At 57.4% G+C, this 57,671-nt stretch carries 55 protein-coding genes (2 of these 55 only partly in view); 27 read left to right on the top strand and 28 right to left on the bottom strand.

All coding sequences use genetic code 11. The features are described from left to right. The 23 genes from traD to ACUTSC_RS01425 form a co-directional block, all read right to left on the bottom strand. On the bottom strand, nt 1–367 hold the start of the coding sequence (gene traD, locus ACUTSC_RS01535; RefSeq protein ID WP_443003747.1) for a type IV conjugative transfer system coupling protein TraD. 1,748 nt of this gene lie to the left of the window's left edge; only the first 367 of its 2,115 coding nucleotides appear in the window; the start codon lies at nt 365–367; its stop codon lies beyond the left edge, outside the window. Further along, nucleotides 360–986 (bottom strand): restriction endonuclease, encoded by a 627-nt coding sequence (locus ACUTSC_RS01530; RefSeq protein ID WP_443003748.1) that lies wholly within the window; start codon nt 984–986, stop codon nt 360–362. The genes traD and ACUTSC_RS01530 overlap by 8 nt, the downstream gene beginning before the upstream one ends. Then, nucleotides 983–1,507, bottom strand: a complete 525-nt coding sequence (locus tag ACUTSC_RS01525; RefSeq protein ID WP_443003749.1) for an integrating conjugative element protein — start codon at nt 1,505–1,507, stop codon at nt 983–985. The genes ACUTSC_RS01530 and ACUTSC_RS01525 overlap by 4 nt, the downstream gene beginning before the upstream one ends. A gap of 2 nt (nt 1,508–1,509) precedes the next feature. Next, nucleotides 1,510–2,202: a transglycosylase SLT domain-containing protein gene (locus ACUTSC_RS01520; protein ID WP_443003750.1), complete on the bottom strand. Its 693-nt coding sequence runs from the start codon at nt 2,200–2,202 to the stop codon at nt 1,510–1,512. Next, on the bottom strand, nt 2,181–2,891 hold the full coding sequence (locus ACUTSC_RS01515; RefSeq protein WP_443003756.1) for a TIGR03759 family integrating conjugative element protein: 711 nt from the start codon (nt 2,889–2,891) through the stop codon (nt 2,181–2,183). The genes ACUTSC_RS01520 and ACUTSC_RS01515 overlap by 22 nt, the downstream gene beginning before the upstream one ends. A 10-nt stretch (nt 2,892–2,901) precedes the next feature. After that, nucleotides 2,902–3,645 (bottom strand): hypothetical protein, encoded by a 744-nt coding sequence (locus ACUTSC_RS01510; protein WP_445653046.1) that lies wholly within the window; start codon nt 3,643–3,645, stop codon nt 2,902–2,904. Beyond that, the gene (pilL2, locus tag ACUTSC_RS01505) at nt 3,642–4,286 is read right to left on the bottom strand and encodes a PFGI-1 class ICE element type IV pilus protein PilL2 (protein WP_443003752.1); all 645 of its coding nucleotides are present in this window, start codon (nt 4,284–4,286) and stop codon (nt 3,642–3,644) included. Before pilL2 ends, ACUTSC_RS01510 begins: the two co-directional genes overlap by 4 nt. Nucleotides 4,287–4,432: 146 nt before the next feature. Continuing rightward, a complete protein-coding gene (locus ACUTSC_RS01500) occupies nt 4,433–4,873 on the bottom strand; it encodes a DUF29 domain-containing protein (RefSeq protein WP_099784035.1) in 441 nt (146 codons plus the stop codon). A gap of 78 nt (nt 4,874–4,951) precedes the next feature. Further along, nucleotides 4,952–5,437: a single-stranded DNA-binding protein gene (locus ACUTSC_RS01495; protein ID WP_443003753.1), complete on the bottom strand. Its 486-nt coding sequence runs from the start codon at nt 5,435–5,437 to the stop codon at nt 4,952–4,954. Between the two features lie 72 nt (nt 5,438–5,509). Continuing rightward, a complete protein-coding gene (locus ACUTSC_RS01490; protein WP_060558277.1) occupies nt 5,510–5,977 on the bottom strand; it encodes an STY4534 family ICE replication protein in 468 nt (155 codons plus the stop codon). A 675-nt stretch (nt 5,978–6,652) separates the two neighbouring features. Next, nucleotides 6,653–8,692, bottom strand: coding sequence for a DNA topoisomerase III (locus ACUTSC_RS01485; RefSeq protein WP_443003754.1), 2,040 nt, complete (start codon nt 8,690–8,692; stop codon nt 6,653–6,655). Nucleotides 8,693–8,705: 13 nt separating this feature from the next. Beyond that, nucleotides 8,706–9,278, bottom strand: coding sequence for a hypothetical protein (locus tag ACUTSC_RS01480; RefSeq protein ID WP_445653045.1), 573 nt, complete (start codon nt 9,276–9,278; stop codon nt 8,706–8,708). After that, nucleotides 9,275–10,018, bottom strand: a complete 744-nt coding sequence (locus ACUTSC_RS01475) for a PFL_4669 family integrating conjugative element protein (protein ID WP_421129477.1) — start codon at nt 10,016–10,018, stop codon at nt 9,275–9,277. The genes ACUTSC_RS01480 and ACUTSC_RS01475 overlap by 4 nt, the downstream gene beginning before the upstream one ends. A 19-nt stretch (nt 10,019–10,037) precedes the next feature. Then, nucleotides 10,038–10,397: a hypothetical protein gene (locus ACUTSC_RS01470; RefSeq protein ID WP_445653044.1), complete on the bottom strand. Its 360-nt coding sequence runs from the start codon at nt 10,395–10,397 to the stop codon at nt 10,038–10,040. Between the two features lie 16 nt (nt 10,398–10,413). Beyond that, nucleotides 10,414–11,694 carry an STY4528 family pathogenicity island replication protein gene (locus ACUTSC_RS01465; RefSeq protein WP_443003770.1) on the bottom strand — a complete coding sequence of 427 codons (1,281 nt, stop codon included), beginning with the start codon at nt 11,692–11,694 and terminating at the stop codon, nt 10,414–10,416. Between the two features lie 113 nt (nt 11,695–11,807). Then, nucleotides 11,808–12,071, bottom strand: a complete 264-nt coding sequence (locus tag ACUTSC_RS01460; RefSeq protein ID WP_043143926.1) for a ParE family toxin-like protein — start codon at nt 12,069–12,071, stop codon at nt 11,808–11,810. Continuing rightward, nucleotides 12,068–12,697 (bottom strand): DUF2857 domain-containing protein, encoded by a 630-nt coding sequence (locus ACUTSC_RS01455; protein WP_089181340.1) that lies wholly within the window; start codon nt 12,695–12,697, stop codon nt 12,068–12,070. Before ACUTSC_RS01455 ends, ACUTSC_RS01460 begins: the two co-directional genes overlap by 4 nt. Further along, nucleotides 12,690–12,911 (bottom strand): hypothetical protein, encoded by a 222-nt coding sequence (locus ACUTSC_RS01450; protein ID WP_043144034.1) that lies wholly within the window; start codon nt 12,909–12,911, stop codon nt 12,690–12,692. Before ACUTSC_RS01450 ends, ACUTSC_RS01455 begins: the two co-directional genes overlap by 8 nt. A gap of 34 nt (nt 12,912–12,945) precedes the next feature. Then, nucleotides 12,946–13,629, bottom strand: a complete 684-nt coding sequence (locus ACUTSC_RS01445) for a DUF2786 domain-containing protein (protein ID WP_445653043.1) — start codon at nt 13,627–13,629, stop codon at nt 12,946–12,948. Next, on the bottom strand, nt 13,629–15,365 hold the full coding sequence (locus ACUTSC_RS01440; protein WP_443003768.1) for a ParB family protein: 1,737 nt from the start codon (nt 15,363–15,365) through the stop codon (nt 13,629–13,631). Before ACUTSC_RS01440 ends, ACUTSC_RS01445 begins: the two co-directional genes overlap by 1 nt. 2 nt (nt 15,366–15,367) lie before the next feature. Next, nucleotides 15,368–16,717 (bottom strand): SPI-7-type island replicative DNA helicase, encoded by a 1,350-nt coding sequence (dnaB-PI, locus tag ACUTSC_RS01435; protein ID WP_443003767.1) that lies wholly within the window; start codon nt 16,715–16,717, stop codon nt 15,368–15,370. Beyond that, nucleotides 16,710–17,375, bottom strand: a complete 666-nt coding sequence (locus ACUTSC_RS01430; protein WP_443003766.1) for a hypothetical protein — start codon at nt 17,373–17,375, stop codon at nt 16,710–16,712. The genes dnaB-PI and ACUTSC_RS01430 overlap by 8 nt, the downstream gene beginning before the upstream one ends. Further along, complete coding sequence (locus ACUTSC_RS01425) at nt 17,372–18,289, bottom strand: ParA family protein (protein ID WP_443003765.1); 918 nt, start codon at nt 18,287–18,289, stop codon at nt 17,372–17,374. Before ACUTSC_RS01425 ends, ACUTSC_RS01430 begins: the two co-directional genes overlap by 4 nt. 1,068 nt (nt 18,290–19,357) lie before the next feature. Here ACUTSC_RS01425 and ACUTSC_RS01420 point away from each other — a divergent pair. From ACUTSC_RS01420 to ACUTSC_RS01350, 15 genes are all read left to right on the top strand, one after another. Beyond that, nucleotides 19,358–19,840 carry an Hcp family type VI secretion system effector gene (locus ACUTSC_RS01420; RefSeq protein WP_025304260.1) on the top strand — a complete coding sequence of 161 codons (483 nt, stop codon included), beginning with the start codon at nt 19,358–19,360 and terminating at the stop codon, nt 19,838–19,840. A gap of 47 nt (nt 19,841–19,887) precedes the next feature. Beyond that, nucleotides 19,888–20,370: a type VI secretion system tube protein TssD gene (locus ACUTSC_RS01415; RefSeq protein WP_197767465.1), complete on the top strand. Its 483-nt coding sequence runs from the start codon at nt 19,888–19,890 to the stop codon at nt 20,368–20,370. 36 nt (nt 20,371–20,406) lie between these two features. Beyond that, complete coding sequence (locus ACUTSC_RS01410) at nt 20,407–21,267, top strand: hypothetical protein (RefSeq protein WP_439926707.1); 861 nt, start codon at nt 20,407–20,409, stop codon at nt 21,265–21,267. 918 nt (nt 21,268–22,185) lie between these two features. Further along, nucleotides 22,186–23,481, top strand: a complete 1,296-nt coding sequence (locus ACUTSC_RS01405; protein ID WP_197767466.1) for a SidA/IucD/PvdA family monooxygenase — start codon at nt 22,186–22,188, stop codon at nt 23,479–23,481. Nucleotides 23,482–23,531: 50 nt separating this feature from the next. Then, nucleotides 23,532–24,416 carry an ATP-grasp fold amidoligase family protein gene (locus ACUTSC_RS01400; protein ID WP_197767467.1) on the top strand — a complete coding sequence of 295 codons (885 nt, stop codon included), beginning with the start codon at nt 23,532–23,534 and terminating at the stop codon, nt 24,414–24,416. A 629-nt stretch (nt 24,417–25,045) separates the two neighbouring features. After that, nucleotides 25,046–25,960 carry an alpha/beta hydrolase-fold protein gene (locus ACUTSC_RS01395; protein ID WP_197767468.1) on the top strand — a complete coding sequence of 305 codons (915 nt, stop codon included), beginning with the start codon at nt 25,046–25,048 and terminating at the stop codon, nt 25,958–25,960. Nucleotides 25,961–26,387: 427 nt separating this feature from the next. Continuing rightward, nucleotides 26,388–26,798, top strand: a complete 411-nt coding sequence (locus ACUTSC_RS01390; protein WP_063988696.1) for a GNAT family N-acetyltransferase — start codon at nt 26,388–26,390, stop codon at nt 26,796–26,798. A 27-nt stretch (nt 26,799–26,825) separates the two neighbouring features. After that, nucleotides 26,826–27,515, top strand: coding sequence for a helix-turn-helix transcriptional regulator (locus ACUTSC_RS01385; protein WP_033636032.1), 690 nt, complete (start codon nt 26,826–26,828; stop codon nt 27,513–27,515). Between the two features lie 20 nt (nt 27,516–27,535). Beyond that, the gene (locus ACUTSC_RS01380; protein ID WP_197767469.1) at nt 27,536–28,837 is read left to right on the top strand and encodes a cytosine permease; all 1,302 of its coding nucleotides are present in this window, start codon (nt 27,536–27,538) and stop codon (nt 28,835–28,837) included. 530 nt (nt 28,838–29,367) lie between these two features. Further along, on the top strand, nt 29,368–29,982 hold the full coding sequence (locus tag ACUTSC_RS01375; protein ID WP_197767470.1) for a helix-turn-helix domain-containing protein: 615 nt from the start codon (nt 29,368–29,370) through the stop codon (nt 29,980–29,982). Continuing rightward, on the top strand, nt 29,983–30,879 hold the full coding sequence (locus ACUTSC_RS01370) for a queuosine precursor transporter (protein ID WP_004937338.1): 897 nt from the start codon (nt 29,983–29,985) through the stop codon (nt 30,877–30,879). Then, nucleotides 30,857–31,696: an NADPH-dependent 7-cyano-7-deazaguanine reductase QueF gene (gene queF, locus ACUTSC_RS01365; protein WP_197767607.1), complete on the top strand. Its 840-nt coding sequence runs from the start codon at nt 30,857–30,859 to the stop codon at nt 31,694–31,696. The genes ACUTSC_RS01370 and queF overlap by 23 nt, the downstream gene beginning before the upstream one ends. A gap of 124 nt (nt 31,697–31,820) precedes the next feature. Next, the gene (locus tag ACUTSC_RS01360) at nt 31,821–33,968 is read left to right on the top strand and encodes a phosphocholine-specific phospholipase C (RefSeq protein ID WP_445653042.1); all 2,148 of its coding nucleotides are present in this window, start codon (nt 31,821–31,823) and stop codon (nt 33,966–33,968) included. A gap of 86 nt (nt 33,969–34,054) precedes the next feature. Continuing rightward, on the top strand, nt 34,055–35,191 hold the full coding sequence (locus ACUTSC_RS01355; protein ID WP_197767471.1) for an ABC transporter substrate-binding protein: 1,137 nt from the start codon (nt 34,055–34,057) through the stop codon (nt 35,189–35,191). 159 nt (nt 35,192–35,350) lie between these two features. Next, nucleotides 35,351–37,474 (top strand): TonB-dependent siderophore receptor, encoded by a 2,124-nt coding sequence (locus ACUTSC_RS01350; RefSeq protein WP_197767472.1) that lies wholly within the window; start codon nt 35,351–35,353, stop codon nt 37,472–37,474. 27 nt (nt 37,475–37,501) lie between these two features. Here the strand turns inward: ACUTSC_RS01350 and ACUTSC_RS01345 are convergent, their stop codons facing one another. After that, nucleotides 37,502–38,398, bottom strand: a complete 897-nt coding sequence (locus ACUTSC_RS01345) for a LysR family transcriptional regulator (protein WP_445653041.1) — start codon at nt 38,396–38,398, stop codon at nt 37,502–37,504. A 272-nt stretch (nt 38,399–38,670) separates the two neighbouring features. Here ACUTSC_RS01345 and ACUTSC_RS01340 point away from each other — a divergent pair, with 272 nt between their 5' ends. The 8 genes from ACUTSC_RS01340 (at nt 38,671) to ACUTSC_RS01305 (ending at nt 49,682) form a co-directional block, all read left to right on the top strand. After that, a complete protein-coding gene (locus tag ACUTSC_RS01340; protein WP_197773745.1) occupies nt 38,671–39,987 on the top strand; it encodes an amidohydrolase in 1,317 nt (438 codons plus the stop codon). Further along, complete coding sequence (locus ACUTSC_RS01335; protein WP_445653040.1) at nt 39,984–41,435, top strand: M20 family metallopeptidase; 1,452 nt, start codon at nt 39,984–39,986, stop codon at nt 41,433–41,435. Before ACUTSC_RS01340 ends, ACUTSC_RS01335 begins: the two co-directional genes overlap by 4 nt. A gap of 100 nt (nt 41,436–41,535) precedes the next feature. Beyond that, nucleotides 41,536–43,062, top strand: a complete 1,527-nt coding sequence (abgT, locus tag ACUTSC_RS01330; RefSeq protein ID WP_197773746.1) for a p-aminobenzoyl-glutamate transporter — start codon at nt 41,536–41,538, stop codon at nt 43,060–43,062. 179 nt (nt 43,063–43,241) lie between these two features. Then, nucleotides 43,242–44,168, top strand: a complete 927-nt coding sequence (locus ACUTSC_RS01325) for an aminoimidazole riboside kinase (RefSeq protein WP_445653039.1) — start codon at nt 43,242–43,244, stop codon at nt 44,166–44,168. 196 nt (nt 44,169–44,364) lie between these two features. Beyond that, nucleotides 44,365–45,774 carry a carbohydrate porin gene (locus ACUTSC_RS01320; protein ID WP_445653178.1) on the top strand — a complete coding sequence of 470 codons (1,410 nt, stop codon included), beginning with the start codon at nt 44,365–44,367 and terminating at the stop codon, nt 45,772–45,774. 63 nt (nt 45,775–45,837) lie between these two features. Then, a complete protein-coding gene (locus ACUTSC_RS01315; protein WP_197767478.1) occupies nt 45,838–47,208 on the top strand; it encodes a sucrose-specific PTS transporter subunit IIBC in 1,371 nt (456 codons plus the stop codon). Next, a complete protein-coding gene (locus ACUTSC_RS01310; protein ID WP_197767609.1) occupies nt 47,208–48,617 on the top strand; it encodes a sucrose-6-phosphate hydrolase in 1,410 nt (469 codons plus the stop codon). The genes ACUTSC_RS01315 and ACUTSC_RS01310 overlap by 1 nt, the downstream gene beginning before the upstream one ends. Before the next feature lie 21 nt (nt 48,618–48,638). After that, nucleotides 48,639–49,682 (top strand): substrate-binding domain-containing protein, encoded by a 1,044-nt coding sequence (locus ACUTSC_RS01305; RefSeq protein WP_197767479.1) that lies wholly within the window; start codon nt 48,639–48,641, stop codon nt 49,680–49,682. 55 nt (nt 49,683–49,737) lie between these two features. On the opposite strand, the gene exbD is transcribed toward ACUTSC_RS01305, so the two are convergent. After that, entirely contained in the window at nt 49,738–50,160 is a 423-nt protein-coding gene (gene exbD / locus ACUTSC_RS01300; protein ID WP_004937307.1) for a TonB system transport protein ExbD, read from the bottom strand. Between the two features lie 3 nt (nt 50,161–50,163). Beyond that, complete coding sequence (gene exbB / locus ACUTSC_RS01295; protein WP_074181144.1) at nt 50,164–51,144, bottom strand: tol-pal system-associated acyl-CoA thioesterase; 981 nt, start codon at nt 51,142–51,144, stop codon at nt 50,164–50,166. Between the two features lie 431 nt (nt 51,145–51,575). Between exbB and metC the strand changes: the two genes are divergently transcribed. Together metC and ACUTSC_RS01285 are read left to right on the top strand one after the other, a co-directional pair. Further along, on the top strand, nt 51,576–52,772 hold the full coding sequence (gene metC / locus ACUTSC_RS01290; protein ID WP_197767480.1) for a cystathionine beta-lyase: 1,197 nt from the start codon (nt 51,576–51,578) through the stop codon (nt 52,770–52,772). A gap of 145 nt (nt 52,773–52,917) precedes the next feature. Continuing rightward, complete coding sequence (locus tag ACUTSC_RS01285; RefSeq protein WP_004937300.1) at nt 52,918–53,580, top strand: DedA family protein; 663 nt, start codon at nt 52,918–52,920, stop codon at nt 53,578–53,580. A 10-nt stretch (nt 53,581–53,590) separates the two neighbouring features. Here ACUTSC_RS01285 and ACUTSC_RS01280 read toward each other — a convergent pair whose 3' ends face one another. Continuing rightward, complete coding sequence (locus ACUTSC_RS01280; protein ID WP_197767481.1) at nt 53,591–54,511, bottom strand: LysR substrate-binding domain-containing protein; 921 nt, start codon at nt 54,509–54,511, stop codon at nt 53,591–53,593. Nucleotides 54,512–54,618: 107 nt separating this feature from the next. Between ACUTSC_RS01280 and ACUTSC_RS01275 the strand changes: the two genes are divergently transcribed. After that, entirely contained in the window at nt 54,619–55,647 is a 1,029-nt protein-coding gene (locus ACUTSC_RS01275) for a zinc-dependent alcohol dehydrogenase family protein (protein WP_443002440.1), read from the top strand. Nucleotides 55,648–55,654: 7 nt separating this feature from the next. Here the strand turns inward: ACUTSC_RS01275 and ACUTSC_RS01270 are convergent, their stop codons facing one another. Next, nucleotides 55,655–56,542: an AraC family transcriptional regulator gene (locus ACUTSC_RS01270; protein WP_227255625.1), complete on the bottom strand. Its 888-nt coding sequence runs from the start codon at nt 56,540–56,542 to the stop codon at nt 55,655–55,657. A gap of 226 nt (nt 56,543–56,768) precedes the next feature. On the opposite strand from ACUTSC_RS01270, the gene yqhD reads away from it, so the two are divergent. Beyond that, nucleotides 56,769–57,671, top strand: partial view of an alcohol dehydrogenase gene (gene yqhD / locus ACUTSC_RS01265; protein WP_443002439.1) — the 5' portion only. Its footprint extends 261 nt past the window's final position; only the first 903 of its 1,164 coding nucleotides appear in the window; its start codon is at nt 56,769–56,771; its stop codon lies beyond the right edge, outside the window.

Genomic DNA, 57,671 nt, shown 5'->3' with positions numbered 1-57,671 from the left:
GCGGCTGGACGTATTTCTCCACTTCCGGACGGCGGGTATCCATCAGGCGCTGGGTGTGCTTTTGCTGCCAACGAAATCCCTTCCCCAGGAACAGCCGCTGCCGGCTCACCGGGATCTGTCGGCTTTCCATGACATAGCGCGGTAACCGACGCAGATTACGGCGATAACGGACCACCCGCAGGCCCTGCCGTGCTCGTACTGCGGACAGCACTGCAAAACCGCCGGCGGTGACATAACTCACTGACGGCACCAGGGCGACCGACCAGGGAGCAACAAAACAAATCGCAGCCGCAGCACCGGCAACGATCGCGGTATTCAATTCTACCGCCGGGCGCAGCAGCGCTTCCATGACATGACGATTACTCATGACGACCTTCCTTATCATTCAGGTTGGTGACCGAATTCACAGTTAAAAAATGCAGCCACTCTGTATTGCCGGCTAGCAACGCAAGCAGCTTTCGGCCACTGACCAGGTGGACGTGGGGATGGTTCTGCAACATCACCCGGCTCAGTTGACCGGTACGGCCGGTATGAATGAAAAAACCGTCACAATGGTGATGTCGCAGCAACGCACCAAAACTCGTGATATGAGACGGTGAGATCGTCCGTCCGTAACGTTTGGCCTGGATGAAATAGGTCTTGCCTTCGATTATGACCTGACCGTCCAGGCCGCCGTCGCCGCTGTAGGAGGTATTACGGATAACTGCATACCCCTGACGTTCAAACGCCAGGAGCAACAGCTCTTCAAATACATAGGGGTTGATTTTGCGCAGATAGGCCAGACGCTGGCCATCACCGCCCAGCAGCGGCAAGCGCGCCAGTACCCGCGTGGCCGTCGCCTGATATCGGCGGTGGCGCCGACGGCTGGCTGTCTCCCGGGCACGGTAGTTCAACCCCGTCATGACAGCAACAAACAGCACGATCAGAACAACCGTCAGCACAGGGTTCACCATCAATGCTGCGGTGATGTGTTGCGCCGATATCATGGTAAAACCTGTTGTGACAGACCGGTATCGGTGATCAATACCGGGTAATGTGCCAACTGCAGACGACGCGCCAGTTCGCTGCCGGATGCCGGCGCCATCGGCACCCCCGGCGCCAGCTCACGCAGTGCCTGCAGCGCAGGCAGGTTACTGACGTTAACGACGAGCCCCGCAGCATGCCGGGATTTGAGTTGTTCCGCATTCGCCTGCAGCCAGAGTCGGCTGGCATCGTCATCACCCACAATAAACAGCGAACCAATCCCGGGCAGTTGCAGCGGGCGCGCCGCTACCACACCCGGCGTCAGCTCCGGTGTCGTCACCGGCAATACGACCACTTCAACTTCATCAGCCGAGACAGGGGCTTGCGGCAAGGCCGGCGGTGCTACCGCGTCACCCTGCCGATTAATCCCCTCAAAGTAGGGTGATGCGTCATCGCCACCGATATCAGCGATGACATTCAGGTTGGCCAATGCTGTGGTGGTCACCAGACTCAGGCCGAACAGCAGAAAATTCATTTTTTTCATGATTATGGGTTCCGTGGTTCAATCCAGGTCAGCGCCGCTGTTTGTACCGGTAACACCATGGCCGTGGGGGTTGTACGGGCTCCCCGGACCGGGGCGGAACCCCTGCCGTTCAGGCGTGCCAGCTTTCCACTCACGATGGATTTATACCGGGCTGCCGGTGCGCCGCCGGCGGGGTGGTGATAACACCCGGCGGCAACCAGCCAACTTCCCGGATTGCGGTCATAGCATTCCCGCAGGATGGCCGCTGCCGCGTTGAGGTTGGTGTAAGGGTCAAACGCCTCCCAGGTCGACGTGAAGTGATGGCCGTTCCAGCACAGATTGACCTGGGCAATCCCGACATCGATGCGCTTACGAGGATGTGTTTTCAAAAAGCGCTGCAGCGCTTCCCAGGCCTGCAGGCGGCTGGCGTAACGATACCCTTTGCCGGCCACGTTGATGCTCCAGGGCCAGGGACGCTCAACATCCGGGGCCGGGCCGGCCCCGCGGGTCACCAAGATGATGCTTTTCGGCGCCATCGATGTCTCGGCCAGCGCCACCGAATACAGGGACTCCGGCGGCACCCCGTGACGCAGCGCCACATCCCGGTAACCGGAAGGCACCTGTTGGGTAGCAGCATGAACGACGCCACCGCTCACAACGGTGAGGAGGGCAAGCAGGGGCAACAGCCCCCGGGTCAGAATGCGGCGAGTGTCCATCCGTTCTCCCCTTGTTGCAGCACCACCGGCATCAGGCCGTTGCCGAATTTCATCCAGCGGCCACCGTCATGATTCAGCGTGATTTGACGTGCGCGCACCTTGTCGACGGGAATGTGATGCGCCTTCGCCCAGTTACGTAGCAGACTGTCATCCCCTTTACTGTCGACGAGGTAAATGTCGACCGGCCGGTTATCTGCCAGCACCGCCGCCAGGCGTGCATCGCACTGACCGCAGTCCTTCGCTTTCACGAACAGCGCCAGCCGCCCGCCGGAGTCATGCGCGATACCGGCCGCATTTCCCATGTTCACCGGCAGCACGCCAAGGCGTTGCCAGGCCGCATCCACCTCACGCTGGAACTTGAGTTCTTTCTCTGTGCGGGCGAACTCCTGCTTTACCCACAGCTGCGCGTACTTTTTACGCTCGGCATCGCTCTGGGCCTCGATGCCAAGGGCAGTTAACGGATCAAGCCCCGGAGACTGCGTCCCGCGAGGGCCATCCATCAACTGCTGATAACGCTGGTACTCTTCCCCACTGAGGCCCCACTGCCTGCCCTGCTGCGCCGTCTTGTTCGCCTGGCTCTGCTGAACCTCACTCAGGGTAGACTGGCTGTTCTCGATGGCCGTCTGCTGCGCCGCCTGTGATAATGGGCTCAGCAGCATCAGGGAAATTACGCTGTATTTCAGTTTCATCATCTTCTCCTTACTGAGCGCTGACGGTCTGCAGGCGGCCGTTCACACGAAATGTCGCCTGCCCGTAGCCGGCACTGACCAGGATCCAGCCGGCTAACGACTCCCCTTCCCCGATTAACCGCACATGCGACAAATCACTGAACCCCTGCGGCGCCACAGCCGCAAAGGCCGATGTCCCACGCTGCTCCACCCCGGTCAGCACGAATGGCGCTTTGCGCGCCATACGAGGTACCGCTTTAAGCGGGGAGGATTTAATTGGCGTTGGCTTGTGCTTTGGGATGATTTTGGCGGTCGCTGAAGGCGCAGCGGGGACGTGCGTTGAAGGTGCCACTGCCGGTACAGGCTTTTCAGTCGCTGACTTTTTCACAGACTCAATGCTGTCTTTCAGCGCATTTAACTCAACCTGTTGAGCCTGCAGCTGCTGCTCAAGTTTTTCCGGCAGCCCGGTGGTTAACGTCAGCGCCCCAACCTGCCGCATGAGCGAGTCCTGACGCTCAGCCAGGCTTTTAAGCTGTTTAGCCTGCGCCTGCAGCTCATCGGCCATTGAGTTCATGCCATCCTGCGGTGCCAGTGCTTTCTGTGCCTGCTCAAGCAGGGCAATACGCTGGTCCACATGCCTGATAGTCCCTGAGCCGACAAGGCCTGCAACCAGGACAACAACGACGCCGGCCGTTGCCCCCCAGAAGGTTTGGCTTCGCAGCAACCCTTTTTTTGCCGGTGTCATCGGCATCATTTCGTCATTATGCTCAGTCATTTTTTCTGCCACCCGCCGGTTGCCGTTACCGCATTAACGGGCTGAGGTGCAATGACCGTCGCAGCAGGATGCGCTGAAACCGGTGCTGAAACCGTCCTGGCCAGCGCCACAGTCACCGGCGGAAGCTGTGTCGCCGGCAACTGATACCCGTCACGTAGGCTGTGGCAGACAACACGTTGCACGTCGTCTACCTCAAGCTGCCACGCAGTGCCGGCCAACACTTGCAGAGCCGTACGCAAACGCATCGGCCCCAGTTGGTACTGCACCGCCGGCAGCGCCTGGCGGTACAGTACGCCGTTTGCCGGACCGGTCGCGCACAGGGAATAGCCCGACTGGCGCAGCGCATAACGCAACGCGTCAGCCACCGTCGGTTTTACTGATGCCGGAATACGGATATCGATGATTTGCGAGAGCGGATCACGCTGAACAGCCGCCGGGTCGGTGCTGACCAGTAAATAACGGTCATAGCGCACGACCTCCGGTACCTGCCCGTAAGCATCCGGGCTGACCGGCTGAACGTTGCGGGTGACGGTAACCGAAGGCGTGACAGGGGAAATATCGCGTTGCTGCAGTGGCTGCTGAGTAACGCACCCGGTCAGCATGAGTGCAGCCAGGGAAGAGAAGATAATTGTTTTTTTCATCCGGAAGGTTTCCTGTTCAGTGACAATTGGCAGGTGTCACTGTGCGGTTACCGTCCAGGAGGCTCAATTAACAACTCTTTATTGCTAATCAAAAAAAAACGCCAACCCGAAGGTCAGCGTTATCGAATCATGCTAACGAACCCAAATTAGGGTTCTGGGTAATAATCCTGGTTCAGGATCTGTTCTGTAGTCCAAATGCAAGAAGCGGGTAATTTATCCAGACCGATCCCCGTTTCTTTTGATGCTATAGCCAAAGCATCAAACCAAGTATCTTCCAACCACTCCCGATCGACCATAGCAACTTTCAGACTGGGGGTTTTCTTTAAACGGCGCTCAATCAAACCTCGTTGCCCCTTGATCGTCAGTTCCCAACTAGTACCACGGTGAGTAGGTTGAAATTGCCACTTCAGAAGGTGAGCCAGTAAAACCGCCATCCGGCTGGCCAGTTCGCGCTTTTCACTCTTGCCCACGTCCTCAATCTCCTCGGCAATATTTTCAATATCCAGTTGGCTAAGTTTACCGGCACGCAGTAACGCCGCCTGTTCATTCGCCCAGGCGACCACGTCGGTATCGTAACGAGTTCCCATGGGAGCCTCCGGTATAGTAGATAGAAAAACTGCACACAGCAGACGCTATGTGCAGTATGTCAATGAATGCCATCCAGGTCAAAATGGGATGTCATCATCAAAGTCCATCGGCTGTTCATTGCCGGCAGACGCCTGAGGGGGTGTACCACTGTGGATCGGTTGCTGAGGTTGCCCCCAACTACCAGACGCTGAGGGCCCCGGGTTATCGGTCTGACTACGACCACCCAGCATCTGCATCGTGCCGCCCACGTTAACGACTACCTCAGTAGTGTAGCGATCCTGGCCGCTCTGATCTGCCCATTTACGCGTGCGCAAAGCGCCTTCAATATAGACCTGCGAACCTTTACGCAAGTATTCGCCGGCAATTTCAGCGAGCTTGCCGAACAGCACGATACGGTGCCATTCGGTTTTTTCTTTCTGCTCACCGGTTGCCTTATCGCGCCAGCTCTCAGAGGTCGCCAGGGTAATGTTAGCCACCGCACCGCCATTTGGCATGTAACGGACTTCAGGATCCTGGCCGAGATGACCGACAAGTATGACTTTGTTTACGCCGCGAGACGCCATAATCAAATCCTCATAGGGAATAGAATTAGAAAGGGAAAAACGCCCCGAAAAATCGAGGCGTAGAGGGCGTTATCAGAAAGAGTTTTCCGCGTATTGTTGCTGAGCGGAACCTTGCTGAGGCGGCGTAGAGTCGGATTTCTCAGCCTGATATACCTTTTCCTGACCGATTTTGATCCAATCGACCTTGATAAGGCGGGCTTTGAGGCTGACGCGCTGTTCACCGGCATGTTCGCCGCTGTTGAGCGTGAAGATGTCCGTCTTGGGATTGCTGAGCACAAAACCAATCAGGACCTTTTTGTCTTCATCAACCGATTTTTGACAGCGGTTGATCAGGCTGCTGGCTTCTTTACCGGCGACCGTCACATCGAAACGCGTGTAACTGGCGTTATCGGTAGGACCGGAGAGTCCATTGACGACACAGCTGATAAAGGTGCCATTCGGGCCATTGACTTGACGAATGTTGCTGAGGTACCCCATGCCCTTGATAGTCAGGTTGAAGTATTCAGTTTTAGTAGATGCTTGCTGAGATTGGGTAGACATGATGTTTTCTCCAGGAGTAAAGATTCGGTGACGGAGAAATACACCTTCCCGACGGGAAAGTGTTTCCCGTCGGGGGTCTGCAAAGTCATACGTCAGTGCAGACAGTCTTGATTGTGAAATGGGCCTTCATCACCGCTAAGTGATCCCCGTTCTCAAAGGCTAAACGGTGTTACCGCCACGTGGGCTTCCTCTTTCAGGCTACGAGGCTATTGGCAGTCACCCGAGGGCGTTTCTCACAGACCGCTGAAACTTTGGCTGGCACTCACCCGAAGGCGCTTCTCACAGAGTGCTGAAGCATTGGCTGGTTGTCCGGAGACAACAAGTAAGCCTGTTCATTTTTAATGCAAGCATCGAGAGTGTCAACCGCAATATTCCGTTTTGAGAACCATAAAATAAAAACGGCGTTGATCCGAAAATCAACGCCGCACGGCCGGTACCTGAACCTTCAGTAAATTCTGTCAAACTCCGGGGAGGAACCTAGTCTCCCGACGCGTTTTTCACGGAGTTGCATGCGTCTTGACAGCCAACCTGAGTGTGGAGGCCGCTGACCGAACTGAAGCAGAAAAAAACCATGGGAGAATTTTCCCACCACCGCAGTTACGGGGTACCTATGCATTCTGCAAGAAAGCCAGATAACCTTAGCAAATCTTCCTAACATTAACATCAGGCAATCTCTTACTCCGCACCGGTTGTTTTATTTTTAGCCGGTGATTTTGCTTTATAGCGCTTTGCCTTACGACCACCTTTTGCATCAATGTTGATAATGCCCTGGCAAGTGGGGTAATTACTACAGCCCCAGAAGGCGCCACCGCCTTTCTTGCCTGCACGCCGGCGCATCGTCCCTCCGCATGTCGGGCACGGCGGTGAAGGAGGCGCAGTGAACTTCACCGCCTGCGTCTTCCCTTTCTCCACCAGATGGCCCGTCCACTGTGCCTGGCGGCTCATGAACGTCTCGAGTGTCATCTGCCCCTGGGCAATCTCGTCCAGCGCCTGCTCCCACAGCGCCGTCATCCCGGGGTTGGTCAGCGCGGTCGGTAACGCATCTATCAGTTCGCCGGCAATCGGCGTGGAGAGCAGGATTTTTCCCTTCTTCTCCAGATAGCCGCGTTTAAACAGCGTTTCCAGGATACCGGCACGTGTCGCTTCAGTACCCAGTCCCGCATTCTCTTTCAGCACCTTCTTCAGTTGCGGGTCACTGACGAACGCCGCAGCATTTTTCATGGCGGCGATCAGTGTCCCGTCAGTAAAATGCCCCGGGGGCTTCGTCTGCAGCGTTTTAAGCTCCGCGCCGGCAACCGCGACGGATTCACCTTTTACCAGCGCTGGCAGCCGGACATCATCCGTGTCGGCCGACTCCTCTTTCACCTCGCTCACGTCATGCTGGAACAGAGCTTTCCAACCTACCACCGCCTCGACCTTGCCACGGGTGCGGAACAGTTGCCCGCCGATATTAAAGGTAGCCTCAGTCACATCCACTTCATGTAACGGCAGGAACTGTGCCAGGTAATGCTGACGGATCAGCTGATAGACCTTCAGCTCATCGGCAGACAGCTTGCTCAAATCGAACGGCTGCTTGGTCGGGATAATCCCATGGTGCGCCGTGATTTTTTTGTCGTTCCAGATGCGGGAAACAAAGGCCCTGTCGAGCCTGGCCACACTTTCGCTCTGCGTTGGATCCGTGCGGGTAGCCGCACTCAGCACATCGGCAACCTCTTCCCGCATCGATGTCGGCAGATAGCCGCAATCTGTCCGGGGATATGTGGTCGCCTTGTGCGTTTCATACAGCGACTGCGCGATACTCAGCACTTGGTTTGCGCTCATCCCCCACTTGCGTGAGCAAGCCTGCTGCAGCGTCCCCAGGTCAAAGGCCAGCGGCGCGGACTCTTTCTTGCGCTCGGTCCCTACCTCAAGCACAACGGCATGACCTGTTTGCTGACACAGCTGCACCACGGCCTGCGCCACATTCTGTTGAATACAGCGCTTCTCTTCATCGCAGTAGTTGGCAGCCGGCACCCAGTTCGCAGGAAAAGTAATGCCATCCTTTTGCAGGTTCGCCCTGACTTGCCAGTACGGCTTGGAAATAAAGTTGGCGATTTCGCGGTCACGGTTCACGACCAGCGCCAGCGTGGGGGTCTGTACCCGCCCGATCGACAACACCTCGCCGTATCCCTGTTCCCGCGCCTTTAGAGTATAAAGTCGGGTCAGGTTCATCCCCGTCATCCAGTCAGCCCGGGCACGTGCCAGGCCGGCCTCATACAGGGGTGCAGTCTTCTCGCCAAGGAGTTTGTTTGCCAGAGCATGCCGGATACTGGCCTCGTCCAGCGCAGACAACCAGAGCCGTTGGACCGGGCCGGTAAAGTGGCAATGCTCCAGTAATTCGCGTGCGATCACTTCCCCCTCACGATCCGCATCGGTCGCAATCACTACAGAATTAACCTGTTTGAGCAACCCACGGATGACCGCAAACTGATCGGCAGTGTCTTTTTTTACCGCCATTTTCCACTGAGCAGGCACGATAGGCAGCACAGACTCTCGCCAGGGGTTACCGAACTGTTCACCGTAGGTCTCCGGCTGAGCCTGCTCCAGCAGGTGCCCGATTGCCCAGGTAACGATGACGCCGGCGCCCGCCAGATAGCCCTGCTTACGCTGGGTCGCCCCGAGAATGGCGCCGATATCTTTACCCTGGCTGGGTTTCTCACACAGGTAGAGCTGCATCAGATAACCTCCCTCAGCCCTGACCTTTGGCAACCTGCTGCAGCTGCGTCATCAATCTCCCAAGGTAAGCGTCGGTCAGGTGCGACGTATCCGGTGAGCTGTATGTCACTTTCAGACGGCTGCCGGCGCCGGACTTGACCACTTCGAGCTCAAGGCGATCATTGCCTTTCCATTCCTGCCCCATCTTGTAATAACTGCCCCGATTTGCTGACCAGACCGGGCGTGCTTCATCAATGGAGCTCGCACTCCAGTCACCGTGCTGATCACGCTGGCGCAGACTTTCAAGCTCCTCGGAGGAGATGAACTGATAATGACTTTTCAGCCGCGCCGCCGCGGTATCAACATCCACCGGGAGGCTATAAGTATGATGCACGTCCTGCCGGGGCCCCGAAATACCGGCCCGGGTCATCCAGGGCATGCTAACCTCACTGGAGCCGCCGCTGCCACCGGTTGCCAGCGAATGGGCAGCGTCACTGATTTTTTTGTTCCATTCACCCAATTCGGTGCCTGCGCACCCCGTTAACAATAACGCGGTGCAGAGTACACCTGGCATCAAAAAAGACGTTACCTGTCGATTCATAATCATGATTTAGCTCCTTTTTTTGAAGAAGTGGACGATGTTGGCACAGAAGTTTTATTGAGTGGGGGCGAAAAAGCGGAACGCGATGTGCCAGACATAATGTCTGCGTCAGGTTCCCCCAGACGCTTGACCGCCTCCATACCAACCGGAGTTTGAAGGCGAATATCATCACGCGTTACAGCTACAGATCGGTACTGCTGCACAACCCCATAAACCTGCCGTACCCAATGCCCCCCCTGGCTCAGCAAGTCATCCCGCTTTTGACGGGAGATCAACCCATAGTGCCATGCTTGAAATGCTTTCATAGCCAGTTGATCAAATCCAACGAGTAACCAGACACAACGATACCCGAGCGGAGTACGACTAAATACACCGATATTCAGCGGTGATACTGATGAGACTTCTGACATCGAGACCTGACCCGGCAAGCTGGATAAGACGTTATCAAGTTCTGCGACTGCACTCTGCAATCGCGCGGTGCCACGTTCAATAGCCTGCTCCAACGACAACATCGCGCCATCGGCATAAGGGTTGTCAGCGTTTGAATCAGCATTAATTTTCCCTGCTCGGGCGATGACCTGAGGCATGCTGACTATTTGTGGTTTATTTGACTCTTTCTCACGCTGCCGTCCCTCCCATAACAATATTGCATATTGTGTATGCAACTGGACGGTTAACGTCGATTTGAGCGCTCCTGCGCGAGTTGAAGAGGGTTTGTTTTCTTTATTGCTTGATGAATCAACCATTTTAAGCATCCTGTTTAACTTATGTGTGGCTTGAAATAGTTGCGCCAGCTTGCCCTGGCAACAATCCAAAACTCTTTTTGCATGACGAACAAAAACTCAAAAGGCTATCCCGTTCACTTCTATCTATTGCTGCCAGTGGCAACAGTGCATGCTTTTTAACCAGTGCTGCCAGTGGCAACAGCGCATACTTTTTAATCAGTGCTGCCAGTGGCAGCAGCGCGCACTTTTTAATCAGTGCTGCCAGTGGCAGCAGTGCGTACTTTTTAATCAGTGCTGCCAGTGGCAGCAGCGCGCACTTTTTAATCAGTGCTGCCAGTGGCAGCAGTGCATGCTTTTTAATCAGTGCTGCCAGTGGTAGCGCTGTGTGTTTTTTGAACACCTCTTATTGTTCAGATTTATGACTTATTTTTTGCGCGTGCCATTCCCAAACGTAACTTCGCAACTATGTCGCTGACATGCTCCCGCGAAGCAAGGTGTTGGCGGACCGTATCTGTTGGTTTTGCTGGCGCCGCAGAGCAAGGTATTTGGCGTCGCGGTACAGGCCTGGCAGGTTCTGGGGATTTGGCACTCGCATACAGCTCACCGTTTCGGGCGCGCTTGATCACCGCCAGCAGCCAGCCTGTGGGGTTATTCAGGGTGCCTTTGGCCATCGCCTGCTCAAGACTCTCCAGCACCTGACGGGAAACCTCTGCAGGCAATGCCTTAAGCTGGACACCAATCTGCCGCTGATCATCCGTCGCTATGATGTTCTGCAGTTCGGCCGGCAACTCAGGTACGTACGTTGTTTTATTCACACTCTGTGTGAAAGAACGTACGTTACAGTTCGGTTTCGTTGATGCACCGTAAGTAACTGATTTCACCATGAGTTCGGAAAGCGAACTCGGTGTTTTGCCTCCCTGTTTTACACTGAGTTCGGTATCCGAACTGGGTTTAATTTGACTTAGTTCGGTATCCGAATCCGGGGATTTTTTACTGAGTTCGGCGTCCGAACTGGGGGTATTTTCCTGTCGTTGAGACACTCTGACGGCCATCTGTTGCGGGGTTTGTGGCGACCCCAGCCGTTCAGCAATCGCCGCCATCTGGGAATGCTGATGACGCATTGTCGGATCATGCTGAATATCCGACAGTACCGACCAGGCCGTCTGGCTGACGGTGCGGTTTTTATGCGCACAGCCCATGGCGACCGTATCCAGCCAGGCCGGATCCAATGTCTCCGCATCACGGGCCGAGAGTGGTTCATCGTGTTGGGCATAGATATTCCCCCTCACCCGCCCCTGGCCGTCACGCACACGCCGGCACAAACTGAGCCAGCCGGTCAGGCGTAACATCAGCAGCACGCGGCTGACGGTCTCGCGAGACGCCTTACCATTGAAGGGCGAGGCAAGCTGCAGCTGCAGCTCGTCATAGGTCGGGAACACGGCGCCCTGATTCTGTTGCGCGTACAGGCGGATCATTATCCACGCAGTTTTATCCAGCGGTGACAGACGGGTGTCCAGGAGCAACCGGCGGGGGATGGAGTCATGCACATTGCCCATGTACAGGAGACCGCTGCGCAGATTCGTGACATCGGGATTCCCCGCGTGCTTTTCCGCGCCTATTCGCTCCGCCAGGCGGGCATCCATTTGTTCGAGCGTAAAGGTGATCAGGCTGTCATCAGGTGTTTTATTTATGCTCATCGATTTTGCGCATCCTTTTACGCTGCCCACGCCCACAGGGCGAAAGCATCAAGCGGTTGTTTGCCTAACGGCACTCAGGCCTGTACCCGACATCAGGTACAGGGTCAGTGTCATCACTTCCACAGTTCGTTGTTGTAGCGTTCATGGGTCAACAGCTCCCAGTCATCACCACTGTTTCGGCTGAGCAGTCGCCAGCTGGTACCGATATCAATCTTCATCCAGGCACGCCCGGGGGCGTGCTTGCCTTTAACATGAAGGTGCTTGTAGTTACGTTCCCCGCGGCGGAAACGCCTGACCTGCTCCTTCGCCTTTCTCTGGCAGGATGGCGGTGCCGAACGGGGGACCTGCAAACCCGGCATTAACATCACAGGCTTCATGCCAGCCTCCTTGTATTTCCTCCCGGCGTAGCGCGTGGCGTACGCACGGCCTGAATGGCTTTTTTGGCGGCCGCCGTCTGAGGGGCATCAAAGCTGCGAACGGCATTCCAGACAGCCGTCAGAGAAACATCCATCTGTTCGGCGGCCAGCATCATGACGTCCAGTCCATCGGCACTGGAGGCGTCATCGATGTCGGCTTTTTGCCACTGGCGCCACAATGCCGCGTTCTCGTCGTCGCTGAGCGCTGCACAGCGCCCCTGGCGAATGTTGATACCGGTCATGCGTCGGCGGGCGGCAACTTCAACGGTCGAGAGGCCAAAATAGTGCTGCATCATTTCGATAGAGCCTCCCAACGCCAGTGCACGATCAATCCGCTGCATACGTTGCTGCTCACGGCGCGCATGTTGCAGCATCAGAGAAAAATTCTCGTGATGGATTTGGAAGGTCAGCACCGATACCGAGCTGTTCATCAGGTAATGCAGATCTTCAATGGTCAAACCGTGCAGCAGTTGCATTTCCTCCGTGGTCAGCCCCAGAGATTCACAGCGGCGGATATAGCCTGATTTAAGTTCCATCACGAGCTGAGTGAGCAGGCTGTTCGTCGCCTGAGACAAGCTATTACTCATAGTGAAGCCCCCCGATTTCTGAAAAATATCTCGAAAAAACAGCAAACAAGCATGCCAGCAACACCATGGAAACGAACAGGAATGGCAACGCTGAAATGAAGTTTTTGCCCTTGTCCTTAAACCACGTTCTGGGATCAGGAACGTTGCCCATACCTAGAAGCAGGAACCAAAAAACGAAGGTCTGCATTGTGAGAAGGTACAAATAAGGGTTCATGAGTTGCGTCCTCCCTGATAACCAATGCCAGTGTTCACAGCCCCCTGCCCCCCTGGTGTAAACGGGCGTTCTGGCCTGCTTCGTATCCACGTAAACGGGCAATATCATCACCGCGGCAGGTTTTCGGGGCGCGCGTTTGCAGCTCCCCCATCTTTTGGCTTTCCAGCCAGGCCCCCATCAGCTCGCATTCCTGTTCTGTCACGTTAAACGTCGTGATGACTCTGCGAACGCGGGCAACCCAACCGGCACGAAACTGCTCAGCCCGGGCACGCCGCGTGCTCATTTTCAGGCGCTTATTCTGGGTTTTCAGGTAGTCTGCAGTCGCATCTTTCAACTGCCGGCTCAGCACATCGAACGCATAAGCCGCAACGGCCGGCCGCTCACTAAAACCGTAGAACGTCACGTTGCGGCGCGGGCCCGACTCGCTATCCCGCCAGGAAAAATACAAACGGCATCCAAAGGCACGGGCAATCACCCACGCCAGGCCGGACATCCATTCAGGCAGTTTTTGTTTCGCTTCGGAAGGTGCTCCCCGGCTCGGTGCCGTCTGAATAGATGACAGGCTGGCTTCCAGCTCGCTGATACTGTATTTCTCCATCAGTTTTTGCGCCCGGGCTAACGCCAGTCCAGCCTCATGCGCATTACTGTTGCTGCGGGCCAGCTCAAGCAGTTTGCGCACCAGTTTCACCAGGCGCACCTGTCGTTGTGAATGGCTCATCAAGCTGTCTCCTCTGTTGCAGATAAGTCACGCTGCAGTTCACGCAGACGGCGTAAGACGCGAATAAGGCGCATCAATTTCACGGCATGAATATCGTCAAGCAACGGCCAGTCAGCAGCATTTTCCGACCCGATGAGGGCTTCATTGAGCGAGCTGGATGAGGCGCCGTCCGGGTTGTTGCCGGCAAGGGTCAGGAGTAACGCGGTGAAGCGAGAGGGACGTTCGGCAGTCAATGCGTAGCCGGCAGCCTGCAAGTCGGCTTTGTCGGCTTTGATTTCAGCCTCGCAGCCCGCCACTTCGGCCAGTTCGAATGCCAATCGGAAGGTGATCACCTGCAGGTGCTCGATATCATCCTGCAGGGCAGAAATAGCCCAAATGGAGGAGACCGGCTCAAGTCCTACCTCGGCAAAAGGCACCTCTCCAACAGGGGTTACACCTTGCTTTGGCTGTGTCACGGTATTGCTGTGAGGGGCTGTCGCCTCATGAGGGTCCGGCAGAGGGACTGTGGTATTCTCACTATCTAAAACCGTTTCAACGTCACCCGACAACACAGAAGGCGCACCGTATAAATCTGGCTGAGTTTCAACACGGCGTTCAGTTTGAGTTGCAGGCGTTTCCTCTTCCTGAGCGTTCTGTGATTCATCATCGGCATCTCTCGTTGATTCATGCAACGCGCTGTCCAGCACCAAAGAAGTGCCTTCTCCCTGTACTTCAGGTACCGTCGGTCCGCCGGTATTTCCCTGCTGCAGTGCTGGCGCCAGTTCGACAGTATTGCCTTCGCCTGACAGCTCAGGCGTTAATGCCGGCTCAGGCTCACCGAGGTGCTTGCGCCGGTTTTGCTCTTTGGGATCGAGCTCCAGTAGCCAGCGGTCATAATTGAGCAACGGGTGTGGCAACGCGTTGATGAGCGCACCAATCAACTCATCACGGAACATATCCAGCGAATAGTCCTCGGGCGAATCAAAATGGCTGCATACATCACCGAAAACGGTATCAAATGGCTGCTTTGGTTCTTGGGTAATACAGTGCTTCTGCCACGTGGTTTCTGCATGGGATCGCATAGCCAGCAACTGCAGAATTTGTGGACGTCCCAGGCCTGTCTCCAATAAGTGAGGCATATAGGGATACAGGTACTGCACCGCATCCTCCATTCGACTGATACTGGAATTATGGACGGGGTAACCTTGAGCGGTAAGAAGTGTCGAAAGTTCACGCAGTGAGACGGCTTTCCCCAACTCCGCTTCATATAAAGCCCGGGCCTGTCGAATGCCAAACGCTTTTTCAATGAAGCTCAGATCACCACGTACCTCATTCTCGGCAAGATGACCAATCACGCAGGATAATCGTCCTGGCCAGGGCTTGAATACACAAGAGAAGCGATAAAACCGTTCTTCTCCCGTTTCCTGCCAGAGCTCGGAAAGAATGGCATAACGCGTATTGCCTCCATCACTGAAAAAATACCCCAGCTCTGGACGTTCCGGATCACGAGTCACCTTCGGTACCGTATCGAGACCTCGAGCTAGAATTGATGACTTAATTTCCTCATATCTCGGATTACGCGAGGTTCGTGGGTTATCCGGATTCGGGTTCACTTCATCCAAGGTCAATACCAACGGCATTTCACTGACGGGTGTTTCCGCCAGCACAGGGGCTAAAGGTTGCGTGCCTGCTGCAGTCTTGCCCTGCTGGAGCAAAGCACTGTTCAGATCGAGGATCTTGGTTTTAGTACGCGCCATAGTTACGCCCTCCCCGAGTATTGGTCATACTGACCATCGTGGAAGTCACTGAACGCGGTGAATTGCCCTTCAAACTTGACGCGAACGGTGCCCGTTGCCCCCTGACGCTGCTTACCAATGATAATTTCTGCCGTGCCGGCATCCTCTGAGTCGGCGTAATAGACCTCATCACGGTAGATGAACGCGATCACATCGGCATCCTGCTCCAGCGCACCAGAGTCTCGCAGGTCACCATTAAAGGGACGTTTGTCAGCACGGCTTTCCAACTGTCGGTTCAGCTGAGATAGCGCAACAACGGGACAATCAAGTTCTTTGGCCAGCGCTTTCAGACTGCGGGAAATTTCTGAAATTTCCTGAGTGCGATTTTCCTGGCCAGGGCAACGCATCAGCTGCAGGTAATCGACCATGATTAAACCCGGATTACCATACAACCGGGTATAGCGCCGTGCCCTGGAGCGCAGCAGTGCGGGGGTCAAATACGATTCATCGTCAATAATCAGGCGGTTTTCCAATGGCAACAACCGCTCCATCGCTTTGGAAATACGCGCCCAATCTTCATCATCCAACTGGCCGCTGCGCAGCCTTGAAAGTTCAACCCGCCCGTCAACAGCAATCAGGCGTTGCAGCAACTGCTCGCGCGGCATTTCCAGACTAAAGAAGAATGCCGGTTTCTCCATGCCTCGAAGGGCGCCGGTGTAGGCGCTCAACGCAAAGGCGGTTTTACCCATCGACGGCCGTGCTGCAAGCAAAACCAAATCTCCCGGCTGCAAACCACACGTCATCACATCGAGCTCTGAGAAGCCGGTCGGGGTTCCTGTGATCCCATTACTGCCATTCACCGTCTCCAGATAGGTCACGACAGCATTCAGCCCATCGGTCAGGCTGACATTCTGCTGTGAGTGGGTTTGCTCAGAGAGCTGGAACAATTGCTGTTCAGCCCTTTCGGTCAGGGCGGCAGAATCTGCACGGGGATTGGCAGCATCAGCGCTCAATTCACGCCCGAGCTGCAACAGGCTACGCAGTCGACTGCGTTCAGCGACAATCCCGGCATAGGCGACAATATTGGCTGCGCTCGGTGTGTTTTTAGACAACTCCGCCAGATAGGCAAAACCGCCTACCTGTTCGAGTTCACCATTTTGTTCCAGTGATTCGTGGAGCGTAATCAGATCAATCGGCTGCTGAACAGCCATTAGGCGAGCCATGGCCTGGAAAATGCGACGATGTACCGCCAGATAAAAATCACGATCTCCAACTAATGGCAGAATGTCATCCCACCGCTCGTTATCCAGCATCAAGCCGCCGAGAACGGCCTGCTCGGCATCCGAAGAATAAGGAATATGCATATCAGCCATGACACACCTCCGATCCTTCACCGTCAGTTGTTAACGGGTGCTTAAGAAAAGTCGGACAGCATGAACATACCCCCATCCCGGTTTCACGATTGACCTTAAGCCAACTGCATGGCTTGCTGTTTTTATCCAGGCAAGCATGGCCATCTGTACAACCGAACCCTACGCAAGTTGCCTCTTTTAGGTGAGTATTCTCGGCATCGGCGCCACAGATGTGCTCAAGTACCGCGGCGGCCTCATACGGAGCCTCGGCCATTTCGTGAAGGCATTCAGCATCATAGAAGCTGGCAGCATGATTGGTTTTTGCCATCATCAACGCATGCATTTTCAGCATGCGGCGCAGCGCATTCTCCGTGGTTTCCAAATTACGGTTAAGCACATTGACGTAAGCCAGTAGCTGTGGTGCTGCAGCGGCCAGATAACCATTAGCCCGTTGCTCCTCAAGACTCACATCACGGCTCCCACCGTTATCCGACCAGTGTTCAAGCCCAAGTTTTTCCCAGTCTGGAACAATCGCGACATTAGGGATTTCCACATGCTCGAAGCCGTTGACATCCACGACAGTGACGCCATCGCTATAGAGTTCAAGAACCTGCCAGGGTGCAGGTGCGGCTAACTCGCGCTGTTCATTAAGAAAGGTCACTAGCTGTTCAATATTCATTGATTTGCCTCCTGACGCAGAACGTCAAAGTCGGCAACCCAGTGAGGGAACAACTCGCAGGCCAGCTCATACATCGTGTCCGCTGCAGCGAGCGTTGATGTGCGTGTGGTGGTTCTTTCGAGACGATGGACAGGTTGGCCGAAAGCATGCCCCATTTTGTAAATTTCCAGCTTGGGGATGATGGTGTCGAGAAGGGAGACGTCGAAGGTATCTGCACGCAGATATTGCCCGTTTGCGATAATGCCGCGCAGACTGTTCAGGGTCTGCCAATCCAGGTTAGTGTACTCCATGCAGTTGGTCAGGATACGGATACGGGGCAACGCAATGCCGTAGCTGGTCAGCGGCAATAATCCCTCCATCAACCCCAATGTGCCACGCAGAAACTCACGCGTATCCGGCAGTATAGGCTTGATAACCCCGACAGCGAATTCCGTACTGGCAACCAGGATCAGTTCGAGCATTACAGACGCCGCACCTTTGGAGTCAATGATGATGACGTCGTACTCGTTGAACAAAGGGTGCTGCAGAACATTCTTCAGCCGCATACGACCATCAGGGGCATGCAACATGGCAGAAGATAAACGGTCGTGGGGATCGTTGGAAACAATGATGTCCAGATTCGGGATAACAGAACGGGAGATGATTTGCTCGGGGTGATTGAGGTCGACAGTCTTCATCAACAGTTCATACAAACCGTTGGGGGCTTCATATTCCAGGGAGAAAATGCTGCTTGCGGTGGGTTGGGAGTGGTCACCATCTATGAGGAGAGTCTTTTTACCTGCATCAGCAAGGAAGCCGGCAAGGTTGGCACTTTGAGTGGATTTACCCTCGCCGCCTTTGGTTGAAACCATAGGCACAATTTGAGACTTAGTACTGTTAGAAACAGTAGTGGCTTTTGTGACGATATTTTCCATGTGTACACTCAAATAAAGTATTCGATGAGTACAAATTCGATGCAGAAACTAATTTCACACTGCGATAATTCAACTTGCTAGCGAAGAGAGGATTGAAAATCCCCGTGTCCTTGGTTCGATTCCGAGTCCGGGCACCATATTTAGAAGAACCCGCCTATGGCGGGTTTTCCGCTTTCTGGGGTACGGACTCTCCATCGAACTGCGTTCGATTATTCGGCCAGAGGCCTCACCCTACGGGCCAGCGCTGAAGCGCTGTTCAACGCGGCGCCAGCGCCGGTTGTCCGAGTCCGGTCGCCCTATTTAGAGAACCCGCCTATGGCGGGTTTTCCGCTTTCTGGGGTACGGACTCTCCATCGAACTGCGTTCGATTATTCGGCCAAAGGCCTCACCCTGCGGGCCAGCGCTGAAGCGCTGTTCAACGCGGCGCCAGCGCCGGTTGTCCGAGTCCAGTCGCCCTATTTAGAGAACCCGCCCAAAAGGCGGGTTTTTCGCTTTCTGGGGTACGGACTCTCCATCGAACTGCGTTCGATTATTCGGCCAGAGGCCTCACCCCACGGGCCAGCGCTGAAGCGCTGTTCAACGCGGCGCCAGCGCCGGTTGTCCGAGTCCGGTCGCCCTATTTAGAGAACCCGCCCAAAAGGCGGGTTTTTCGCTTTCTGGGGTACGGGCTCTCCATCGAACTGCGTTCGATTATTCGGCCAGAGGCCTCACCCTACGGGCCAGCGCTGAAGCGCCACCGCATCATCCGATAGGTGTGCAACTCCGCATTATAGCTGGACTCTCTCGAAAGCCCCCCCAATTCCCGACTATCCGGACGTCAACCGAGCACGCTCACATTCCGTGTTTATTGTGTGTTTTTATTGTCGAGCGGTGATGGGATACAGCTACGAATCAATAGCCATATCACTTTGTTAAATAAAAATATATTAGTAAAAATTAGGAACATTCCGAATAAAAACGACATTGCTGTTAATTCATTCATATAAGGCTATGCTGAATTTTACCCATTGATAAGACATTTTTAACCTATTCCGCTGCCAACGCGAAACAATGGAGGATCCGACGACAATGGCAATTGATATGTATATGAAAGTTGAAGGAATGACGGGCGAGTCCCAAGACAGCAATCATAAAGGATGGACCGACGTACTTTCGTTTAACTGGGGCGCTTCACAGCCAGGAAATATGGCTGTCGGCGGTGGCGGCGGCTCCGGAAAAGTGAATTATCAAGACCTCCGTATTCAAGCGCTTATCGACAAATCTACGCCCGCTATTCTCAAATATTGTTCCAGTGGAAAACATGTCGCGAAAATAGAGCTTTCCGTATGCAAAGCGGGCGGCAACCAGGTGGAGTATTCCAAAATCGTTCTCGAAGACGTGCTGGTGACGCAAACCGATTTTAACGGTGTAGGTCAAAATGATGCGATCGTGGTTGATTACGCCTTCCAGGCGTCAAAAGTCACCATGAGTTACTGGGAACAAGGCAGCAGCGGCACTAAAGGCGCGGAAAGCAAATCTGGTTGGGATATCAAGCAGAATAAAGAGAGCTGAGCGCATTCGGGCACCTAACAATACGTTAATGATCGGGTGATAAAATCATGGCAATGGATATGTTTTTAAAAGTTGAAGGCATTAATGGTGAATCGAAAAATGCGAATCACAAGCAATGGATCGATGTCTTCTCCTTTAACTGGGGCGCGCGGCAGCCTGGCAATATGGCCGTTGGCGGCGGCGGCGGTACAGGTAAAGTGAACTTTCGCGATCTGACCGTACACGCTCTGATAGATAAAGCGACACCTGCCTTATTGAAATACTGCTCGGCGGGTAAACATCTCGCCAAGGTACAGTTGTCTCTTTGCAAAGCCGGTGGGCAGGAAGTGGAGTATACCCGCATTACCTTGGAAGATGTATTGGTGACTCATACCGACTTCATCGGTGTCGAGCACGGTTCCACGCTAGGCATTGAATACTCTTTTCAGGCCGGTAAAGTGTCGATGGAATACTGGGAGCAAGCGAAGCAAGGCAGTAAAGGGGCTTCGGTGCAGATGGGCTGGGACATTAAGCAAAATAAAGAAAGCTAATCACATTACGGTGCATATCGTAATGACGGGGGCATTATGGCATTTCCTAAGTCACATGAAATTTTAGCTCTGACATCGCAACACGAATCGAATAATCGGGTGTCAGCCAACTTTTTGACCCGTGAGATTTTGAATGAGGCGCTGATCCTCGTCAGGTCTCTGTCACCAGAAGAAGTCTTTCGATTGACAAAAACGGAGACCGGCCAGATCGCGTTTACGCTGGGTGAACTCAAAGATGAAAACAACCGCCGGTTGACAGCCAATAATATTGAGTCAGGACAACGACCAGGCGGCAGAATTAATCACCTGGATAACCGAATTAATGTCTCCTTTCCCGGAACCTCATGGCAAATGGGAGCCCGTGTCCAGCATTTTGAGAATATCGCGTCGAGTACCGTAGGCGGAGCCGGACTGGTTTTGATCGCGGGATTATGGACAGGGGCAGGTTCTGGCGTTGGCAGCATTTTAGGCAGAAATGCCGCCCAGCTCGCTGTAGTGACAGGCACTTATTTAGGTAAACGCTTCGTGACCAATAAAACCATGGTCGTGAATCAGATGGCGGCACATATCAAAAACCTTGCCGATATGTTTAACTCTACCCACAATGCCTTTAATGATTTCAAGTTTGAAAGCGCAGCCAAACGCGCACAATACAGCCCCGATCCTCAGGCAGAGCACCCTATTACTTTTGAACAAAAAGTCACGGATAACAATGCCGTTCCTGCCAACTATACCGATGCCATTCAGGCCATCGTGCGCCGTTTTGTAACGGGAACCTACCAACGTGTCGATATCGTCGGCCAGGGCGATATGTTTATAAAAGTCTTTTTCAGCGATGGGGAACTGGACATTTCGCAAGCCCAGTATGATTACCTCAGCAATTTGAAGCTCCCGTGATTGATCAATCTGGCAGGTCTTCACGCTTGTGGCACAACGATTGTTCATTCTATCCAAGGTGCAAAAATGCCCCGGGCTGACCAAGAGATTTTTATTGTCGGTAAGAATGGCCAATGACGATGACAAGCCAGATTGCCGGATCGGATTCAATCGTTCGCCACCGCGGCCAGGTTTTTCACACTCGGCTCGAGCAAGCGCCCTCTCCGGCCAGCTTTTGTCCGGCATTAATTAAACGAACCCTAAACCCGATAGTTAACGCGAGCCATTCGCGCCCACAGCGTGATGTAACTCGGGGTAAAATCTTACCGTTCGGGGCGGCAATAAGAGGAGATAAAGGCACAGAGCTGTGCGGAGCACCTTAGTGAACGAACGTGATACGTCGCAACAAGTAACACATTGAATTAAATGATAAAAAACAATTCATAACGCGCAGATTTCATAATTTCACTTTCGATTTCATCTTTGCAAAAAGCGCCCTGCTTCTAATATCACGTTATTTCACCTTCCCAGAGCCTATTTTAGGGCTATTCTATGCGACGAATACCTGATCCTGGCAATGCAATGGCATATAGACCTGAAAAGCAGATAAGAACTCACACGGTGGGCATCTTCCAGGACGCCCGTTTTCATGGCGCGAGAAATCAGGCATGTCAGATTTTTACTTAGGACTATTCATTAAAAACACACGAAAATTTTTATAGGTATTTTCATGGAAAGAAATACGCCCGTAGCCTTTACCTGATGTGCTATCGAATTCTAAACGGGCATTTAAAAATGCGGTATTTTTGGCCCACACGCCTTTTAATTACATTTAATTAACGAAGCCTACTTATAAGAAAAAGGCAGCCTGGTTGCTATAAGCCACCCTATTTGCAGCCGTATTTCTGGGTATTATTCTCATTATACTGGAGCTTATTAATGAATCAGCGTTTGGATATCATCGGTATTGGCCTTGGCCCGTCGAATCTTAGCCTGGCGGCCTTAGGAAGTGAAATAGAGGGGTTTACAGGGCAATTCCTGGAGCGCAACCCCCATTTCTCCTGGCACCCAGGGATGATCCTGGCAGATTGCAGCATGCAGACCAACTTTTTGAAAGACTTGGTGAGCGCGGTTGCCCCCACCAATCGCTACAGTTTTCTCAACTATCTGGTAAAAAACAGAAAGTTCTATCGTTTTCTGACGACGGAGCAGCGCACCGCATCGCGTGAAGAGTTCGCCGATTACCTCTCCTGGGCCGCCGGCGGGATGGGATCGCTGGCTTTCAATCAAGACGTTCAGCGGGTCGAATTTGACGATCGGCAGCGCCAGTTCGTGGTGACCACCTCGAATAAGGTCTTCCACGCCAAACACGTCAGCATGGGTATAGGCAAGAAAATAAAGTTGCCGGATTGCGTGACGGCACAAAGCGATCGCTGTTTCCACGCCAGCGAAATGATGCTGCGCAACCCCGATTTGACCGGCAAACGCGTGGCGATCGTCGGCGGCGGCCAGAGCGGCGCAGACTTGTTCCTGAATATTTTTAAAGGGGAATGGGGGCAGCCGGAGCAGCTCGACTGGATATCGCGCCGCAACAATTACAACGCGCTCGATGAAGCGGCCTTTGCCAACGAATACTTCACGCCCGATTACGTCGAGAGCTTTTACTCGCTGGATAGCGCGGCCAAGCGGCATATGCTGGCCGAACAGAAGATGACCTCAGACGGCATCACCAGTGAGTCGCTGCTGGCGATTTATCGCGCCATGTACCACCGCTTCGACGTCCTGCGCGAGAAATTATGGGTGCGCCTGCTGCCCAGCCGTTCGCTGACGGCCGTGAAACACACGCTGGATAACGCCTACCAACTCGAAACGCGTCATCATCTCGATCACGGGGAAGAAGCCTTCAAGGCGGACGTGGTGATCTTCGCCACCGGTTACCAATCGGCGACGCCAGAGTTCCTTGAGCCTTTGGCCCACCGTTTGCTGACCACTGCGGATGGCGACTACCGCATCGCCCCAGACTTTACCTTTGAGTGGGAAGGCCCGGCAGAGAACTGCTTATTCGCCATGAACGCCAGTATGCACAATCACGGCATCGCCGATCCGCAGTTGAGCCTGATGGCATGGCGATCGGCCCGCATTCTTAATCGGGCGTTAGACCACAAGCCATTTGATCTGGGAACCACGCCGACGGCCATTCAATGGCGCAGTGAAAGCGTGCCACACGCGTTTTAAATACAAGAACGTCTTAATCATTGTCACTACGCTTTGATGGAATTACGTATATGAAAAGACAAGTCATTAAATTTATTGTAAAGCAGCTGGCCGTATTGGCCCCCGAATTCAAGGCCAGATTGCTCTACAAAAAAGCATTTGGCAAACCGTTAAACTTGCAGGCGCCATCCACCTGGAATGAAAAGATCAATCACCTGAAGTTGAATGGCTATAGCCACAATGCATTAGTGAAGCAGTGCGCAGATAAATATGCGGTAAGAGAGTACATCAAAGATCAAGGGTGCGAAGAGATCCTTAATGAATTGTACTTTGCCTGTGATTCAGTAAACGATATTCCGTGGGACGCATTGCCGGATAAGTTTGTGATCAAAGGGAATCACGGTTCCGGGTATAACCTGATTTGCCAGAATAAAAAATTGCTTAATATCACGAGCGCCAAAAAATTGATCGATGGCTGGATGAAAGACGATTATTGGAAAACCTATGTAGAGCTCAACTACAAAGGGATACAAAAAAAGATCATTGGGGAGAAATATATCGAATCGGCCAATGGTCACGGGCCTGAAGACTATAAAATCTATTGTTTCCGCGGTGTGCCTTACTGCACGTTACTGTGTGTCGGCAGAGATACCGGGTCGCCGAAGTATTACTTCTTTGACAAAGATTTCAAGTTTCTGTGCTACAGCGATGACTGCCTGGCCTTGAGCCAGGAAGAAATAGACGCCTTCGTGAAGCCAGAAGGCTACGATGAGCTGTTTGAGTACGCCTCACGCTTGTCCGCGCCCTTCGAGTTTGTTCGCGTTGATTTCTACATCTCCAAAGGCCAGATCATTTTCGGCGAGCTGACCTTTACCCCTTCCGCCGGGCTGGATACGGATATCCTGCCGCCGACCGATGTCTTGCTTGGCGAGATGTTGACGTTGCAACAGCACTGATTTTCACCTGGCCCCACGGTGAAGATTGGCCGCGCCTGAGGAAAAATACCGGCCGGTACGTTTGCCGCCCGCCAGTCGGTATTGCCTTGAGGGTTATCGTGCCGAAGCTCTCGCCTGTTCTGCCGCCGTGACGGCAACATCCCTGACCGCCCTTGGCTGCCCTGCCCGCAACCGACCCAGGGGCAATACCTCAGCCAGGTCGCATAACCATTTGAAAAACAATGATATTGGGCTATTAATAAGAATCACTTACATATTTATAATAAAATGTTCTATATGTATAGGAAGCTATAATATAAGATACAGGAAAGTTTCCCTGGTGTTGTTGTGTGTCTTTGCCCTATTTTATAGGGCTTTTTTTGCCAAAAATCGTTGATAACCGTGATTTTTTACCTGCCTTCGCTATTCTCCGCTCCATAAAAACCATAACCATTTCTAATTAATTGTAATCTCTCTTATTCATGACTTACCAATAATAACAATGAGTTGCTATTAACCCGGCAAAGTAACTGGCAGTCCTCTTCCGGGTTTTGGCAGCCTTTCGTGGCCGGAATGTCCGCCCTAAAGGTAGGTTTTTGCCGGACGCGAACGGATGCTACTATCGGCCTTTTTCGAGGATGTTGATCCGCATGTTCTTGTCCAACCGGCATTTTATCTCCGCGCTTCTGGCACTCGCCATCGGCCTTTGGCTGCCGGGCTCCGCACTGGCCAGGCCCGATTTGGAACGCAAGATCGGCACTACCGTAGCCGATAGCGATTCTGCGGATTACCGTTTCAGCGATCTGCGCTTCACCTCCGCCGATGGCCAACGGCATTACCGCGTTCGCATCGCCCAGCCGCGTCGGGCGCCTGCGCCTGGCGGCTATCCAACGGTTTATTTCCTCGACGGCAATGCGGTACTGATGGAGTTAAACGCCGCCTTACTGGCCAAATTGGCCGCGGCGAAGCGGCCGCCGGTGCTGATAATGATCGGCTATGACAACGATCTGCGCATCGATGCCGCCGGCCGCGCCTACGACTATACGCTCCCTCTGCCGGCAGACATGAAGAAACCGCCGCGAGCCAGCGGAGGCGCGGATGCGTTCCTGCAATTGATTGAAACTCGGATCAAACCCGCGATTGCCGCCAAACTGGCGGTCGATCCGCAGCGGCAAACGCTGTGGGGCCACTCCTATGGCGGGCTCTTCGTTCTGCACACATTGTTCACCCATCCCACTACCTTCCAGCGCTACATCGCCGTAGAACCCTCGCTGTGGTGGGGCAACGGCATGATCTTGCAAGAAGCGCAGCAGTTGACGGAACGACGTGCGGTGCCGGAGACAAGGTTACAACTGTGGGTTGGCCTGGCGGAACGCGATCGCGCGGCCCCGCCCGGCGTGAAGAGCCCCATTCTGCCGGCAAACGCGGCGCATTTGCTGGCCGAACAGCTGACGCAGCTCGGCGGTCTCACCGTCGGCTATCGGGAATGGCCCGCCTTGGGGCACGGCGCCATGCTGGGCGCGGCCATCGAGCCGGCGCTAAGCAGCGTCATCGCAGAGGACTGAATCCGCGGATCAGAAGGTGTCGGCCACATTTTCATCTGCGGCGCATATCTTCTGCCAAGAAGAGTGTTTACTATCTGAGACGGAGAATGACGGCCGCGGGTGGGCGCGCCAAAAAACAAAGTGGCTCCCCCGTCGGCAAGTGAGCTTGCTCTATCCGGTGGAGCCATACAGTACTGCAGTTTTCCCGGTGGGGCCCTGGTGAGGCGCAAGTAGGAAAAGATGGTGTAAGCAGGGCATTTCAGCGTTTTAATACCGCCTGTTTCACTATTTTCTTCTCCCTGTGACGCCTACTATAAGCGCCCGCTCACCGGGTGGAAAAGGGTGAAAACCACCCTTGAAATACATTAACGAAAGTGATATTAGAAGCGGTTGGGGCAAAAGCGCCTAGTTCAGTTTTGAATAATTAAATCAGGGAATTATATTAAAAATGAATATTAATATCACCGACAAACCCAACCCGCAGGATGAAGAGTTCGTTATCGACAGCCTTTGGGCGCACAATCACAAAACCCAGCCTGTAGACATTCACCCGCTGTTCCTGACCGTCACCGACGACAATCAGCAGATCGTCGGTGGCCTGGTCGCACGCACCTGGTGGGGCGGTCTGGAAGTGCAGTATCTATGGGTTGGCGATCAATGCCGCAAATGCGGATACGGCCGCCAATTGATGGAGTTGGCCGAAGAAGAAGCCCGCAAGCGCGGTTGCCATATGGCCTATGTCGATACCTTCGATTTCCAGGCCAGAGGCTTCTACGAAAAACTGGGCTACCGGGTCTACGGCGAGCTGGGCGACTATGCGCATCGCCACACCCGCCATTACCTGGCTAAAAGCCTGTAACGCGGCCTGAGCGGCACTGAGGTGGGTATGGGTTCATCGCATAAAAATAATGAATCTTATTTTAAGGGCCTCATCACCATGATGGAGCACCTGAGCGAACCCTGGGGCATCAAAGACCAACTGTCCCGCCACCTCTATATGAACCGCGCCGCTTATCTCTATACCAATACGCCGCTGAATTTCGACGTCGCCGGCAAATATGACCACGAGTTCCCCGCCGACTGGGCCGACTCCGCCGCCGACTTTATCGAACATGACAAGATGACCGAAGCGGCACGCGATCGGGTCACGGTCATAGAAACGCACTACTGGTACGGCAAAGACAGCCTGACGCCGTTTATCAGCGAAAAACTGCCGGTGTACAACGATGACAAACAGGTGATTGGCGTGATCTGGAACGCCAAGCCGATGAACAGCCTGTCGCCGCTGAAATACATCAATCAGCAAAAACCCAGCGTGTTGACCACCGAAGTCAATAACGAGCTGTTCACCCGTGCCGAACTCGATGTCATTTTTCTTATGCTGCAACGATTTACAGTGAAAGAGATCGCCAAAATCTATAACGTCAGCAATAAGACCATCGAAAACCGCATTTATAACATTTATCAGAAGGCCAACGTGCATACTCAGCAGCAATTTGAGGAGTACTGCAAATACGCCAACCTGGATAACTACATTCCCGATCGCCTGATAACCAAAGGCATTCAGTTTATTTGAACCGCAAGGAAGATCTCACCGTGATAAAGATCGAAGATTATCCGCTCACCCGGGTGCCGCAGGATAAACGAGTTTCGTTTTTAAGCGTGGCCATCGTGCATATGGGCATGCTGACCGCGCTGGACCAGTTCATGCTCGGCGCCGTGCTCGGCAACTCCATGACGCTGATTGACGCCTTCACCGCCATTTTCGTCGGCAGCCTGATCTTCGGCGTAGTGACCTACGGCCTGGGGCTGGCGGGCATGCGCGAAGGGATTTCCGGCAGCCTGCTGGCGCGCTGGTGCGGCTTCGGCCGTCTGGGGTCGGTGCTGATCGGCGTGGTGGTGGCCGTCAGCCTGCTGGGTTGGTTCGGCATTCAGAACGCCATTTTCGCCAAGTCGCTCGACTTCGCGCTCGGCAATAAGCTGGGCTTCGGCCTGGCCGCCGGGCTCTCGGGCACGCTGCTGACCATCCTGGTGGCGTTCGGCTTCAAAGCGCTGCGCATCGCCGCCCGTATCGCGGTGCCGATGTTCATCATGCTGGTGGCCTATATATCGGTGACCGCACTGACCGGGCATAACCTGCAGGAGATCATCCAGCTGGCGCCGCCGGGTGAACCGCTGACCATCAGCGCCGGCATCACCATCGTCGTCGGCGGCGCCATCGTGGCCAGCCTGATGACGCCCGACCTGACCCGTTACTCCAAAAACGGCAAGCACGTGCTCGGCGTCACGATCTTCACCATCATCGCCGGCGAGTTCGTGGTGAACGGCCTGGCGATCCTGATCGCCAAAACCCTGGGCACTGCAGACGTGGTCACCATCATGTCGCAAGCAGCCGGCGGTGCCGGTTTGCTGGTGGTGGTGTTCTCTACCCTGCGCGTCAACGATCTCAACCTGTATTCCTCTTCGCTGGGCATCGTCAACGCGGTGGAAGGCATCACCGGCAAAAAGCTGAAGTACACCTACACCACGTTGGTGATCGGTATTCTGGGCACCACGCTGTCGGTGCTGGGCATTCTTGACCGCTTTGTCGACTTCCTGACGGTGCTTGGCGTGGTCTTCCCGCCGATTATCGGCATCATGCTGGTGGACTATTATCTGCTGCGCAGCCACCGCAAGATCCTGGACGAGAGCCGCCGTACCGGCCAGCTGCCAAACGAGACGCCAACCATCGGCTGGGCGGCGATCGTCGCCAGCATCGCCGGCGGCGCCGTTGGCCTGTCGACCGAATGGGGCGTGCCGACCATCAATTCCCTGATAGCCGCCAGCCTGCTGTATTGGGTGCTTAAACTGGCCTTCAGCCGGGCGCAAAAACCGCTGGCCTCGCAGAAGTCGCTCTGATTTTCGCGCACGCGTTAATGCACTCCTCCGGTGACGGGGGAGTGTTTTATGCTCGAGAAAGGTGGGCGTAACGGAAAAGGATGGGCCGATCGCGCAGACAAACGGCCGTGGTAGTTAGGGTCCCTGGTGTCGGTAGCAAGCTATCCATTATGCTCAGAGCGTGGCAACGCCCCCTCTGGGCTTTTTATTATAAAAATTGTTGGCTTCCGTGTTTTTATCATAAAGAAAAACTTCAGCTTGCATGAACAGTAGCCCATGAAATCGGCTTAGGTCAACATAAAAGTAAACACAAAACCGGCTTTTGTGTTCACTTTTCCATAAGCAAAACCTAATCAATTGATTTACACGGCTTTATCTTTCGTGCAGAGAAGGTAGGGCTCCCCGCTGATATCACTACGCTAAACGGCTGACAAGAAACAATAATTACCGCCAATAATCAGCCTGTTACCTACTCCTCAGCGCCTTTTTATCTGGACAACGCCAATGCGTAGGATATAGTGAAGTCTGCGTAATGTTTGTAAGGACAGCCAATGAAAACCACCAACGCACAGCGCAAAATCAACATCATTAAAAATATTGAATATCTGATGCGTACACGCGGTGAAACCAAGGCTTCCTTTTCCAATCGCAGCGGCCTGACGCGCACGACTCTCTACAAAATTCTTGACGGAAGAGTGAACAACGTTCAGCAATCCACCGTGAATCGGATCTCCGATTTCTTCGGTGTCTCCTGTGAAGAGATCGAAGATTACGATCTGGAAAAGCTGGAGCTGCTCAACGAAACGCTGTCCACCGAAGGCAACAAGAACCCTTCCGCCATTCCGGTGATCCCGCAGTCGCGCTATCTGGCCGTCTCGCAGCGCAAGGTCGGGCAACTGGTCACCGAGTTTCCTCTGACTTATTTCTTCGGCGATGAGTCGAACATGTTGGCAATGAAAATAGAGACCGAAATTAAAGGGTCATTTATTCCCGGCGAAGTCATCATCATCAAACGCCCGCCGGTACTGATTTGCGATTCGCCTTTGCTGTATCACTCGGGAAAAAGTGGCTTCTTTGTGGTTGACGACAAAGACAGCGAAAGCATGGACAAACGCCCTCAGGACACCGTGCAATTCCTGGGTTACATCGTTGGAGAAAGGTTATAAATGGAACCGAATCAGAAGTTCAAGCTGTTGGGCTTCACCCGGCATGGCACCATCGCGGCCAATGTCATGGTCTTGGCCACCGGCAAAACCATTACCATGGGGCTGAATGAGCTGGCCGACAGCGAAATATCAGAAGATCTCAGCCGGCACGAGCTGCAGGCGCTGTACCGCAAACTCTATGGCGACAACCAACAAAAAACCGCCTACGAGCTCAGCGATCGCCACGAACGCTCCTGGTACGCCTACCTGATTATTACCGTGGCGCTCAGCGTGATTTATATTTTCTCAACGCTGTGCGGCGTCAAACCGATCCAAATCCCGGTGCTGAATCTCATCACGCCGCCGGCGATCTTCATCTACCCGCTCACGTTCATTCTGGTGGATATCCTCAACGAATTCTATGGTTTACGGCTGGCCAGGCGCACCATCATCATCTCGTTTATCGCCAACCTGACCTTCGTCCTGGGAGTTTGGGTAACGACGCTGGTGCCAAGCATTCCGCAATGGGAGTACAGCGAGACCTACAACGGCATCGTGCACAGCATCATGGCGGTGCTGGTGGCCTCGTCGGCGGCCTATCTGATCTCCGAGAACGTCAACTCCTACCTGCTCTGCAAAATCAAAGAGTTGACCAACTCCCGCTACCTGTTTGTGCGCGTGATCACCAGCACCGTAGTGGCGTCGGCCATCGACAGCGTGGTGTTCTGTACGCTGGCGTTCTACAACGTGCTGAGCTGGGACATCATCAAAACCATGATCCTGTCGCAGTTCCTGATCAAGGTGGTTTACGCCCTGCTGGGCGTCGGGCCGATCTACGCCACCCGCAGTCTGTTTAATCGCTACATCAATACCGAACAAGCAAAAGGCAATGAATATGCATATCCAAAAGCAAGATAAAATCACCCATCTTGGCGCCAACTCCGATTATCCGGATCAATATGCTCCCGCATTGCTCGAAGCCTTGCCGCGTGCGCGCGGCCGCGATCTGATCGGCGTGGACGAGCGGCAGCTGCCGTTCAACGGCTTTGATCTGTGGACCGCCTTCGAGCTGTCCTGGCTCAACGCCAAGGGCAAGCCGGTGGTGGGCATCGGCGAATTTACCTTCCCGCACTCCTCGTCGAACCTGATCGAGTCCAAATCGTTCAAGCTGTATCTCAACAGCTTCAACCAAACGCGCTTTGACAGCGTGGAACAGGTGAGCGCCGCCATGCAGAAAGATCTGTCGCAGGCGGCCAACGGCCAGGTCACCGTCAAGCTCTATCCGGGGCTGGAAGGTTACCCGGCGCAGATCGACCGCCTGCCGGGCATCAACATCGACGATCTGGATATCGCGGTCGACGACTTCGCCTTCAAACCGGAATACCTGAACGGCGCGGCCGAGAGAGGGGAACCGGTGTCGGAGACGCTGTCCTCCAATCTGCTGAAATCCAACTGCCTGGTCACCAACCAGCCGGACTGGGGCAGCGTGGTGATCCGCTATGAAGGCCGCAAAATCGATCGTGAAAGCCTGCTGCGCTACCTGATCTCCTTCCGCCAGCACAACGAATTCCACGAGCAGTGCGTCGAGCGCATTTTCAACGACATCAAGCAGAGCTGCCGCCCGGAAAAACTCAGCGTGTTCGCGCGCTACACCCGCCGCGGCGGCCTGGACATCAACCCCTTCCGCAGCGATTTCGAAACGGCGCCGGCGCTCGGCCGCCTGATCAGACAGTAAGCGTTATCCCCGCAGTGCTCCCGCCAGGGAGCATTGTTTCCCTCGCTTTCATCTCCCTGTTATTTTTCGCCATTATCGTCGTCAGCGGCTATCTTCAAAGCACACTGACGGAGATTAACGACGCATGCCTGACCTTTCACGCAGAGACATCCTGCGGGCTGCCGCCATCGGATCGGCGTTCTCGCTGTTGCCCGCCTCGATTCGCAAAGCGCTGGCCATTCCCGCCAACAACCGCACCGGCACCCTGCGCGACGTCGAACACGTGGTGATCCTGATGCAGGAGAACCGCTCTTTCGACCACTATTTCGGCACTCTGCCGGGCGTGCGCGGCTTCAGCGATCGCTTTACCATTCCATTGCCCGGCGGTCGCCATGTCTGGCAGCAGCAGGGCGCCGAACGGCTGGTGCTGCCCTACCACCTGGACAGCAAACGCGGCAACGCCCAGCGCGTCACCGGCACGCCGCATTCGTGGGTGGATGAGCAGGCCGCCTGGGATCACGGCCGCATGAGCGCCTGGCCCACCTACAAAACGCCAGCCTCGATGGGCTACTACCGCCAGCAGGAGCTGCCGTTCCAGTTCGCGCTGGCCAACGCCTTTACCCTGTGTGACGCCTATCACTGCGCTATTCACGCCGGCACCAACACCAACCGACTGTTCCACTGGACCGGCACCAACGGCCCGTCCGCCGCCGACGTGGCGGTGGTGGTCAACGAATGGGACAGCCCCGGCCCGGCGGAGCTCGGCTACCAGTGGACAACCTATCCGGAACGGCTGGAGGCGAGCGGCGTCAGTTGGAAGGTGTATCAATTCCTGCCGGACAACTTTACCGACAACCCGCTGGCGGGTTTTCGTCAATACCGCGCCGCCAGCATTCAGGTGGGCAACCCGGCGCGGCCGCCGAAAGACTTCAACGCTTTCGTGCCCTATCGCGAGGCGCTCAACGAGGCCGCGCCGCTGTACAAAGGCAACGGCAACACCCTGCCGGCCGCCGACGGCAACGATCTGGATGCCATGCTGGCCGGATTCCGCTCCGACGTACAGCAGGGCAAACTGCCGCAGGTCAGCTGGATCATCGCGCCGGCGGCCTATTCGGAACACCCCGATCCCTCCAGCCCGGTGCAGGGCGGCTGGTTCACCCAAGAGATCCTCAACGCGCTGACCGACAACCCGGAGGTGTGGAGTAAAACCGTCCTGCTGGTCAACTACGACGAAAACGACGGCTTTTTTGACCATATGCCTTCGCCTTCCGCACCGTCGCTGCGCGAAGACGGCAGCTTCGCCGGTAAATCGACGGTGCCGTTCGACACCGAGATCTTCCAGCACGTGGCGCCGCCCGGTTCGCAGGATCAACCGCCGCCGGACGGCCGCATCTACGGCCCCGGCCCACGGGTGCCGATGCTGGTGCTGTCGCCCTGGAGCCGCGGCGGCTGGGTCAATTCGCAGGTTTTCGATCACACCTCGGTGCTGCAATTCCTGGAAAAGCGCTTTCAGGTGCATGAACCCAACATCAGCGCCTGGCGCCGCGCGGTATGTGGCGATCTCACCTCGGCGTTCAACTTTGTCGCTCCTAACGGCGAAGCGCTGCCGAGCCTGCCCGCCACCAATCGCCACGCCGCCGACGGCCTGCGCCAGCGCCAGGAACAGCTGCCGCAGGTGCCGCTGCCGCCCCCCACCCACCAGCGTTTGCCGCACCAACGCCGCCTGGCGCGCCCTTCCCGCGCGTTGCCCTACCAGCTGCACGTCGAAGCCACCGTCGCAGCCGAGCAGCGTCGCGTGACGCTGAACCTGTTCAATACCGGCGAGCAGGGAGCGGTGTTTCACGTCTACGATCGCCGGGACCTCACGCAGATCCCGCGCCGCTATACCGTCGAGGCCGGCAAGGCGGTCAGCGATGACTGGCAGATGGAGGATGAGTACCATCTGTGGTTGCTCGGCCCCAACGGCTTTCATCGCGAGCTGCGCGGCGCCCTGAGCCGGCCGCAGCCGGAGGTGCGTCTGCGCCCGACGGGCCGCAGCCTGCTGCTGCAGTTGAATAATCCGGGCACCGAAGCGATAGCGGTCACCCTCGAACGCTGCCCTTACACGCAGCAAGGCCCGTGGCCTATCACGCTGCCTGCGGGGGACAGTCACCAACAGAGGTTTGACGCCCGCGCCAGCGGCGGTTGGTATGACCTTACGCTGCAAGGCCCGGGAGGTTGGCTGCGCCGCCTGGCGGGCCGGTTGGAGGATGGCGCGCACAGCGTCAGCGACCCGCTGATGGGCCTGGGATAATCTATCGGCATCAAGGGAGTTCAAAAAGCGAAAGGATATCGCTTATCATTGCGTTCTCGTTCTTCGCCGATTACCCAAGGATCTTCATGCCCGCTGTTCTTATCGCCAAAGCCGGCCGTTGGTTGGCCGCCTGTGTGTTGCTGCTGGCCGGCGCCGCTCAAGCCGCGCCGATCGTCGTCACCGATGTCGCCGGCCGCCAGGTCACCCTGCCGCAACCGGCCAAACGCGTTATTCTGGCCGACGCTCGCGCGCTGCTGGCGCTGAATATTCTGCACCCACAGCAGCCGCTGAAAAACATCATCGCCTGGGACAACTCGCTGAAGGTCAAAGCGCCGGACCTGGTTGAAGCCTACGCGAAAAAATTTCCGCAGGTCATGCAAATCCCTACCTTCGACAATCCCTACACCAGTGATTTCAGCGTGGAAAGCGCGGTGGTGCGCCAACCGGATCTGATCATTTTCGACATCGGCCTGCTGAGCAAATTGAAAGACAGCGGCGTACTGACCCAGTTGGAAAAAGTCGGCATCCCGGTGCTGATCATCGATTTTCGCCAGCAGCCGCTGACCAATACCGTCGCCAGCATGACGCTGTTGGGTAAAGTGTTTGACGAGCAGCCCAACGCCGACGCCTTTATCCGTCTCTATCAGCAGCGCCTCGAACTGGTACGGCAGCGGGTCGCCACGCTGAAGCCGGAGCAACGCCCCAGCGTCTTTATCGAGCGCAGCGCCGGCATCAAAGGCGAACAGTGCTGCAACACCTTCGGCAAAGGCAGCTTCGGGCAGTTCATCGATACCGCTGGCGGCAACAATATCGGCAGTAAGCTGTTTTCAGACATGGGCGGTGAAGTGAATGTCGAGCAGGTGATTAGCAGCAACCCGGATTTCTATCTGCTGACCGGCGCCGACTGGAGCCGCGGGCATCGCGGCACGCTGGCGGTGCCGCTGGGTTACACCACCGATATGGCCACCAGCCAAAAGAAACTGGCGCATCTGCTGGATCGCACCGGCATTAACGTGCTGAAAGCGGTGAAAGAAAAACGCGTGATGGCGATTTACCATCAATTTTACGACACGCCGCTCAACTTTATCGCCGTTGAGGCGATCGCCAAATTCCTGCACCCGGCGCTGTTTAAAGATATTGATCCGCAAGCGGATATCGAAATGGTGCACCAGAAATTCACCGCGCTGGATTACAGCGGCGTCTTCTGGCTTACGCCGCAATAACCCCCGCCAGGGCCCGCCAGCCGGGTCCTGTTTCCCGCATTCATTATTTAGTTACCCGCTTAACTATCCCGTAACAATTCTATTTACTTGCCAATAATTATCATTAAGATTGTCTTTTCTAAAAAATACATCCGGGTCTGAAACTCTTAAGGCATTATTATGTCACCTCTTTTTCGGCTTTCCCTGCTGACGGCTTCCATCGCCGTCGCGTTCCCTGTCCTTGCTACTGATAACTCATCTCAAAACGATACCGACACCGTGACCGTCGTCGGCAACTGGCTGGACAACCCTGATACCAGTTCGGTGCTGCTCAACCATCCGGGCGCGCGTTCCATCGTCACCCAGCAGCAGATGCACGAGCAAGGCGACCAGACCATCGCCGATAGCCTGCGCGGCGTGCCCGGCGTGCAGGTGCGCGACAGCAACGGCACCGGCGGCAGCGACATCTCGCTCAACGTCGGTGTGCGCGGCCTGACTTCGCGTCTTTCTCCACGCTCCACCATTCTGATGGACGGCGTCCCGCTGGCGGTCGCGCCTTACGGCCAGCCGCAGCTGTCGATGGCTCCGCTGTCTATCGGTAATCTGCAATCGGTGGACGTGGTGCGCGGCGGCGGCGCAGTCCGCTACGGGCCGCAGAACGTCGGCGGCGTGATCAACTTCGTTACCCGAGACATTCCCAAAACGTTTGGCGGCACCGCCAGCGTACAAACCCAGGGCGCCAGCCACGGCGGCCTGAAGACCCTGACCAGCGCCTCCGTGGGCGGCACCGCAGACAACGGCTTCGGCGCCGAGCTGCTCTATTCCGGCCTGCACGGCCAGGGTTACCGCGACAACAACGACAACACCGACATCGACGATTTCATGCTGAAAACGCGTTATGCGTTTACCGATCGCGACGAACTGTTGGCCAATTTTCACTACTACGACGCCAAAGCCGGCATGCCTGGCGGGCTGAGCACCGCGCAGTACGCGCAGAACCCGTTCCAGTCCACGCGGCCGTGGGACCAGTTCGAAGGCCGCCGCAAGGATATGTCGTTCAAGTACAAACATCAGGAAGACGACAAGCAGTTCGAAGTGTTGACCTACTTCACCGACAGCTACCGCGGCAGCAACATCGAATCGGAAGGCACCGGCAAAAACGCGGGCCAGCGGCGCATGGTCTCCTATCCGCGTCACTATTCAACCTGGGCTATCGAACCAAGCTATTCGCAAGTCTTCCGCTTCTGGGATATGGCGCACGAGATCACCCTCGGTTACCGTTACCTGAATGAAACCATGGATGAAAAGGCGTCGCGTTCGGCCTGGTATAACCCGGCGAATATCGGCTCGACGCCGGACACCCCGGACTATTACCAGCACACCTCCGGCGGCACCGCAGCCAACGCGTTCTATATCGACGACACCATCAACGTCGGCAACTGGACGGTCACGCCGGGCCTGCGTTATGAAAGCATTCGCACCCACGTGGACGATGCCTTCAACAACATCAGCCGCGAGAAAAGCTACAGCGAACCGCTGCCGTCCTTGAACGTGATGTACCACCTGTCCGATGCCTGGAAGCTGTTCGCCAACGCCAACACCTCGTTCGGCAGCATGCAGTATTTCCAACTGACCAAAGGCGGCAACGGCAACCAACCTGCGCCGGGGCTGACGGCGGAAAAAGCGCACACCTATGAATTCGGCACCCGCTACGACGATACCGTGGTCAAAGCCGAAGCCACGCTGTTCTACATCGACTTCGATAACCAACTGCAGTACATCAGTAACGACGTAGGCTGGACCAATATGGGCGCCACCAAGCACAAAGGCATCGAGCTGGCGCTCAGCTACGATCTCAGCGAGCTGAACCGGGCGCTCGACGGCGCCAGCGTCTACACCAGCTATACCTACACCAAAGCCAGCACCGACAAGGGCGACTTCGCCGGTAAAGATCTGCCGTTCTACTCGCGCCAGGTGTATACCGTCGGCACTCGCTACGCCACCGGCAGCTGGGTATGGAATCTGGACGGTTACGCGCAATCCAAACAGCATTCGCCGGGCACCGGGCCGGAGTACGTCACGCAGGAAAGCGCCGATGGTCAGTTCGGCGATATCGCCGGTTACATGGTGTGGAATATGCGCGGGGAATATAATTTCGGGCCGCAGCTATCGAACCTGACGCTGGGCGCCGGGGTGAAAAACCTGTTCGACCAGCGCTACTTTACCCGCTCCAACGACAATAACTTCGGCAAGTACGTCGGCGAACCGCGCACCTTCTTCGTGCAGGGGTCGATCGCTTTCTGATACCGAGGCCCCGGCGGGGCCTCGGTATCACCGACAGCAAAGGCGAAACAGGCGCGCCAGGTGCGCGCCCATCGGCGTCAGGGTGGTGTCCTTGCGTTGGATAAGATAAAACGTCGCTTTCGGCAGACTCTCTTCCAGCTCGAGCGGCACCAAATGCTTGCCCAGAATTGGATCCGAAATCACGTCCACCGACAGAATGCTAACAAAATCGCTCTGCGCCACCAGGCTGGTACAAGCCATAAAGGTCTCGCAGGTCACACTGATAGACGGCGCCATGCCCAAGTCCCCGAACAGATCGTGCAATAGCCGGTAATAACTGCCTTTCGGTGTCGGCATGGTCCAGTCGCAGTGCTGCAGCTGTTTCAGCGAGGTCGCCCGCTCCATCAGATGCCCTTTGCGTACCACCACCCGATACTCTTTTTCCATCAGCCGTTCGTACTGCAACTCGTTGTCGAGGCTGCTGGGGTAGTAGGTATTGACGGTAAAGTCCAGCTCGCCCTGGCGCAGTTCAGGGATCATCGACACCAGCTGCCCCTCGACGATGCGTACCTTCACGTTGGGATACTCACGATGAAACTGCGTGACCACCTGCGGCATCACGGTACGCGCAATGCTGCCACCAACGCCGATATTCACCGTGCCGCCCGCCAACCCCAACCGCTGTTGGATATCTTCCTGCGCCACCCGCAACTCTTCAAGGATCAGGCTGGCATGCTGGAAAAAGTTATCGCCGCAGTCGGTCAATACCACACCCTGGCTACGGCGAATAAACAGCTTGGCGCCAAGCACCTCTTCCAGCTCCTGAATGGCCTTGGTCAGTGCAGGCTGGGAAAGGCGTGAGGTGCGGCTAGCGGCGCGGATGCTGCCCTGGCGGCTAACGTCCACAAATGCACGTAATTGGTGCAATTTTATCGAGGCTGGCATAGGCGAAAGGCGATAACCGTTATTTATCAATAGCAAGATATTGGCATCTTATTTAGCCAGATTCCATTGTGTACATTCGGAAAAAACATAATAAATAACCAAATTCTTATTTCGCTTAATTAAGCGCATTTTCTGCGCCAATAAGCGCCATTCACGGCAGTTAGTAACCAAATATACCTTTTTCTTTGCAATAGCTTCACCGTCTGATTTCAGTTCAGAGCATAACTGCTGCCTGGAGCGATCCAGCGCGCGATAACTTATGAGATATCACTATGACTAATTCGCTTTCGATGTTGGTGGCCGATTTGTACCCGCAATTGCAGGCCTGGCGCCGCGACTTCCATCGCTATGCCGAATCCGGCTGGTTTGAGTTCCGCACCGCCACCCTGGTGGCGGAAGAACTCGATCGGCTGGGTTATCGCCTGCAGTTGGGCCGCGAGGTAATCAAGGCCGAGGCGCGCATGGGACTGCCCTCGTCCGATGAGCTGGAAGCGCAGGAAAAGCGCGCCCGCAATCAGGGGGCGTTGGAAAAATGGTTGCCGCACTTTTCCGGCGGCTTCGCCGGCATCGTCGCAACGCTCGATACCGGCCGCCCCGGCCCAACTATCGCCTACCGCGTGGATATGGACGCCCTCGATCTCAACGAATTGCTGGAACCCGAACACCTGCCGTTCCGTGAAGGCTTCGCCTCTTGCAACAGCGGCATGATGCATGCATGCGGTCATGACGGCCATACCACCATCGGCCTGGGGCTGGCGCACGTCTTCAAAAGCCTGGAGTCCCAACTTAGCGGCACCGTCAAACTGATCTTCCAGCCGGCGGAAGAAGGCACTCGCGGCGCAAAATCGATGGTGGAGGCCGGCGTGGTGGACGACGTCGATTTCTTCACCGCGGTGCATATCGGCACCGGCGTGCCGGCCGGTGAGCTGGTATGCGGCAGCGACAGCTTTATGGCCACCAGCAAGCTGGACGTCACCTTCCGCGGCGTCGCCTCACACGCCGGCGCCAAGCCGGAAGACGGTCGCAACGCTCTGCTGGCAGCGGCGCAGGCTGCGCTGGGGCTTTACGCCATCCCGCGCCACAGCGAAGGCAGCTCGCGCATCAATGTCGGCGTGCTGCAGGCCGGCACCGGCCGCAACGTGATCGCCGATCGGGCGTTTATGAAGGTGGAGACGCGCGGCGCCACCAATGAGATCAACGCGTTCGTCTATCAACAGGCGCTGAACGCCATCGAAGGCGCAGCCAAGATGCACGGCGTCGCCTGCGACATCGCGCTGATGGGCGCTGCGCAGAGCAGCAAACCGACCCAACCGTGGGTGGATTACATCCGTCGCCAGGCACAGCAGATAACCGAGCTGACCTCGGTGGTCGATCGCCGCGAACAGGCTGCGGGTTCAGAGGACGCCACCTACATGATGGAACGGGTGAAATTCCGCGGCGGCCAGGCCTCATACGTCATTTTCGGCACCGAGCTGAGCGCCGGACACCATAACGAGAAATTTGACTTCAACGAGCAGGTGATGGCAGTGGCGGTCAAAACGCTGGCGTCGCTGGCGCTGAACCTGTCGACATTCGGGAGCGGATCATGAGCAACTCAGAACTGCAGGCATTTATCGACGACTACATTGACCAACGTCAGCCTCGCTTCAGCGCGCTGAGCGACGCGATTTGGGACCACCCCGAAACACGCTTCAACGAGACCTATTCCGCCACGTTGCTGGCCGATGCGCTGGAGCAGGAAGGCTTCTCGGTCGAACGCGGCGTGGGCGACATCGAGACGGCGTTTATCGCCAGCTACGGCAGCGGCCACCCGGTCATCGCGTTGCTGGGCGAGTACGACGCGCTGGCCGGGTTGAGCCAGCAGGCGGGCCGCGCCACGCCGCAGCCGCTGGTGGAAAACGGCAACGGCCATGGCTGTGGCCACAACCTGCTGGGCACTGCGGCGCTGGCGGGCGCCTTCGCCGCCAAGGCCTGGATGCAGCAGAACCGGCTGACCGGCACCTTGCGCTTCTACGGCTGCCCGGGCGAAGAAGGCGGCTCCGGCAAAACCTTTATGGTGCGCGAAGGCCTGTTCGACGACGTCGATGCCGCCCTCACCTGGCACCCGGAAGGCTTCAGTGGCATGTTCAATACCAGTACGCTGGCCAACATTCAGGCGGCGTTTCACTTCAAGGGCGTCGCCGCCCATGCCGCCAACTCGCCGCACCTGGGGCGCAGCGCGCTGGACGCGGTAACGCTGATGAATACCGGCGCCAACTTCCTGCGCGAACATATCGTGCAAGAAGCGCGGCTGCACTACGCGGTCACCAACACCGGCGGCAGCTCCCCCAACGTGGTGCAGGCCGACGCCGAGGTGTTGTACCTGATCCGCGCGCCGCAGCTCGACCAGGCGCAGGACATTTACCAACGGGTGATTAACATCGCCAAGGGCGCAGCGCTGATGACTGACACCCGGATGGAAGTGCGCTTCGACAAGGCCTGCTCCAACTATGTGCCGAACCGCAGCCTGGAACGCGCGATGTATCAAAACCTGTGTGATTTCGGTCTGCCCGAGTACAGCGACGCCGAACGCCGCTTCGCCGAGGAAATCCGCCAGACGCTGAGCCGCGACGATCTGCGCAACGCCAAACTCAACATTGCCCGCACCGGCGGCGCAGCCGGGCGCGAGTGGATGCAGCTGTTGGGAGATAAGGTGCTGATGGATGAGGTCGCTCCTTATGTGGAGTCCGATGACCTATTGTACGGCTCTACCGACGTTGGCGACGTGAGCTGGGTGGCGCCGACCGCCCAATGCTTTAGCCCCTGTTTTGCACTCGGCACGCCTTTGCACACCTGGCAACTGGTGGCTCAGGGCCGCACCGCTATCGCCCATAAAGGCATGTGCCTGGCCGGCAAAGTGATGGCGGCGACCGCCATCGATCTGCTGAGCGACAGTGCCCTGCTGGCGCGCTGCCGCAGCGAGTTTGATCGCCGGCGCGCCGAACAGCCGTACCGCTGCCCAATCCCGCAGGGGGTGAAACCCTCCCCATTGAAATAGCATTAACAGACAGGGCCCGGCTCACCGGGCCACGAAGCATAATTATAAATAAATCAAATAATAACAATCACACAACAGAGCAGACACAGAGGGTAAAATCATGAGTGAGGCCACAACGCCAATCAATAAAAGCCCCGGACGCGTTTTTTACTGGGTGGAACGCATCGGCAATAAGATCCCCAATCCGTTTTTACTGTTCGTCTATTTGATCCTGGTGCTTATGCTGGCCACCGCGCTGTTTTCCTGGCTTGATGTGGCGGTAAAAAATCCGGCCACCGGCGAGCTTATCAAGGTGAATAACCTGATGAGCGTAGCGGGCATGCAGTGGATATTTCCCAACATCATCCATAACTTCAGCAGCTTTGCGCCGCTGGGGGCTATTTTGGCGCTGGTGATAGGCGCCGGCCTGGCGGAAAAGGTCGGCCTGCTGCAGGCGCTGATGTACAAAATGGCCTCGCGCGTCAGCGCCCGCTACGCCAGTTATATGGTGCTGTTTATCGCCTTCTTCAGCCATATATCGTCGGACGCCGCCCTGGTGGTGATGCCGCCCCTTGGCGCGCTGATGTTTGTGGCGGTGGGCCGCCACCCGATAGCCGGACTGCTGGCGGCGATCGCCGGCGTCGCCTCCGGCTTTACCGCCAACCTGTTGATCGTCACCACCGACGTATTGCTTTCCGGCATCAGCACCGAAGCGACCAAAGCGGTGGATGGCGCGATTCACGTTAGCGTGATAGACAACTGGTACTTTATGGCCACCTCCGTGGTCGTGCTGACCATCGCCGGCGCGCTGCTCACCGACAAGTTTATCGAGCCCCGGCTGCCGAAATGGCAAGGCAGCGCCGAAGACAAAATCGCCGCGCTGACCCCGCTGCAGAACCGGGGACTGATGATGAGCGGCATTGCCGCGCTGGTGTTTATCGCCATCATCGCCGCTCTGGTGGTGCCAGAGGCTGCGCCGCTGCGTGACCCGAACACCGGTTCGGTGATCCCTTCCCCGTTCATCAAGGGTATAGTGCCGATCATCATCCTGTTCTTCTTCACCGTCGCCATTACCTATGGCGTGGTCACCAAACAGATCCGGCGGCCGGATGACATTCCCCACCACTTGCTCGATCCGATGAAAAGCATGGCGGGTTTTATCGTGATGGTATTTCCGCTGTCGCAGTTCGTGGCGTTCTTTAACTGGAGCAACATGGGCAAGTTTATGGCCGTCGGCCTCACCGATATGCTGGAAGCCGCAGGAATGAGTGGCGCTCCGGCATTTCTCGGCCTGATGTTCCTCTCCGCCTTCCTGTGCATGTTCATCGCCAGCGGCTCGGCGATCTGGTCAATTTTGGCGCCGATCTTCGTGCCGATGTTTATGCTGCTCGGTTTCCATCCGGCGTTCGCCCAGATGATCTTTCGCATCGCCGACTCTGCGGTGCTGCCGCTGGCGCCGATGTCGCCGTTCCTGCCGCTGTTCCTCGGCTTCCTGCAGCGCTACCGCAAAGACGCGCAGCTCGGCACCTATTACGTGCTGATCCTGCCCTATCCTATGGTGTTCTTCAGCGTGTGGATCTTGCTGCTGCTGGTCTGGTATGCGCTTGGATTGCCAATCGGCCCGGGCGTGTATCCGAAACTGGGCTAAACCGCCCCGCTATCTCGCCCCGAGCCGGCTCGCGGGGCGGGTTTACTTCCCCCCGAGCCCAGAAGAAAAATTGATCTTCCTCACCCTCCAAACGTCCCAACGCATTATTTCATTGCCTTGCTAAACCGGTTCTTCTATTTTAGCACCCCATCTGACAAGGACAAAAACAGGGATTAAGCATGATGAATCGCGTATGGGTACTGGGCGACGCCGTGATCGACCTGGTGCCGGAAAATGCCAACGGTTATCTCAAATGCCCCGGCGGCGCACCGGCTAACGTAGCGGTGGGTATCGCCCGGCTCGGTGGCGACAGCGCTTTTATCGGGCGAGTGGGGCAAGACGGCTTCGGCGCCTTTCTGCAGCAGGTGCTGAGCGATGAAGGGGTGGATATCGGCCATATGCGGCCAGACCCCGAACACCACACCTCCACGGTCGTGGTGGATCTCGATCTGCAGGGTGAGCGCTCATTCACGTTTATGGTGCAGCCCAGCGCCGATCTATTTTTGCAGCCCGACGATCTGCCGGCTTTCCAACGGGGGGAATGGTTGCACCTCTGCTCCATCGCGCTCTCGCAGGAGCCCAGCCGCAGTGCGGCCTTCACGGCGATGGAGCGCATTCGGGCGGCCGGTGGCCGGGTCAGTTTCGATCCCAACATCCGCGAAGAGGTCTGGCGCCAGCCGGAAGCGCTGCGCCCCTGCCTGCAAAAGGCGCTGCTGCTGGCGGACGTGGTGAAACTGTCGCGCGAAGAGCTGGCTTTCATCAGCCATCTTGACGATCTGGAGAACGCCATTCGCTGGACGATGCAAACCTATTCGCTGCGCCTGCTGCTGGTGACGCTGGGCGGCGACGGCGTCTATGTGCATGACGGCCAACGGCTGCGTCATTTCCCGGCGGCGCCTGTCGTTCCGGTCGATACCACCGGCGCCGGCGACGCCTTCGTCGCCGGGCTGTTAGCGGCGCTGGCGCGCCTTCACGAATTGCCGCAGGAAGCGCAATGGCCGGCGGTTATCGCCCAGGCGCAGGCCTGCGGCGCGCTGGCCACCACCGCCAAAGGGGCCATGACCGCCCTGCCCCACGCCGACGAGCTGGCGGCTTTCCTGCGTTGATCCTCTGCATCCACGGCGAGCCTCAGGTTCGCCGTGGTCTTTTTGTCCACGATTTGCGCGCTCGATCACAATAGCTGAATCGGGTTAGCTAACTGGGTTGCCAGCTCGCTTCCCTCTCGTTATCTTTCGCCATGAAAAACCGGTTTAGCAATTTAGCAAACAATAATAACAACCCTTACCCGGATGATAGACGATGATGAAAAAACTCAGCTATTTGGCGATAACAACAGGGCTTTTCCTCTCTGCTTCCAGCGCAGCCGCCTCGGGCAGCGGCAGTATCGAGGCACGTCTCAACGCGCTGGAACAACGTCTGGCGCAGGCGGAACGGCGCGCCGCACAGGCTGAAACCCGCGCGACGGCGGCGGAACATCGGGCGCAACAGCTGGAACAACGCACCGCCAACACCGAACGGCAAACCGCGCAGATTGCACAGCATGCCGCCACGCAGGAAACACCGATTGCCAACTCCAGCGTGCTGAAACTGAGCGGATTCAATGACCTGAAGCTGTACGGCGACGTGGAGTTCAACCTGGACGGCGCCAGCCGCAGCGGCCAGCTGACGTCGCTGAAAGGCAGCGACCACAAGGACTGGAAGCCCGGCAACAAAGAACGTTGGGATATCAACGGCCGTATTCTGGTCGGGTTGGACGGCTACCGCCGCAATCAGGACGGCAACTTCTCCGGCTTCAGCGTGCAGCCGCTGGCGGACATGACCGGCAAAATGAACCTGGACGACGCCGCCTTCTTCTTCGGCAATGAAAAGAACTGGCAAACCAAAATCGGCCGCTTTGAAGCCTACGACATGTTCCCGCTGAATCAGGACACCTTCATTCAATACTCCGGCAATACCGCCAACGATCTGTACGCCGACGGCTTCGGCTATATCTACATGATGAAAGAAGGCCGCGGCCGCAGCAGCAGCGGCGGCAACCTGATGTTGAGCAAATACGCCGGTGATGTCTATTTCGAGCTGAACACGCTGGTGGAGGACGGCACTTCGCTGTTCCAGGACAACAGCTACCACGGCAACGCCCTGGATAATAAGAAAAACGTCGCCTATTTGCGCCCGGTGATCGCCTGGAAAAAAGACGCCTTCAGCATCGCGGCGGCAATGGAAAGCAACGTGGTGAATAACGCCTACGGCTATCAGGACGGCCAGGGCCGCTTCGTCGATCAGTCCAAGCGCAACGGCTACGGCATGACGATGAGCTGGAACAACAGCGCCGCCGATCCGGATAACGGCGTGGTGGCCAACCTGAGCACCGCCTATCTGGATGCCTCAGGCGAGCAAGACTTCACCGCCGGCATCAACGTGCTGTGGCGGCGCTTCGAACTGGGTTATATCTATGCTCATAACAATATCAAAGAGTTCAATACCGCCGGGATCGCCGCCGATATCCACAACCCGCTCAGCGAACCGGGCAACTACGACATCCACACCATTCACGCGTCGTATCAGATACCTAACATTATGAATATGAAGAATTTCAATTTGTATTTGGGCGCCTATGTGTCGCTGCTGGAAGCCAACGCCGACAACAAGATAGCCAACGGCGACAGCGATCAACGTTACGGCATGCGCGCCAGATTCAAGTATTTCTTCTGACATCGATTCACGGCGCTGCGCCGCAAACTGCGCGGCGGCATTTTTATTTAGCAAGGGGACAACATGGACATTACCGCAACCGCCAACGCGCTGTTGCCGCTGCTCGGCGGTAAAGAAAACATCGCCAGCGCCGCCCACTGCGCCACGCGCCTGCGCCTGGTGCTGGTGGACGACAGCAAGGTGGACAAAGAGGCCATCGGCAAACTGGACGGCGTCAAAGGCTGCTTCAGCAACGCCGGTCAGATCCAGGTGATCTTCGGCACCGGGCTGGTCAACAAGGTGCATGCGGAATTCATCAAGGCGGCGGGCGTCAGCGAATCCAGCAAAGCCGAAGCCGCCGATATCGCGGCGAAAAAGCTCAACCCGCTGCAGCGTATCGCCCGCCTGCTGTCGAACATCTTCGTGCCCATCATCCCGGCGATCGTCGCTTCCGGCCTGTTGATGGGGCTGCTCGGCATGGTGAAAACCTACGGCTGGGCCGATGCCAACAGCGCGCTGTTCATCATGCTGGATATGTTCAGCTCGGCGGCGTTCATTATCCTGCCGATTCTGATCGGCTTCACCGCCGCACGCGAATTCGGCGGCAATCCCTACCTGGGCGCCACGCTCGGCGGAATTTTGACGCATCCGGCGCTGACCAACGCCTGGGGCGTCGCCGGAGGGTTCCACACCATGAACTTCTTCGGTCTGGAGATCGCCATGATCGGCTATCAGGGCACCGTGTTCCCGGTGCTGCTGACGGTGTGGTTCATGAGCGTGCTGGAAAAGCGGCTACGCAAGGTGATCCCCAACGCGCTCGATCTGATCCTGACGCCGTTCCTGACGGTGGTGATCTCAGGCTTTGTCGCTCTGCTGTTTATCGGCCCCGCCGGCCGCGCGCTGGGCGACGGCATCTCCTTCGTGCTCAGCACGCTGATTGCCCATGCGGGGTGGTTCGCCGGGCTGCTGTTCGGCGGCCTCTATTCCGCTATCGTCATCACCGGCATTCACCACAGTTTCCATGCGGTAGAGGCCGGGCTGCTCGGCAACCCCAATATCGGCGTCAACTTCCTGCTGCCGATCTGGTCGATGGCCAACATCGCGCAGGGCGGCGCCTGCCTGGCGGTGTATTTCAAAACCCGCGACGCCAAAATCAAAGCCATCGCGGTGCCTTCGGCCTTTTCCGCCATGCTCGGCATCACCGAGGCGGCGCTGTTCGGCATCAACCTGCGCTTCGTGAAGCCTTTCCTGGCGGCGCTGGCGGGCGGCGCGCTCGGCGGCGCCTGGGTGGTGGCCAACCACGTCGGCATGAACGCGGTCGGGCTAACGGCGATCCCTGGCATGGCGATCGTGCAGGCCAGTTCGCTGGTCAGCTATATCATCGGCCTGGCGATTGCTTTTGGCAGCGCCTTCGCGCTCTCCCTGCTGCTGAAATATAAAACGGACGCGCAATGATGGAAGAACTCAGCTTAATCAAACAGGCGCTGCGGGCAGTCATGAACGGCCAGCCACTCGCGCTGCGCGATCCGCACCGCCCGGCCTGGCATCTGGCGCCCAGCGTTGGCCTGCTGAACGATCCCAACGGCTTTATCCAGCACAATGGCGTTTATCACCTGTTCTATCAGTGGAACCCGCTGGGCTGCGATCATCGCAACAAGTGCTGGGGACACTGGCAGTCGATCGATTTAGTGCGTTGGGAACATCAGCCGCTCGCCCTGGCGCCCGGCGCCTGTTACGACAGCCACGGCTGTTACTCCGGCTCGGCGGTGGTGGCGGAAGACAAAATCACGCTGATCTACACCGGCAACGTGAAATACCCCGACGGTTCACGCACCGCTTACCAATGCCTGGCTCAGGCAAGCGATCGGGGCGAATACCGCAAACTCGGGCCTGTGCTGCCGCTGCCGGAGGGCTACAGCGGCCACGTACGCGATCCGAAAGTGTGGCGTCATCAGGATGCCTGGTACATGGTGCTCGGCGCGCGTGACTTGCAGGATCGCGGCAAGGTGCTGCTGCTGCGTTCCAGCGATCTGCGCGACTGGCAAGCGCTGGGAGAGATCGCCGGTTCCGGCCTGAACGACCTGGGCGAATTCGGCTACATGTGGGAGTGCCCGGATCTGTTCTCGCTGGACGGCGGCGACGTGTTGATCTGCTGCCCACAGGGGCTGGCGCCGCAGGCGGAACGCTATCTCAACCGTTATCAGGCCGGCTATCTGCTCGGCAAGCTGGATTACCGGCAGGCGGCCTTCAGCCACGGCGAATTTCGCGAGCTGGACGCCGGCTTCGAGTTCTACGCGCCCCAGACGACGCTGGCGGAAGATGGCCGCCGCCTGCTGTTCGGCTGGATGGGCGTGCCCGAGCAAGATGAAGAAGCCCATCCGACGCGCCGTTACGGCTGGATCCACACCATGACCTGCCCACGCGAGCTGTCACTGCGGCATGGCCGCCTCCACCAACGCCCGGCGCGCGAGCTGCAACAGCTGCGCGGCGAGCGAGGAGACTGGCAAGGCCGCGCCGATGACGCCCCCACCTATGCGCTGGGGGCCGCGGAGCTGCAAATATCGCCGCAGGGTGCGTTCAGCGCCGCTTTTGGCGACGCCATGACGCTGAACTGGGACGGCGAGCAGCTGCGGCTGACGCGAGCCTCTCTGGCCGACGGCCGGCCGGAGCACCGTTACTGGCGCGGCCCGGTCACGCATCTGCAGCTGCTGTTCGATCGTTCCAGCGTGGAAATCTTCATCAACCACGGCGAGGCGGTGATGAGCGCGCGCTACTTCCCGGCGGGTGAACCGCAACTGCGGCTGAACGGGAGCGCGCCGCTGGCGTTGGAATACTGGCCGCTGACGCCATGCATGCTAGAATGACGCATCCTCCGATGACTTCAGATGGCGTCAGTGAAAAAAAATAAACGCATTACCATCAGTGACATCGCCACGCTGGCCGGGGTGTCGAAATCGACCGCCAGCCTGGTGCTGAACGGCCGCAGCAAGGAATACCGGGTGTCCGACGACACCCGCGATCGCATTCTGGCGCTGGCGCACGAACACCATTATCAGCCCAGCATCCACGCCCGCTCTTTGCGCTCCAACCGCAGCCACACGCTGGGGCTGGTGGTGCCGGAGATGACCAACTACGGCTTTGCGGTGATCTCGCGCGAGCTGGAAACGCTGTGCCGCGAAGCCGGTCTGCAGCTGTTGATCGCCTGCACCGATGAAAACCCGGCGCAGGAGATGATGGCGGTGAACAGTCTGGTGCAGCGGCAGGTCGACGGCCTGATCGTCGCCTCCAGCCAGCTGAACGACGCGGAATACCAGAAGATCAACGCCGGGCTGCCGGTGGTGCAGATGGACCGTCTGATCGCCGGTTCCGAACTGCCGCTGGTGATCACCGACTCGGTTAATGCGACCGCCGACCTGGTGGAAAAGGTCGCGCGCCAACATCCGGATGAGATCTATTTTCTCGGCGGGCAGCCGCGCATTTCACCGACCCGCGATCGGCTGGCCGGCTTCCAGCTTGGCCTGGAGCGCGCCGGCGTGACGTGCAAACCGGAATGGATCATCAACGGCAGCTACCACCCCAGCTCAGGTTACGAGATGTTCGCTCAGCTGTGCGCACAGCTGGGGCGTCCGCCCAAAGCGCTGTTTACCGCCGCCTGCGGCCTGTTGGAAGGGGTATTGCGTTATCTGACGCAGCATCAGCTGATGGAGAGCGACATCCACCTGTGCAGCTTCGACGATCACTACCTGTTCGATTGCATGACGCTGAAGATAGACACGGTCGCTCAGGACTGCCGGGCGCTGGCGCAACATAGCTTCAGCCAGGTCACCGCGCTCATCGACGAGCGGCCGCTGGAACAGCATGCGCTTTATCTGCCGGGCCGCATCCACTGGCGCCATGCCGGTTCCCGGGCGTTGTTGTCCGGGGAGTGATGTCTCTGAATCAATAAAAAAGGGCGCCTGAGCGCCCTTTATCGTGTTGCTGCCGCTACTTGGCGGCGCCTTCCATGCCCACCAGCCCCACTTTCAGGTAACCGGCTTTACGCAGGGTGTCCATCACGCTCATCAGCGTTTCATAGTCCACGCTCTTGTCCGCCTGGAAGAAGATGGTGGTTTCTTTGTTCGCCTGAGTGCGTTGATCCAGCACCGAAGTCAGCTGATCGGCATTCACCGGCTGATCGCCAACGTAGAGCTGCTTGTCGGCCTTCACCGACAGGAACACCGGTTTCTCCGGCCGCGGCTGCGGTTTGGCGGAAGAAGCCGGCAGATCGACGCGAATATCTACCGTTGCCAACGGCGCGGCCACCATAAAGATGATCAACAGCACCAACATGACGTCGATAAACGGCGTCACGTTGATTTCATGCAGTTCGCCGCTGTCGTCCAGATCTTCATTTAAGCGCATCGCCATGACTCACCCCGCCCGCAGTTGGTGTGCGTGCTGTGAGCGCTTGGCTTCCGCCGTTGCGGCCAGATCCAGATCGCGGCCCTGCAGCAGCAAGACCTGCGCTGCCACGTCGCCTACCTGGGCGCGATGGCCGCTGATGACGCGGGCGAAGATGTTGTAGATAACGACTGCTGGGATCGCCGCCACCAGGCCCATCGCAGTCGCCAGCAGCGCCTCTGCGATGCCCGGCGCCACGACCGCCAGGTTGGTGGTCTGCGAATGGGCGATGCCGATAAAGCTGTTCATGATGCCCCAGACGGTACCGAACAGGCCGACGAACGGCGAGATGGCGCCGATGGTGGCCAGGAAGCCGTTGCCGCGGCCCATGTTGCGGCTGTAGGCCGCCACGCGGCGCTCGAGGCGGAAACCGGTGCGTTCCTTGATGCCGTTGTTGTCGTTGGATTCCGCAGACAGCTCCAGCTCATTTTGCGCATCGTTCAGCAGTACCGCACTGACGCTCTCCGGGGAGAAGTTTTGCGCCAGTTCGGAAGCCTCATCCAGCGAGCGCGCTTCGGCCAGCGCCAACTGCTCGCGGCGCAGACGACGTTTGGCACGCAGCAGTTCGCTGCCTTTGGCGAACAGAATGGTCCAGGTCACGATAGACGCCAGCACCAGGCCGATCATCACCGCTTTCACCACCGCGTCGGCGTGCTGGTACATACCCCAAATGGACAGGTCCATGCCGCGGGTTTCCGGTGGCTGGATCGTCGGTGCCGGGTTCACCGGCGTGATGCTCTCCGGCGCGGCGGCTGCAGCAGGTGCAGGCGCGGTGGTCGGCGCAACGCTTTCGGTAACGGCCGGATTGGCCGCCGGCGCTGCCTGCGCGCTGCCGGCCAGCCCCACAACCAGCACCATAGAAGCCATCAGGCTGCGGCCAAAGGCCTTGCCCCACTGCGCCCGGCCCTGGCCGAACGATCCTTGATTTAAATTCTTGCCAGCCGTTTTCACGCTGTGCCTCCACCCATTACCGATCAAAATTAAGGAATAATTCAGCGTGCGATCATATCAAACCAACCGGGGATTGATAGTAGTTCTCATTATTATTTACCAAATAAACGAGAAAATTTTAGCCAACCCCGCCGCAAAGCGCCAATCCGCGCCCGTTCACCGCCAAACGCCCCTTTTATAGGGTTATTTCGTTACTTTTCTCCCACAACGACGCAACAACGCCACGCTGCCGAACGGCGTCTTGACCGAGGAATGGGCTTCTCTCTCGCACCAGGGCAGAAGGATGAGGCGAGAAAGGCGCGCCTGGCAGCCAATAATAGCCGTTTCTGTATCTGGAAGTTAAAACGTCTGGATGGCTATATTAACTCATGCTAACGTAAGGGCTATCGCAAACGGGCACGTGCAGAGCAACCAAAGGTGAGCCAGGTACCATGACGTCAAAACACATCGAAACCACGCTGATCGGCGCCGGCCGCGGCAAACGCTACACCCAGGGCTCCGTCAATCCCGTCACGCAACGCGCCTCTTCTTTGGTCTTCGACTCCGTCGCCGCCAAAAAGCACGCCACCGCGCAACGCGCCCACGGCGAGCTGTTTTACGGCCGACGCGGCACGCTGACCCACTTCGCCCTGCAGGATGCGATGGTGGAACTGGAGGGCGGCGCCGGCTGCGTGCTGTACCCTTGCGGCGCAGCGGCGGTGGCCAATGCGATCCTGTCGTTCGTCGGCGCCGGCGATCACCTGCTGGTCACCGGTTCGGCGTACGAACCGACCCAGGATTTCTGCTCCCACATCCTCGGCCGCATGAACGTCAGCACCACCTATTTCGATCCGCTGATCGGCGCCGACATCGCCAATCTTATCCAGCCCAATACCCGCGTGGTGTTCCTGGAATCCCCCGGCTCCATCACCCTGGAAGTGCAGGACATTCCGGCGATGGTGCAGGCCATTCGCGCCGTGGCGCCGGAGGTGGTGATCATGATCGACAATACCTGGGCGGCGGGCGTGCTGTTCAAGGCGTTGGATTTCGACATCGACATTTCTATTCAGGCCGGCACCAAATACCTGATTGGCCATTCCGATTACATGCTCGGCACCGCCGTCGCCAACGCGCGCTGTTGGGATCAACTGCGCGAGTACTCCTATCTGATGGGGCAGATGGTGGATGCCGACACCGCCTATATGGCGAGCCGCGGCCTGCGCACCCTGAGCGTGCGCCTGAAGCAGCACGAGCGCAGCAGCATTGAGGTCGCCAACTGGCTGGCCGAACGGCCGGAGGTGGCGACGGTCAATCACCCGGCCCTGCCCAGCTGCAAGGGCCACGAGTTCTACCGCCGCGACTTCAGCGGCTGCAACGGGCTGTTCTCTTTCGTGCTGAAAGAGCGGCTGGACGATGCGCAGCTGGCCGCCTACCTGGACAACTTCAGCCACTTCAGCATGGCCTACTCCTGGGGCGGCTTCGAGTCGCTGATCCTGGCCAACCAGCCGGAAGAGCTGGAAGCGATCCGTCCGGCGGGCGGCGTCGATTTTTCCGGCACGCTGGTGCGTGTGCACATCGGCCTGGAGAACGTCGAAGACCTGATCGCCGATCTGGCTGCCGGCTTCGATCGCCTCAACGGCGTGCGCTAAGGCGGATTCCGGTAATTTTCTTCGTCTCGTTTAATGTCGGCTTAAGCTATTAGCGGTACACTAACCGGGTAACTGTCAGATACGGTAACCGCCGCATCCTGGAGAACGTGACCCCGGGCGCAACCGGCATGCAACAGGACATAAAATGGATGTATTACGAGAGATTATTCATGCGCTTTGGCAGCAGGACTTTATCGCCCTTGCCGATCCCAGCGTAATTTGGGTGGTTTACGCCGTACTTTTCACCACCCTGTTTTTGGAAAACGGACTGCTGCCCGCCTCCTTCCTCCCCGGCGACAGCCTGCTGCTGCTGTCGGGCGCACTGATCGCCAAAGGCGTGATGGGCTTTGCCCCCACCCTGCTGATTCTGACCGCCGCCGCCGGCCTCGGTTGCTGGCTTAGCTATATCCAGGGCCGCTGGCTGGGCCACACCGGCCTGGTGAAGAGCTGGCTGCTGCAGCTGCCGGCACAGTACCACCAGCGCGCGCACAACCTGTTCAACCGCCACGGGCTGACGGCGCTGCTGATCGGCCGTTTCCTCGGCTTCGTACGCACCCTGCTGCCGACCATGGCCGGCATTTCCGGGCTCAACAGCTCGCGCTTCCAGGTGTTCAACTGGCTGAGCGCGGCGATCTGGGTCTGCGCGCTGGTGGGCCTCGGCTACGCTTTCAGCCAAATCCCGCTTGTGAAGCGCTACGAAAGCCAGGTGATGACCGGCCTGATGCTGCTGCCGCTGCTGCTGCTGTTCGTCGGCCTGCTGGGCGCCATGCTGGTGATCTGGCGTAAAAAGCGCGCCGCCTCCTCCTGAGCCAGGCGCACTACAGCGCCTTCTCGACCAACGCCAGGCTGGCAGGCAGTTTGCTCACCAGCGTATCCACCGCCAGCCGCACCTTCAGCGGCAGGTGAGGCGTGTGCGGCCACACCGCATGCGCGTCAAAGGCGGCACCCGGCCGGTCGCGCAGCAAGCGCACCAGCGCCCCGCTCAACAGCTGCTCACGCACCAGCCAGCACGGCAGCCAGGCAATGCCGAACCCCGCCGTCGCCGCATCCGCAATCGCCTGCAGATCGTCCATTTGCAGCCGGTTATTCGGCATCACGTCCTGCGGCTTGCCGTCGCTATCCAATACCAACCAGCTGCGCCGCGCACCGGCGCGCATATAGGTCACCGCCTCATGCTGGGCCAATTGCTCGATGCTGCGCGGTTCGCCGCACCGCTGCAGATAGGCCGGCGAGGCGCACAGCGTCATGCGGTGATCGCCGATGCGGCGCGCCACCAGCCCGCCGCTGTTGGCCAACGTGCCGTTGCGGATCGCCATATCGAAGCCGTCCTCAATCAGATCCACCACCCGATCGCTGAACGACAGCTCCAGCTCCAGGCCAGGGTGCTCGCGCGTCAGCTCGGTCAGCAGCGGCGCAATGCACATGCGGCCAAACAGCACCGGCATCGATACTCGCAGCCGACCGCTGACCTGTCGCTTGCCCGACTCCAGCAACGTTTCCGCACCGCGGATCTCCTCCAGCGCCCGCAGGCAGCGTTCATAGAACAACGCGCCGTCGTCGGTCAGGCTCTGGCTGCGGGTGGTGCGATGAAACAGCCGCACGCCCAGCCGCTGTTCCAGCCGGGCGATGGTTTTCCCCACCGCCGAACGCGACAGGTGCAGCCGACTGGCCGCCAATGCAAAACTGCCCGCCTCCACGGCGGTGACAAATACCGAAATGCCGCTCAACCGATCGCTCATAGTTTGTCGCCCTGAAAGAAACAATCTGCGGAAATCTTATCGCCACTGGCGAACCTCTATCAACGATATTATCGACAGGTCGTTAATCGCTGACTTTGGAGAACATCATGACCGACACGATGCAACGCTGGACGATGGATGCCCTGGGGCGTGAACACCTGCAGTTGACTACCGAAGCAATCCCGCAGCCGGGGCCACACGAGATCAGAGTGAAAGTGAAGGCGGTCGCGCTCAACTACCGCGACAAACTGATGATTGAAAGCGGCATGGGGCTGACGCTGCCACAGGCGTTCACCCCCGCCTCGGACATGGCCGGCGAGGTCGACGCTATCGGCCCCGGCGTCAGCCGTTTCCAACCCGGAGCCCGGGTGATCTCCACCTTCAGCCCCGGCTGGCTCGACGGCCGGCAAAAGCCCTACGGCGATGCGCGCCAGGTGCCTTACCACACCCTCGGCGGCTTCTATCAGGGCGTGCTGGCGGAATATGTGATTTTGCATGAAGACTGGCTGGTGGCGGCGCCGGCGTCGCTGGACGACGTGCAGGCCAGCACCCTGCCGTGCGCCGGGCTGACCGCCTGGTTCGCGCTGGTGGAGCAAGGCAAGCTGCATGCCGGCGAGACGGTGCTGGTGCAAGGCACCGGCGGGGTGGCACTGTTCGCGCTGCAGATCGCCAAAGCGCACGGCGCCGAGGTATATGTGACTTCCGGCAGCGATGAAAAGCTGGCGCGTGCCCAGGCGCTGGGCGCCAGTCACGGCATCAACCGGCTGAACGGTGATTGGGTCGAAGCGGTATATGCGCTGACGCAGGATCGCGGCATCGACCATGTGATCGACACCGTCGGTGGCCCGAATCTGGGCAATTCGGTGCGCGCGGTGGCGGTGGGCGGCCGCATCTCGGTGATCGGCGTGCTGGCGGGCGCCGAGATTTCCGCCCCCGCCGGCCTGCTGCTGCTGAAATCGGCCGAGATCCAGGGCATCGGCGTCGGCCATCGTCGCGCGCTGGAAGATCTGGTGCGCGCCGTGGACGCCGTCAACCTGCAGCCGGTGATCGACCAGGTCTACCGTTTCGATCAGTTGCCGCAGGCGTTGGATCACCTCGATCGCGGGCCGTTCGGCAAGATCGTCCTGGCCCCGTAAACGCGGCTCAGCCTTCCAGCAGTAGCGGATTGGCGTCGCGCAGCCGGGCGACTTCATCGCTCGGCGTCATGCCGAACAGCCGCTTGAATTCACGGCTGAACTGCGACGCGCTCTCGTAACCGACGCGGATCGCCGCCGTGCTGGCCTTCAGGCCGTCATGCACCATCAGCAGGCGCGCCTTATGCAGCCGGTACGACTTCACGTATTGCAGCGGTGAGGTGTTGGTCACCGCCTTGAAGTTGTGGTGGAACGCCGAGACGCTCATGTTGACCTCGCTGGCCAACTGCTCGACGTTGAGGTTATCGGCATATTGATTTTCTATGCGCCGCAGCGCCTTGGCGATCTGACTGAAGTGGGTATGGCGGTTGACCAACTCCTGCAGCGACGCGCCGCAGGTGCCGCGCAGCACGTAGTAGAGGATCTCGCGCACGATCTGCGGCCCCAGCACCCGGGCATCGAGCGGCTTGGCCATCACGTCCAGCAGGCGTTCGGTGGCACACAGCAGCGCTTCCGTCAGCTCGGCCAGGTTCACCCCATTGCTCTCCGCCCGCGGCTGCATCAGGTAGTCGTCGTCGCCGATGTCGATCAGCAAATCCTGCAGCATTTGGGTATCGATATTGACCGCCAACCCAACCAGCGGCAGTTCCGGGCTGGCGAAGGTTTCGCACTCGAACGGCAGCGGCACCGTCATCAGCAGGTAGTTGCGCGGATCGTACTGGAACACCTTGTTGCCGCAATAGCCGACCTTGTGCCCCTGAAAGATGATGACGATCCCCGGTTCGTACATCACCGGTTGACGTGGGCAGTGGCGATCGACATACAGGATCTTCACCCGCGGCACCGGTGACGGCGTGTAGCCGTTGCCGGTGGCGATAGCCATCGCCTGGCGCGCCATGCGGCTGCGCAGCGCATCGATTTCAGTCACGGAAATACCCTCTTACAGTCAGAACGATTCGGCATAAATCATAATTTAAAACTCGCCATTTCTACAGGCAGTTGTAGAAATAGGCAAGAACCAAACAGGAATGTGCATTGTGCGTTGCCGCCAGGTTCCTGACAATACGGGCCAGAAATCTTTGCGCCACTTTGGCGCCCGCCTGACAGAAAGAGAGAAATCATCCATGCAAAACTTCATTCTGCATACCCCAACCAAAATCCTGTTCGGCAAGGACCAAATTGCCGAAGTGGCCGGCCAGATCCCGGCGGACGCACGCATCCTGATCACCTACGGTGGCGGCAGCGTGAAGAAAAATGGCGTGCTTGACCAGGTGTATAGCGCGCTGGCCGGCCGCGACGTGCGGGAGTTCTCCGGCATCGAGCCGAACCCGACTTACGAAACGCTGATGAAAGCGGTCGAGGTGGTGAAGGCGGAAAACATCGATTTCCTGCTGGCGGTCGGCGGCGGTTCGGTGGTTGACGGCACCAAATTCATCGCCGCCGCGGCCCGTTATACCGCCAACGGCGACGCCTGGCATATCCTGCAGACCGTCGGCAGCCACATCGCCGACGCGGTGCCAATGGGCTGCGTGCTGACGCTGCCGGCCACCGGCTCCGAATCCAACAGCGGCGCGGTGATCACCCGTAAAAGCAGCGGCGACAAGCAGCACTTCTTCTCGCCACTGGTGCAGCCGCGCTTCGCCGTGCTGGATCCGGTGGTGACCTACTCGCTGCCGCCGCGCCAGATCGCCAATGGCGTGGTCGACGCCTTCGTACACACCCTGGAGCAGTATCTGACCTACCCGGTCGACGCCAAGGTGCAAGATCGCTTCGCCGAAGGCCTGCTGCTAACCCTGCTGGAGGACGGCCCACGCGCGCTGGCCGAACAGGAAAACTATGCGGTGCGCGCCAACGTGATGTGGAGCGCCACCATGGCGCTGAACGGCCTGATCGGCGCCGGGGTGCCGCAGGACTGGGCGACCCACATGCTGGGCCACGAGCTGACCGCCATGCACGATCTCGACCACGCGCAAACGCTGGCCATCGTACTGCCGGCGCTGCTGCACGAGAAGAAAGCGCAGAAGCGC

The organism is Serratia sp. TSA_105.2, assembly GCF_052692115.1.
This window is presented reverse-complemented; position numbering and strand designations above follow the sequence as displayed.

Bases quoted from the DNA above. Each gene is read 5' to 3' on its own strand.
- ACUTSC_RS01515 (WP_443003756.1), bottom strand. From the start codon at position 2,891: ATGAAACTGAAATACAGCGTAATTTCCCTGATGCTGCTGAGCCCATTA.
- pilL2 (WP_443003752.1), bottom strand. From the start codon at position 4,286: ATGAAAAAAACAATTATCTTCTCTTCCCTGGCTGCACTCATGCTGACC.
- ACUTSC_RS01370 (WP_004937338.1), top strand. From the start codon at position 29,983: ATGGAACCGAATCAGAAGTTCAAGCTGTTGGGCTTCACCCGGCATGGC.
- ACUTSC_RS01315 (WP_197767478.1), top strand. From the start codon at position 45,838: ATGGACATTACCGCAACCGCCAACGCGCTGTTGCCGCTGCTCGGCGGT.
- ACUTSC_RS01340 (WP_197773745.1), top strand. From the start codon at position 38,671: ATGACTAATTCGCTTTCGATGTTGGTGGCCGATTTGTACCCGCAATTG.
- ACUTSC_RS01425 (WP_443003765.1), bottom strand. From the start codon at position 18,289: ATGGAAAATATCGTCACAAAAGCCACTACTGTTTCTAACAGTACTAAG.
- dnaB-PI (WP_443003767.1), bottom strand. From the start codon at position 16,717: ATGGCTGATATGCATATTCCTTATTCTTCGGATGCCGAGCAGGCCGTT.
- ACUTSC_RS01520 (WP_443003750.1), bottom strand. From the start codon at position 2,202: ATGGACACTCGCCGCATTCTGACCCGGGGGCTGTTGCCCCTGCTTGCC.
- ACUTSC_RS01325 (WP_445653039.1), top strand. From the start codon at position 43,242: ATGATGAATCGCGTATGGGTACTGGGCGACGCCGTGATCGACCTGGTG.
- ACUTSC_RS01355 (WP_197767471.1), top strand. From the start codon at position 34,055: ATGCCCGCTGTTCTTATCGCCAAAGCCGGCCGTTGGTTGGCCGCCTGT.
- ACUTSC_RS01310 (WP_197767609.1), top strand. From the start codon at position 47,208: ATGGAAGAACTCAGCTTAATCAAACAGGCGCTGCGGGCAGTCATGAAC.
- ACUTSC_RS01280 (WP_197767481.1), bottom strand. From the start codon at position 54,511: ATGAGCGATCGGTTGAGCGGCATTTCGGTATTTGTCACCGCCGTGGAG.
- ACUTSC_RS01500 (WP_099784035.1), bottom strand. From the start codon at position 4,873: ATGGGAACTCGTTACGATACCGACGTGGTCGCCTGGGCGAATGAACAG.
- ACUTSC_RS01285 (WP_004937300.1), top strand. From the start codon at position 52,918: ATGGATGTATTACGAGAGATTATTCATGCGCTTTGGCAGCAGGACTTT.
- exbD (WP_004937307.1), bottom strand. From the start codon at position 50,160: ATGGCGATGCGCTTAAATGAAGATCTGGACGACAGCGGCGAACTGCAT.
- metC (WP_197767480.1), top strand. From the start codon at position 51,576: ATGACGTCAAAACACATCGAAACCACGCTGATCGGCGCCGGCCGCGGC.
- ACUTSC_RS01430 (WP_443003766.1), bottom strand. From the start codon at position 17,375: ATGAATATTGAACAGCTAGTGACCTTTCTTAATGAACAGCGCGAGTTA.
- ACUTSC_RS01510 (WP_445653046.1), bottom strand. From the start codon at position 3,645: ATGACTGAGCATAATGACGAAATGATGCCGATGACACCGGCAAAAAAA.
- ACUTSC_RS01405 (WP_197767466.1), top strand. From the start codon at position 22,186: ATGAATCAGCGTTTGGATATCATCGGTATTGGCCTTGGCCCGTCGAAT.
- ACUTSC_RS01360 (WP_445653042.1), top strand. From the start codon at position 31,821: ATGCCTGACCTTTCACGCAGAGACATCCTGCGGGCTGCCGCCATCGGA.
- ACUTSC_RS01495 (WP_443003753.1), bottom strand. From the start codon at position 5,437: ATGGCGTCTCGCGGCGTAAACAAAGTCATACTTGTCGGTCATCTCGGC.
- ACUTSC_RS01305 (WP_197767479.1), top strand. From the start codon at position 48,639: ATGGCGTCAGTGAAAAAAAATAAACGCATTACCATCAGTGACATCGCC.
- ACUTSC_RS01320 (WP_445653178.1), top strand. From the start codon at position 44,365: ATGAAAAAACTCAGCTATTTGGCGATAACAACAGGGCTTTTCCTCTCT.
- ACUTSC_RS01335 (WP_445653040.1), top strand. From the start codon at position 39,984: ATGAGCAACTCAGAACTGCAGGCATTTATCGACGACTACATTGACCAA.
- ACUTSC_RS01455 (WP_089181340.1), bottom strand. From the start codon at position 12,697: ATGAGTAATAGCTTGTCTCAGGCGACGAACAGCCTGCTCACTCAGCTC.
- ACUTSC_RS01530 (WP_443003748.1), bottom strand. From the start codon at position 986: ATGATATCGGCGCAACACATCACCGCAGCATTGATGGTGAACCCTGTG.
- ACUTSC_RS01485 (WP_443003754.1), bottom strand. From the start codon at position 8,692: ATGCAGCTCTACCTGTGTGAGAAACCCAGCCAGGGTAAAGATATCGGC.
- ACUTSC_RS01480 (WP_445653045.1), bottom strand. From the start codon at position 9,278: ATGATTATGAATCGACAGGTAACGTCTTTTTTGATGCCAGGTGTACTC.
- ACUTSC_RS01375 (WP_197767470.1), top strand. From the start codon at position 29,368: ATGAAAACCACCAACGCACAGCGCAAAATCAACATCATTAAAAATATT.
- ACUTSC_RS01465 (WP_443003770.1), bottom strand. From the start codon at position 11,694: ATGAGCATAAATAAAACACCTGATGACAGCCTGATCACCTTTACGCTC.
- ACUTSC_RS01395 (WP_197767468.1), top strand. From the start codon at position 25,046: ATGTTCTTGTCCAACCGGCATTTTATCTCCGCGCTTCTGGCACTCGCC.
- abgT (WP_197773746.1), top strand. From the start codon at position 41,536: ATGAGTGAGGCCACAACGCCAATCAATAAAAGCCCCGGACGCGTTTTT.
- queF (WP_197767607.1), top strand. From the start codon at position 30,857: ATGCATATCCAAAAGCAAGATAAAATCACCCATCTTGGCGCCAACTCC.
- ACUTSC_RS01475 (WP_421129477.1), bottom strand. From the start codon at position 10,018: ATGGTTGATTCATCAAGCAATAAAGAAAACAAACCCTCTTCAACTCGC.
- ACUTSC_RS01400 (WP_197767467.1), top strand. From the start codon at position 23,532: ATGAAAAGACAAGTCATTAAATTTATTGTAAAGCAGCTGGCCGTATTG.
- ACUTSC_RS01385 (WP_033636032.1), top strand. From the start codon at position 26,826: ATGGGTTCATCGCATAAAAATAATGAATCTTATTTTAAGGGCCTCATC.
- ACUTSC_RS01390 (WP_063988696.1), top strand. From the start codon at position 26,388: ATGAATATTAATATCACCGACAAACCCAACCCGCAGGATGAAGAGTTC.
- ACUTSC_RS01410 (WP_439926707.1), top strand. From the start codon at position 20,407: ATGGCATTTCCTAAGTCACATGAAATTTTAGCTCTGACATCGCAACAC.
- ACUTSC_RS01445 (WP_445653043.1), bottom strand. From the start codon at position 13,629: ATGAGCCATTCACAACGACAGGTGCGCCTGGTGAAACTGGTGCGCAAA.
- ACUTSC_RS01345 (WP_445653041.1), bottom strand. From the start codon at position 38,398: ATGCCAGCCTCGATAAAATTGCACCAATTACGTGCATTTGTGGACGTT.
- ACUTSC_RS01270 (WP_227255625.1), bottom strand. From the start codon at position 56,542: ATGGCGCGCCAGGCGATGGCTATCGCCACCGGCAACGGCTACACGCCG.
- ACUTSC_RS01525 (WP_443003749.1), bottom strand. From the start codon at position 1,507: ATGAAAAAAATGAATTTTCTGCTGTTCGGCCTGAGTCTGGTGACCACC.
- ACUTSC_RS01350 (WP_197767472.1), top strand. From the start codon at position 35,351: ATGTCACCTCTTTTTCGGCTTTCCCTGCTGACGGCTTCCATCGCCGTC.
- ACUTSC_RS01275 (WP_443002440.1), top strand. From the start codon at position 54,619: ATGACCGACACGATGCAACGCTGGACGATGGATGCCCTGGGGCGTGAA.
- ACUTSC_RS01440 (WP_443003768.1), bottom strand. From the start codon at position 15,365: ATGGCGCGTACTAAAACCAAGATCCTCGATCTGAACAGTGCTTTGCTC.
- ACUTSC_RS01490 (WP_060558277.1), bottom strand. From the start codon at position 5,977: ATGTCTACCCAATCTCAGCAAGCATCTACTAAAACTGAATACTTCAAC.
- ACUTSC_RS01420 (WP_025304260.1), top strand. From the start codon at position 19,358: ATGGCAATTGATATGTATATGAAAGTTGAAGGAATGACGGGCGAGTCC.
- ACUTSC_RS01450 (WP_043144034.1), bottom strand. From the start codon at position 12,911: ATGAACCCTTATTTGTACCTTCTCACAATGCAGACCTTCGTTTTTTGG.
- ACUTSC_RS01415 (WP_197767465.1), top strand. From the start codon at position 19,888: ATGGCAATGGATATGTTTTTAAAAGTTGAAGGCATTAATGGTGAATCG.
- ACUTSC_RS01460 (WP_043143926.1), bottom strand. From the start codon at position 12,071: ATGAAGCCTGTGATGTTAATGCCGGGTTTGCAGGTCCCCCGTTCGGCA.